At 64.1% G+C, this 56,825-nt stretch carries 52 protein-coding genes and 1 tRNA gene (1 of these 53 running past the window's edge); 35 read left to right on the top strand and 18 right to left on the bottom strand.

Going from position 1 to position 56,825, the window contains the following annotated elements; translation table 11 throughout:
• The 4 genes from VGT77_RS08940 to purQ form a co-directional block, all read left to right on the top strand.
• Positions 1-680, top strand: the 3' portion of a protein-coding gene (locus VGT77_RS08940; protein WP_327461688.1) for a transferrin-binding protein-like solute binding protein. 499 nt of this gene lie to the left of the window's left edge; the window shows 680 of its 1,179 coding nt (coding positions 500-1,179); the start codon falls outside the window, past its left edge; the stop codon is at positions 678-680.
• Complete coding sequence (locus VGT77_RS08935; RefSeq protein WP_327461686.1) at positions 680-2,014, top strand: surface lipoprotein assembly modifier; 1,335 nt, start codon at positions 680-682, stop codon at positions 2,012-2,014. Before VGT77_RS08940 ends, VGT77_RS08935 begins: the two co-directional genes overlap by 1 nt.
• Before the next feature lie 61 nt (positions 2,015-2,075).
• On the top strand, positions 2,076-2,306 hold the full coding sequence (purS, locus tag VGT77_RS08930) for a phosphoribosylformylglycinamidine synthase subunit PurS (RefSeq protein WP_327461684.1): 231 nt from the start codon (positions 2,076-2,078) through the stop codon (positions 2,304-2,306).
• The gene (purQ, locus tag VGT77_RS08925) at positions 2,303-2,971 is read left to right on the top strand and encodes a phosphoribosylformylglycinamidine synthase subunit PurQ (protein WP_327461682.1); all 669 of its coding nucleotides are present in this window, start codon (positions 2,303-2,305) and stop codon (positions 2,969-2,971) included. Before purS ends, purQ begins: the two co-directional genes overlap by 4 nt.
• Positions 2,972-3,086: 115 nt before the next feature.
• Here the strand turns inward: purQ and VGT77_RS08920 are convergent, their stop codons facing one another.
• From VGT77_RS08920 to VGT77_RS08910, 3 genes are all read right to left on the bottom strand, one after another.
• Positions 3,087-3,506, bottom strand: a complete 420-nt coding sequence (locus tag VGT77_RS08920; protein WP_327461680.1) for a hypothetical protein — start codon at positions 3,504-3,506, stop codon at positions 3,087-3,089.
• A gap of 68 nt (positions 3,507-3,574) precedes the next feature.
• Complete coding sequence (locus VGT77_RS08915; protein WP_327461678.1) at positions 3,575-3,892, bottom strand: hypothetical protein; 318 nt, start codon at positions 3,890-3,892, stop codon at positions 3,575-3,577.
• The gene (locus VGT77_RS08910) at positions 3,889-4,635 is read right to left on the bottom strand and encodes a queuosine precursor transporter (protein WP_327461676.1); all 747 of its coding nucleotides are present in this window, start codon (positions 4,633-4,635) and stop codon (positions 3,889-3,891) included. The genes VGT77_RS08915 and VGT77_RS08910 overlap by 4 nt, the downstream gene beginning before the upstream one ends.
• 59 nt (positions 4,636-4,694) lie before the next feature.
• Between VGT77_RS08910 and VGT77_RS08905 the strand changes: the two genes are divergently transcribed.
• Positions 4,695-4,771 (top strand) — tRNA-Arg (locus tag VGT77_RS08905).
• Between the two features lie 61 nt (positions 4,772-4,832).
• On the opposite strand, the gene VGT77_RS08900 is transcribed toward VGT77_RS08905, so the two are convergent.
• Entirely contained in the window at positions 4,833-5,561 is a 729-nt protein-coding gene (locus tag VGT77_RS08900) for an arylesterase (RefSeq protein WP_414713375.1), read from the bottom strand.
• On the opposite strand from VGT77_RS08900, the gene VGT77_RS08895 reads away from it, so the two are divergent.
• The 3 genes from VGT77_RS08895 (at position 5,560) to VGT77_RS08885 (ending at position 9,295) form a co-directional block, all read left to right on the top strand.
• On the top strand, positions 5,560-6,264 hold the full coding sequence (locus VGT77_RS08895) for an ABC transporter ATP-binding protein (protein ID WP_327461672.1): 705 nt from the start codon (positions 5,560-5,562) through the stop codon (positions 6,262-6,264). The two genes, VGT77_RS08900 and VGT77_RS08895, sit on opposite strands and share 2 nt — an antisense overlap.
• Positions 6,261-8,762 (top strand): ABC transporter permease, encoded by a 2,502-nt coding sequence (locus VGT77_RS08890; RefSeq protein WP_327461670.1) that lies wholly within the window; start codon positions 6,261-6,263, stop codon positions 8,760-8,762. Before VGT77_RS08895 ends, VGT77_RS08890 begins: the two co-directional genes overlap by 4 nt.
• 107 nt (positions 8,763-8,869) lie before the next feature.
• Positions 8,870-9,295, top strand: coding sequence for an Hpt domain-containing protein (locus tag VGT77_RS08885; RefSeq protein ID WP_327461668.1), 426 nt, complete (start codon positions 8,870-8,872; stop codon positions 9,293-9,295).
• Here the strand turns inward: VGT77_RS08885 and bfr are convergent.
• The 9 genes from bfr to VGT77_RS08840 all read right to left on the bottom strand — a co-directional run bounded on the left by bfr (position 9,292) and on the right by VGT77_RS08840 (position 19,867).
• Complete coding sequence (bfr, locus tag VGT77_RS08880; protein ID WP_327461666.1) at positions 9,292-9,777, bottom strand: bacterioferritin; 486 nt, start codon at positions 9,775-9,777, stop codon at positions 9,292-9,294. The two genes, VGT77_RS08885 and bfr, sit on opposite strands and share 4 nt — an antisense overlap.
• A 92-nt stretch (positions 9,778-9,869) precedes the next feature.
• Entirely contained in the window at positions 9,870-10,040 is a 171-nt protein-coding gene (locus VGT77_RS08875) for a (2Fe-2S)-binding protein (RefSeq protein ID WP_327461664.1), read from the bottom strand.
• A gap of 582 nt (positions 10,041-10,622) precedes the next feature.
• Positions 10,623-12,290, bottom strand: coding sequence for an NAD(P)/FAD-dependent oxidoreductase (locus VGT77_RS08870; protein WP_327461662.1), 1,668 nt, complete (start codon positions 12,288-12,290; stop codon positions 10,623-10,625).
• A complete protein-coding gene (locus VGT77_RS08865) occupies positions 12,287-13,474 on the bottom strand; it encodes a CaiB/BaiF CoA-transferase family protein (RefSeq protein WP_327461660.1) in 1,188 nt (395 codons plus the stop codon). The genes VGT77_RS08870 and VGT77_RS08865 overlap by 4 nt, the downstream gene beginning before the upstream one ends.
• Positions 13,475-13,540: 66 nt before the next feature.
• Positions 13,541-14,182: a TetR/AcrR family transcriptional regulator gene (locus VGT77_RS08860; RefSeq protein WP_327461658.1), complete on the bottom strand. Its 642-nt coding sequence runs from the start codon at positions 14,180-14,182 to the stop codon at positions 13,541-13,543.
• 1 nt (position 14,183) lies between these two features.
• Positions 14,184-15,830: a long-chain fatty acid--CoA ligase gene (locus VGT77_RS08855; RefSeq protein ID WP_327461657.1), complete on the bottom strand. Its 1,647-nt coding sequence runs from the start codon at positions 15,828-15,830 to the stop codon at positions 14,184-14,186.
• Positions 15,827-16,852, bottom strand: a complete 1,026-nt coding sequence (locus VGT77_RS08850; protein WP_327461655.1) for a phosphotransferase family protein — start codon at positions 16,850-16,852, stop codon at positions 15,827-15,829. Before VGT77_RS08850 ends, VGT77_RS08855 begins: the two co-directional genes overlap by 4 nt.
• Positions 16,840-17,577, bottom strand: a complete 738-nt coding sequence (locus VGT77_RS08845) for an SDR family NAD(P)-dependent oxidoreductase (RefSeq protein ID WP_327461653.1) — start codon at positions 17,575-17,577, stop codon at positions 16,840-16,842. Before VGT77_RS08845 ends, VGT77_RS08850 begins: the two co-directional genes overlap by 13 nt.
• Positions 17,578-17,587: 10 nt before the next feature.
• A complete protein-coding gene (locus VGT77_RS08840; RefSeq protein WP_327461651.1) occupies positions 17,588-19,867 on the bottom strand; it encodes a TonB-dependent receptor in 2,280 nt (759 codons plus the stop codon).
• 245 nt (positions 19,868-20,112) lie between these two features.
• Between VGT77_RS08840 and VGT77_RS08835 the strand changes: the two genes are divergently transcribed.
• From VGT77_RS08835 to VGT77_RS08760, 16 genes are all read left to right on the top strand, one after another.
• A complete protein-coding gene (locus VGT77_RS08835; protein ID WP_327461649.1) occupies positions 20,113-20,865 on the top strand; it encodes a glucose 1-dehydrogenase in 753 nt (250 codons plus the stop codon).
• 25 nt (positions 20,866-20,890) lie between these two features.
• The gene (locus VGT77_RS08830; RefSeq protein WP_327461647.1) at positions 20,891-22,204 is read left to right on the top strand and encodes an acyl-CoA dehydrogenase family protein; all 1,314 of its coding nucleotides are present in this window, start codon (positions 20,891-20,893) and stop codon (positions 22,202-22,204) included.
• Complete coding sequence (locus VGT77_RS08825; protein WP_327461645.1) at positions 22,201-22,662, top strand: nuclear transport factor 2 family protein; 462 nt, start codon at positions 22,201-22,203, stop codon at positions 22,660-22,662. Before VGT77_RS08830 ends, VGT77_RS08825 begins: the two co-directional genes overlap by 4 nt.
• Before the next feature lie 8 nt (positions 22,663-22,670).
• Complete coding sequence (locus tag VGT77_RS08820) at positions 22,671-23,474, top strand: alpha/beta hydrolase (RefSeq protein ID WP_327461643.1); 804 nt, start codon at positions 22,671-22,673, stop codon at positions 23,472-23,474.
• Positions 23,471-24,625 (top strand): 12-oxophytodienoate reductase, encoded by a 1,155-nt coding sequence (locus VGT77_RS08815; protein WP_327461641.1) that lies wholly within the window; start codon positions 23,471-23,473, stop codon positions 24,623-24,625. The genes VGT77_RS08820 and VGT77_RS08815 overlap by 4 nt, the downstream gene beginning before the upstream one ends.
• Positions 24,626-24,639: 14 nt before the next feature.
• Entirely contained in the window at positions 24,640-25,716 is a 1,077-nt protein-coding gene (locus VGT77_RS08810) for a phosphotransferase family protein (RefSeq protein ID WP_327461639.1), read from the top strand.
• A 624-nt stretch (positions 25,717-26,340) separates the two neighbouring features.
• Complete coding sequence (locus tag VGT77_RS08805; protein ID WP_327461637.1) at positions 26,341-27,444, top strand: alpha-hydroxy acid oxidase; 1,104 nt, start codon at positions 26,341-26,343, stop codon at positions 27,442-27,444.
• A gap of 143 nt (positions 27,445-27,587) precedes the next feature.
• Entirely contained in the window at positions 27,588-29,075 is a 1,488-nt protein-coding gene (locus tag VGT77_RS08800; RefSeq protein ID WP_327461635.1) for a carboxylesterase/lipase family protein, read from the top strand.
• An 18-nt stretch (positions 29,076-29,093) separates the two neighbouring features.
• A complete protein-coding gene (locus VGT77_RS08795; protein ID WP_327461633.1) occupies positions 29,094-29,855 on the top strand; it encodes an SDR family NAD(P)-dependent oxidoreductase in 762 nt (253 codons plus the stop codon).
• 122 nt (positions 29,856-29,977) lie between these two features.
• Positions 29,978-32,131: a TonB-dependent receptor gene (locus tag VGT77_RS08790; protein WP_327461631.1), complete on the top strand. Its 2,154-nt coding sequence runs from the start codon at positions 29,978-29,980 to the stop codon at positions 32,129-32,131.
• A 5-nt stretch (positions 32,132-32,136) separates the two neighbouring features.
• Entirely contained in the window at positions 32,137-33,540 is a 1,404-nt protein-coding gene (locus VGT77_RS08785) for an FAD-binding oxidoreductase (RefSeq protein ID WP_327461629.1), read from the top strand.
• Positions 33,530-34,795, top strand: a complete 1,266-nt coding sequence (locus VGT77_RS08780; RefSeq protein WP_327461627.1) for an MFS transporter — start codon at positions 33,530-33,532, stop codon at positions 34,793-34,795. Before VGT77_RS08785 ends, VGT77_RS08780 begins: the two co-directional genes overlap by 11 nt.
• A 91-nt stretch (positions 34,796-34,886) precedes the next feature.
• Positions 34,887-35,603 carry an AraC family transcriptional regulator gene (locus VGT77_RS08775; RefSeq protein WP_327461625.1) on the top strand — a complete coding sequence of 239 codons (717 nt, stop codon included), beginning with the start codon at positions 34,887-34,889 and terminating at the stop codon, positions 35,601-35,603.
• Complete coding sequence (locus VGT77_RS08770; RefSeq protein WP_327461623.1) at positions 35,600-36,292, top strand: FadR/GntR family transcriptional regulator; 693 nt, start codon at positions 35,600-35,602, stop codon at positions 36,290-36,292. The genes VGT77_RS08775 and VGT77_RS08770 overlap by 4 nt, the downstream gene beginning before the upstream one ends.
• A gap of 16 nt (positions 36,293-36,308) precedes the next feature.
• Entirely contained in the window at positions 36,309-36,959 is a 651-nt protein-coding gene (locus tag VGT77_RS08765) for a transferase (RefSeq protein WP_327461621.1), read from the top strand.
• A 149-nt stretch (positions 36,960-37,108) separates the two neighbouring features.
• On the top strand, positions 37,109-37,657 hold the full coding sequence (locus VGT77_RS08760) for a hypothetical protein (RefSeq protein WP_327461619.1): 549 nt from the start codon (positions 37,109-37,111) through the stop codon (positions 37,655-37,657).
• A 213-nt stretch (positions 37,658-37,870) separates the two neighbouring features.
• On the opposite strand, the gene VGT77_RS08755 is transcribed toward VGT77_RS08760, so the two are convergent.
• The 3 genes from VGT77_RS08755 to VGT77_RS08750 form a co-directional block, all read right to left on the bottom strand.
• Entirely contained in the window at positions 37,871-39,694 is a 1,824-nt protein-coding gene (locus VGT77_RS08755; protein ID WP_327461617.1) for a DUF885 domain-containing protein, read from the bottom strand.
• A gap of 162 nt (positions 39,695-39,856) precedes the next feature.
• Positions 39,857-40,270, bottom strand: a complete 414-nt coding sequence (locus tag VGT77_RS15620) for a hypothetical protein (protein WP_414713374.1) — start codon at positions 40,268-40,270, stop codon at positions 39,857-39,859.
• Positions 40,267-41,049, bottom strand: coding sequence for a thioesterase family protein (locus tag VGT77_RS08750; protein ID WP_327461615.1), 783 nt, complete (start codon positions 41,047-41,049; stop codon positions 40,267-40,269). Before VGT77_RS08750 ends, VGT77_RS15620 begins: the two co-directional genes overlap by 4 nt.
• A gap of 513 nt (positions 41,050-41,562) precedes the next feature.
• On the opposite strand from VGT77_RS08750, the gene VGT77_RS08745 reads away from it, so the two are divergent.
• The 6 genes from VGT77_RS08745 (at position 41,563) to VGT77_RS08720 (ending at position 48,301) form a co-directional block, all read left to right on the top strand.
• The gene (locus tag VGT77_RS08745; RefSeq protein ID WP_327461613.1) at positions 41,563-42,579 is read left to right on the top strand and encodes an adenosine deaminase; all 1,017 of its coding nucleotides are present in this window, start codon (positions 41,563-41,565) and stop codon (positions 42,577-42,579) included.
• Positions 42,579-43,097 (top strand): phosphoribosyltransferase, encoded by a 519-nt coding sequence (locus VGT77_RS08740; protein ID WP_327461611.1) that lies wholly within the window; start codon positions 42,579-42,581, stop codon positions 43,095-43,097. Before VGT77_RS08745 ends, VGT77_RS08740 begins: the two co-directional genes overlap by 1 nt.
• A gap of 60 nt (positions 43,098-43,157) precedes the next feature.
• Positions 43,158-43,340 carry a DUF6771 family protein gene (locus VGT77_RS08735; protein ID WP_327461609.1) on the top strand — a complete coding sequence of 61 codons (183 nt, stop codon included), beginning with the start codon at positions 43,158-43,160 and terminating at the stop codon, positions 43,338-43,340.
• A gap of 671 nt (positions 43,341-44,011) precedes the next feature.
• Positions 44,012-44,689, top strand: coding sequence for an alpha/beta hydrolase (locus VGT77_RS08730; RefSeq protein WP_327461607.1), 678 nt, complete (start codon positions 44,012-44,014; stop codon positions 44,687-44,689).
• Positions 44,679-44,936: a hypothetical protein gene (locus VGT77_RS08725; RefSeq protein WP_327461605.1), complete on the top strand. Its 258-nt coding sequence runs from the start codon at positions 44,679-44,681 to the stop codon at positions 44,934-44,936. Before VGT77_RS08730 ends, VGT77_RS08725 begins: the two co-directional genes overlap by 11 nt.
• A 287-nt stretch (positions 44,937-45,223) precedes the next feature.
• Positions 45,224-48,301, top strand: a complete 3,078-nt coding sequence (locus VGT77_RS08720; protein WP_327461603.1) for a PAS domain S-box protein — start codon at positions 45,224-45,226, stop codon at positions 48,299-48,301.
• A gap of 239 nt (positions 48,302-48,540) precedes the next feature.
• Here the strand turns inward: VGT77_RS08720 and VGT77_RS08715 are convergent, their stop codons facing one another.
• Entirely contained in the window at positions 48,541-48,741 is a 201-nt protein-coding gene (locus tag VGT77_RS08715) for a hypothetical protein (RefSeq protein ID WP_327461601.1), read from the bottom strand.
• 36 nt (positions 48,742-48,777) lie between these two features.
• Here VGT77_RS08715 and VGT77_RS08710 point away from each other — a divergent pair, with 36 nt between their 5' ends.
• Together VGT77_RS08710 and VGT77_RS08705 are read left to right on the top strand one after the other, a co-directional pair.
• On the top strand, positions 48,778-49,209 hold the full coding sequence (locus tag VGT77_RS08710; protein ID WP_327461599.1) for a hypothetical protein: 432 nt from the start codon (positions 48,778-48,780) through the stop codon (positions 49,207-49,209).
• Positions 49,210-49,345: 136 nt separating this feature from the next.
• Positions 49,346-50,818 carry an alpha/beta fold hydrolase gene (locus VGT77_RS08705; RefSeq protein ID WP_327461597.1) on the top strand — a complete coding sequence of 491 codons (1,473 nt, stop codon included), beginning with the start codon at positions 49,346-49,348 and terminating at the stop codon, positions 50,816-50,818.
• A gap of 383 nt (positions 50,819-51,201) precedes the next feature.
• Here VGT77_RS08705 and VGT77_RS08700 read toward each other — a convergent pair whose 3' ends face one another.
• Positions 51,202-51,783, bottom strand: coding sequence for a hemerythrin domain-containing protein (locus tag VGT77_RS08700; protein WP_327461595.1), 582 nt, complete (start codon positions 51,781-51,783; stop codon positions 51,202-51,204).
• Positions 51,784-52,028: 245 nt separating this feature from the next.
• Between VGT77_RS08700 and cphA the strand changes: the two genes are divergently transcribed.
• From cphA to VGT77_RS08685, 3 genes are read left to right on the top strand one after another with little or no spacing between them, the layout of a single operon-like run.
• The gene (gene cphA / locus VGT77_RS08695; RefSeq protein WP_327461850.1) at positions 52,029-54,815 is read left to right on the top strand and encodes a cyanophycin synthetase; all 2,787 of its coding nucleotides are present in this window, start codon (positions 52,029-52,031) and stop codon (positions 54,813-54,815) included.
• Positions 54,815-55,669 (top strand): isoaspartyl peptidase/L-asparaginase family protein, encoded by an 855-nt coding sequence (locus tag VGT77_RS08690; RefSeq protein ID WP_327461593.1) that lies wholly within the window; start codon positions 54,815-54,817, stop codon positions 55,667-55,669. The genes cphA and VGT77_RS08690 overlap by 1 nt, the downstream gene beginning before the upstream one ends.
• Positions 55,645-56,472, top strand: a complete 828-nt coding sequence (locus tag VGT77_RS08685; RefSeq protein WP_327461591.1) for a cyanophycinase — start codon at positions 55,645-55,647, stop codon at positions 56,470-56,472. The genes VGT77_RS08690 and VGT77_RS08685 overlap by 25 nt, the downstream gene beginning before the upstream one ends.
• The last annotated feature ends 353 nt before the right edge of the window (positions 56,473-56,825 follow it).

Below are 56,825 nucleotides of genomic sequence, written 5' to 3'. Positions count from 1 at the left end.
CAGTCGGCGACCCCACCGGCATCTACAACAACGTCTCCTTCTTTTATCAGAAGCCCGGCACCGAGACGAAATACGTCACCTTCGCGGGCTATGTGCGCAACAACACCGCCATCGTCGAAGAGATTCTGCCCGGTGGCGGCAGCCGCATCCTCCAGAACAATACGCTGGAGCGCGCTGCTTTCGCCTATGGCGAGCGAACCGATATCGACGCCGTGCCGCGCACCGGCAGCGCCACCTATAACGGGGCGATGGTCGCAACCATGGTCTATAATCCGCTACGCGACAGCGTGAACAACGCGCCGACCTACTTCCAGTGGATCGAAGGGCGCAGCAAGACCACGGTCGACTTCGGCGCCAGCAGCTTCACGCTTGACCTGACCGGCACCACCTTCGCGCCGCAATATGACGCCTTTACCAGCAAGCAGACGGTGCTGGGCGCCGGCGCCACCTTCACCGCGACCGGCGCGGGCCGCGTCGACCTGGTCAATGGCGGCGGCTTCCTGGGCCAGTTCACGGCGGCGTCGTTCGGCGCGGGCAACAATGTTACCATCGCCGGCTCCAGCATCGATGGCGCCTTCTTCGGACCCGCCGCGGCCGAGGTCGGCGGCGGCTTCCGCATCGTCGGCGGCACCCCGGACCAGCGCATCGACATTCTCGGCGCCTTTACCGGCATCAAATAATGTTCGCCGCATTGCTCCTGGCGGCGCAAGCCGCCACGAGCCCCGCGCCTGCCTGCGATGCGGCGGGTCTCTGCACGGCCCGGCTGACCGGCGACGAGCTGCTGGCCACGGCCGAAAAGTTGGTCCTGGCCCGCGAGTTCGATGCCGCCCGGCCGCTGATCGCGGCGCTGGAGCAGGTGCCGGGCAGGCAGATGGAGCGCCATTTCCTCACCGGCTATGTCGCGATCGAGACTGGCCAGGTGAAGCAGGCCATCGCCGAGTTCCGCGCCGCGCTGGCGATCGACCCATCGCAGACGCGGGTTCGCCTCGAACTCGCCCGCGCGCTGCTGATGGACGGCGACCAGAGCGCCGCCGATCATCATTTCCGCCTGGCTTCGCAGGACAAGCGCCTGCCGCCCGAGATCGCCGCCACGATCCGCTCCACGCGCGGCATCATCCGCGACCAGCGAGTGTGGAACTTCCGCTTCGACTTCGGCCTGGCGCCCGACACCAACATCAATAACGCCACATCGGCGGAACAGGTCGACCTGCTGGTCAGCCCCAATAACCGCGTGCCCTTTGCGCTGAACGAAGACGCCAAGCCGCGTTCGGGCCTGGGCCTGACCGGCAGCTTCTCGGGCGGGCTGCGCTTCAAGCAGAGCGACAAGCTTGCCCTGCTGGTCGATGGGGACGGCCAGTTCACCCATTACGAAGACGATGATTTCGACGATTATATGCTCCAACTCGCGGTCGGGCCGGAATGGAAGCTCAGCGCCAGGACGGCGGTGACCGTTCAGGCAGTCGGGCTGCAGCGCTGGTTCGGCGGCAAAACCGCGCAGCAGCAGATCGGCGTCAAGACGGGCCTGACCAGCTTCCTCGATCAGGGGCAGCGTATCGGCGTGCAGCTGGATGCCCGCCGCACCGAATCCGGGTTCGGCACCAGCTATGACGGCTGGCAGTATGGCGCCTATGGCACTTATGAGCGGGTCGTCGCCAAGACGATGATCGCGTCTGCCAGCGCCTTCATCCGCCGCGAATCCGTCCGTTCCGACGCGCTCTCGAACAGCGAGTTCGGCATCAATGCCGGCGTTGGCGGCGAACTCCCGCACGGCATCAATGCCGGCGTTTCGGGAGGCGTGTCCTTTGCGCGCTTCGATGCGCCGATCGAGCTCTTCTCGGACGACAAGCGCCGCGACACCCGCATCACCGCCCGCGCCTATCTCGGCAGCCGCAAGACCCGCGTGCTCGGCTTCTCGCCCTCGGTCACCTACAGCTACACCCATATCGGGTCGAACTACGCCTTCTACGATTCCGACAGGCACCGCTTCCGCTTCGCGCTCGCCCGCTTCTTCTGACGGGTTGCGGCTTTGGACCGGCGAGACCATAGAGCCGCCAGTTCCAGCCAGAGGTAGACAGATGAAAGCGCGCGTGTTCGTCACCCTGAAGAACGGCGTCCTCGATCCGCAAGGCAAGGCGATCCACCACGCGCTGGAGGGCCTGGGCTTTCAGGGCGTCAACGATGTGCGCCAGGGCAAGATGATCGAACTCGACCTGGCGGACGGCACCTCCGATGCCGATATCGAGGCGATGTGCACCAAGCTTCTCGCCAACACCGTCATCGAGAATTTCCGGGTTGAGCGGCAATGAAGAGCGCGGTCATCGTCTTCCCCGGCTCCAACTGCGACCGGGACCTGGCCGTCGCGATAGAGCAGGTGACCGGCCGCGCACCCGCCATGGTCTGGCACCGCGACACCGAGCTGCCGGACGGCACTGGGCTGGTCGCGCTGCCCGGCGGCTTTTCCTATGGCGATTACTTGCGCACCGGAGCCATCTCGGCGCGCAGCCCGATCATGGACGCGGTGGCGAAAGCGGCCGATCGCGGCGTGCCGGTGCTGGGCGTGTGCAACGGCTTCCAGGTGCTGACCGAGGCGGGGCTGCTGCCGGGCGCGCTGATGCGGAACGCGAACCTCAACTTCATCTGCCGCGACGTGCAGCTGACAGTCGAGAACGCCCAGTCCGCCTTCACCAGCCGCTACGACGCCGGGGAGACGATCACCATTCCGGTCGCGCACCATGATGGCAATTACTTCGCCGACGATGAGACGCTGGACCGGCTGGAAGGCGAAGGCCGCGTCGCCTTCCGCTATGCCGAGGCGTGCAATGGCTCCGCCCGCAACATCGCCGGCATTCTGAACGCCCAGGGCAATGTGCTCGGCATGATGCCGCACCCGGAGCGCAAGGTCGAAGCGGCCCATGGCGGCACCGACGGGCGCCGCCTGTTCGAAGGCCTGCTGGAGACTGTCGGGGCATAGACCGCAACTCGACATTGGGTTCGTCATCCCCGCGAAAGCGGGGACCCAGCTCTTCTTCCCTTCACTCCTGGGTTCCCACGCTCGCGGGAATGACGAGGGTTCGAGTTGCGCCTGATCAGACCGCCGCCTTGATGGCAATGATCGCGAGCGCCCACAGCACCAGCAGCGCCGGCAGGATCAGCACCTGGACGATCGCCTCGCCGCCCCCCAGGCGACCGGTCGCCGTTTCGACACCTTCCTCCATGAACTCGGCCCAGCTCTGCTTGCGGCCCTCCTGCTGACCGGCGACGCGCGCCCAGGCAGCGGGCGTGGCGAAGGCCGCGGCCAGGAACACGAAGCAGATCGCCATCGGCAGCGACAGCTCATGGCTCATCAGCCCGGCGGCGAGGATGGCGAGGAACAGGCCAAAGCCGGCGAACATCGCGACGTGCAAGGCGGGGTGAAGATCGAACACCCGCTCCGCGCGGTTGCGCCTCAGCGGCAACGCCGCCGACTTCGCAGCGTCGAATATTGCGGACGGTGACTGAAAAGACATGCCCCTACTCCTTGTTCAACGGGAGCATTGTCCTGCCGCCGGTCGCGGCGAGCTATCCGGGATTGTCCTTAGCCCCGCTTCAGCACGCGGGTGTGGCGGGCAAGCAGCATCAGCACGGTCGGCCACAGGATCGTGTTCAGCACGTCCTTCAGGTTCGCGAGTAGATACAGGCGCGTGCCGTAGACGATGCTGTCGCGCAGATCCCATGCCTCACCGGCAAGGGCAGCGGCGAGCACCAGCAGCCAGGGCCGCCAACCCTTGATCGGCCAGCGCAGCAGCATCGCGCTGCCGAGGAACAGGGTCAGCGCCACATAGATGTGCAGCGAATCCTTCGACAGGTGCAGATGCTCGACGAGCATCCATTTGACGTTCTGCAAGGGGCTCATATGCGGGCGGCAAAGGGGGTAAAGTCGGTGCCCTCGTCATAGACGTCGACGCCCTCGCGCCGCTTCAGAAAGCCGACCACCGCATAGGTGACCGGCGTCAGGATCACTTCCCAGGCGACCTTCAGCACCCATTGCGTGACCATCACCTGCAGCACCAGCTCCGTGGTCCAGCCGGCGCCGCCCCAGAAGGCGAGCGGGTAGAAGATCAGGCTGTCGATCCCCTGCCCGGCAACGGTCGAGCCGATCGTGCGCGACCAGAGATGCCGGCCGCCGGTCCAAATTTTCATCCGCGCGAGCACGAAGGCGTTGACGAACTCGCCCGCCCAAAATGCCGCGATCGATGCGAAGACGATCCGCGGCACTTGCCCGAAGATCGCCTCGTAAGCCGCCTGGTTGCCCCAACTGGGCGCGGGGGGCAGCGCCACCACCACCCAGGACATGAAGGCCATGAACAGCAAGGCTGCCGTGCCCGTCCAGATCACGCGCCGGGCGCGCGCATAGCCATAGACTTCGGTCAGCACGTCGCCGATCACATAGGAGACGGGGAAGAAGAGGATGCCGGCGCCGAACGGCCAAGGGCCGATGCCCGGCAGCATGATCTCGGCGACCTTGCCGGCGCCGAGCACGTTCGACAGCAGGATGATCGCCACGAACGCGGCCATTACGAAATCGAAATAGCGGAAATGCGTGCCCGCGAGCGCCCGCGCATCGACCGCGCGCACTCCCTCTGCCCCTTCACTCATGGCGGCGCACAGTATCGCCGTTTCGCACCCGCACAAGCCGCGCTATGGGAGGCCCGTGCGCGCCCGTAGCTCAGTTGGATAGAGCACGAGCCTTCTAAGCTTGGGGCCGCAGGTTCGAATCCTGCCGGGCGCGCCAATGGGCTATTTCGAACTACTCTCCCTGTGGAGAGCGGGAAAAGCGGAGCAATCGGCCGGCCCTAGCCGCCGGCGCGCAGCCGCTCCGCGACGATCGGCGCCATCCTTTCGACCACCCGGTCGATCCCCGCTGCGTTGGGATGTATTCGATCGGGCAGCATCAGCGCCGCGTCTGTCACCACGCCATCCAGGAAGAAGGGGTAGAGCCCCGCGCCATATTCTTTCGCCAGCGCAGGATAGAGCGCGTTGAAGCGGTCGGCATAGTCGCGGCCCATGTTCGGCGCGGCGAGCATGCCGGTCAGAATCAAGGGAATGTTCCGCTTCCTCAGCTCGTCCAGCATTGCGCGCAGATTGGCTTCGGTCTCCTTGACCGGCAGGCCGCGCAACATGTCGTTGCCGCCCAGGCCCAGCACCACCAGGTCCGGCTTTCGCGGCAGCCCGTCGAGCGTGAAAGCCAAGCGCTGGCGGCCGGCTGCGGTCGTGTCGCCGGAAACGCCGCCATTGTGCACCGTCGCCGCCACGCCCGCCTTGTTCAGCGCCTTTTCGAGCTCGGCCGGAAAGCTCTCTCCCTGCGCCACGCCATAGCCGGCATAAAGGCTGTCGCCGAATGCCAGGACCAGTTTGCCTTCGCGCTTCGGCGCTTGCAACGGAGCAGGCGGGGGAGCAGCGACCGCCGGCGCCGCCACGTCGTTGGTCGAAGCGTCACGTTCACCGCAGCCGGCAAGCTGGACGAAGATTAGGGCCGCCCCATATGAGCGCAGGCGAAACGACAAGGACGAGCCTCCCTTCATGACTGCCGCCGATATCGCCATCCAGGCCCGCAATGTCACGCTCAAGCTGGGCACGGCAGCGGCGCCCGTCGAAATCCTGAAGGGAATCGACCTGACCGTCCGGCGCGGCGAGAGTGTCGCCGTGCTCGGCCCCTCGGGCTCGGGCAAGTCGTCGCTGATGGCGATCCTGTCGGGCCTTGAGCGCGCCAGCACCGGTGAAGTCCATGTCGCCGGCACGCGCTTCGACAGTCTGGACGAGGATGCGCTCGCCCGCGCCCGGCGCGGTCGCATCGGCATCGTGTTGCAGAGTTTTCACCTGCTGCCGACCATGACCGCGCATGAGAATGTCGCCGTGCCGCTTGAACTGGACGGCGTGGACGACGCCTTCGATCGCGCAGCGCGTGAGCTGGAGGCGGTCGGGCTCGGTCATCGCCTGACGCACTATCCGGCGCAGCTGTCGGGCGGCGAGCAGCAGCGCGTAGCCATCGCGCGCGCGGTCGCGCCGGGGCCGGCGATCATCTTCGCCGACGAGCCGACCGGCAATCTCGACGCCGCGACCAGCGCCTCGATCGTCGACCTGCTCTTTGCGCGGAAACAGGCGGCGAACGCCACGCTCGTCATCATCACTCATGATCCCGCGCTCGCTAAGCGCTGCGAGCGCGTGCTGCAGATGCGCGATGGTTTGATCGTGTCTGACAGCCTCGCCGCGGACCGCGCCGCATGAGCGGCCTCGGTTGGGGCGCTGCCTGGGCAATTGCGCGCCGCGACCTGAACGGCAGCTTCCGTGGGCTGCGGCTGATCTTCGTCTGCCTGCTGCTGGGCGTCACCACGCTGGCAGCGATCGGCAGCCTGACGGCGTCGATCACTCAGGAACTCGCCGCCCGCGGCCAGACCCTGCTGGGCGGCGACATCGAGATCGCCATGTCCCAGCGCGAGGCGAGCGCCCGGGAGAAAGCCGCCTTTCGCGCGCTCGGCCGCCTCAGCGAGACCGTCCGCACCCGCGCCATGGCGCGTGGGGCAGGGGACAATGCGATCCTTACCGAGCTGAAAGGGGTCGATGACGCCTATCCGCTTTATGGAGACCTCGTAACGCGGCCACGGGTGTCCGCGCTCGCGCCCAATGAAGTGCTCATCGATCAGGCCCTGGCCGACCGGCTCGGCCTCCGCCCCGGCAGCACCGTCACCTATGGCGACGCGACCTTCCGAGTCCGCGCGCTGATCGAGGAAGAGCCCGACCGCGTCGGCGAAGGCTTCACCCTGGGCCCCGTCGCCATCGTCTCGCTGGAGGGACTCCGTCGCGCCAACCTGCTGCTGCCAGGCAGCCTCTACACGTCCAAATACCGCATCGCGCTCAAGCCCGGCATCGCCCCCGCCGAGGCCACTGCCCGGCTGAAGAAAGCATTCCCGTCCGCCAGCTCCACCTATCGCGACCGGGACCGTGCCGCGCCGGGCGCGAGCCGCTTCTTCGAGCGCATGGGCCAGTTCCTGTCGCTAATCGGTCTGTCCGCGCTGGTGATCGCCGGCATCGGCGTCTCGAACGGCGTCGCCTCTTATCTGATCTCCAAGCGTGACGGCATCGCCACCTTCAAGATCCTCGGCGCCACCTCGCGCGATGTCGCCCGCATCTATCTGCTGCAAGTCGCCGCCGTCGCCGGCGCGGCGATCCTGCTCGGCCTCGCAATCGGCGCAGCGCTGCCGGTGCTGGTGGTAATCGCAATCGGCGACCTGCTGCCGGTCAGCCCGGAGGCCGGCATCTTCCCCGTGCCGCTCGCCGTGAGCGCCGCTTACGGCCTGCTGATCGCGCTTGCCTTCGCGCTGCCGCCGCTTGCCCGCGCCAAGGCGCTGCCTGCCGCCGCCCAGTTCCGCACTGTCGTCGAAAGCGGCGGTCGGCTTCCGCTCGCCACTCTCGCGCAGGTCGCCGCCGCGGGCCTCCTCATCGTCGCGCTGGCGGTCGGCACGGCGCGCGAGCCGCTCTTCGCCGCGTCGGTGCTCGGCGCCGTCGCCGGCACGCTGGTGCTGCTGATGGCGCTCGGTTGGCTGGTTCGGCGTGCCGCCCGCTCCGCTCCGCGTCCCAAGCGGCCGCTGCTCCGCCTTGCGCTCGCCAATCTCCACCGCCCTGGCGCGCAGACGGTGGCGCTTGTGATCGCGCTCGGCCTCGCTTTGACTCTATTCGTCACCCTGGCCGCGATCCAGACGAGTCTGACCGCCGAGATCACCCGCACCGTGCCCGCCAAGGCGCCCAACCAGTTCGTGCTCGACATTCCCGCGACCGAGCGCGAGCGCTTCGTCGCCGCCGTCCGCACGCAAGCGCCGCGAGCCCAGCTCAATATTGTCCCCGCGCTCCGCGGCACCATCGTCGCCTATGGCGGTCAGCGCGTCGCCAACCTCAAGACCCTGCCCGAAGGCGCCTGGTTCCTGCGCGGCGAGCGCGGGGTCACCTACAGCGCCGTGCCTCCCGAAGGCTCGACCGTCACTGCGGGCAAATGGTGGCCGCGCGACTATCGGGGCCCGCCGCTCGTCTCGCTCGACCGGGAAGCGGCGCAGGTGATGGGCCTGAAGGTCGGCGACATGCTCACCGTCTCCGTGCTCGGCCGCGAGATCGAGGCGCGCATCGCCTCGCTCCGCGACATTCATTGGGAAACGATGGGCTTCAACTACATCATGGTGTTTGCGCCCTCCGCGCTCGCCGGCGCGCCGCACACGCTCACCGCCACCATCACCATGGACCCTGCCAGGGAGGGCGCCGTCGCCCGCTCCCTTGTCCGCGCCTTCCCCTCCGCCTCGGTGATCCCCGTCGGCGAAGTGATCGGCCAGGTGAAGACCGTGCTCGACCAGATGGCGACCGCGATCCTGCTCTCCGCCTCGGTCGCAATCCTGGCCGGAATCGCGGTGCTGGTCGGCGCCATCGCCGCTTCGCGCCAATCCCGCGCCTATGACAGTGTCGTGCTGCGTGTGCTGGGCGCGACGCGGGCACAAGTGCTCGGCGCCCAGGCGCTTGAATATGCGCTCCTAGCGAGCCTGCTCGCCGCCATTGCCCTCGCATTGGGCCTCGCCGCCGCCTGGGTGGTCATCGTGCAATTGTTCGAGTTTGGCTGGGCGCCCGACTGGCCGACGGTGCTGTTGACACTCGCCGGCGGCGCGATCCTGACCCTCGGCATCGGCCTGATCGGCTCACTGCCGCTGCTCTCCGCCAAGCCCGCCCAGGCGCTGCGCACCGTTTAGGCGAGCGTCCGCCAACCGGGCCAACGGTCATCGCGTTTTTCTCGAAACGTCGAATCCGCTCGCCGGCGGCAACCACCTGTTTACCTGAGCCGCCTAAGACAGGCAGCATGTCCGCACACGCCTCGCTGATCGACTGGACCGCATTCAACCAGGCCCGCGCCGAACTCGGCTCGGATTTTGTGCGGATCCTCGGCTATTTCCGCGAGGACGGGGTGAAGTCGCTCGATGCGATCGAGGGAGCGATGCGGGCGAAAAGCGCCGCGGCTCTCGTCCGTCCGGCCCATACGCTGAAGGGTGAGGCACGGCAGTTCGGGGCGGAACCGCTCGGCGACCTGGCCGAAGTGATCGAGATGACAGCGCGCCGCTGCGTCGAGCTGCAGACCACGCCGGACGAGCTGATCCCGGAAGTCGTCAAGCTCCGCCCGCTCTTTGACGCTACACTCGAACTGTTCGACCGTGAAACCAACCCGCTCGCGACGCGGCGTCCGGCCGCCGGTTTCGGCCGCCGCGCCGTCTTCGGCCGGGCAGGCTAACCTTCCTCTTCCGAAGGCTTGGCCTGGAGCTGGACGAAGTTCTGGATGCCCATCAGCTTGATCTGATCGAACAGCTTTTCGAGATAGTCGACATGCTCTTCCTCGTTTTCGAGGATGCGCTTGAACAGGTCGCGGCTGACATAGTCGCGCACGGCCTCGCAATGCTGGATCGCATCGCGCAGCAGCGGGATCGCTTCCTTTTCCAGTTCCAGGTCGGCTTTCAGCACTTCCTCGACCGTTTCGCCGATGCGTAGCCGGCCGAGCATCTGAAAGTTGGGCAGCCCCTCGAGGAACAGGATGCGCTCCGACAGCCAGTCGGCATGCTTCATCTCGTCGATCGACTCGTGCCGCTCGAATTCGGCAAGCCGCGTCACGCCCCAATGGTCGAGCAGGCGATAGTGCATCCAATATTGATTGATCGCCGTCAGCTCGTTCTTGAGCGCGTCATTCAGATATTCGATGACCTTGGGATCGCCTTGCATCGCATGCCTCCGTTTACGCCAGCATAACGCCGGGTGGGGCAGAATGACACGCGAGAAATGGCCGAAAACTGCGCCTTCAGCCCCCGCGAACGCTAGGCAATAGCGGCTTCCGCGGCGATCACCTGACGCGCAAACGGAATGCACTGGCCGCAACGAGGGCGGCGGCCGAGCGACCGGTAGGCGGACAAGGGATCGCGATGCCCCTGGCGCACGGCCTCGCGCACATCCCGCTCCCGAATCGCATTGCAATTACAGACGATCATGCGGAGCTTATGACTTAGTTGCGATTAACTCGCAATAGCGCTGACTGCTCAGCCGCAACAAATCAGGCGACGCTGTCCTTGAGCAAGGCAGCGACGCTGACATCGGAGGCAGAGTTATTGACGCAGGATGCAGATGCTGGAGCGCACACCCAGGTGCCGGCGGCTTAGTTGGCGTGAAACTGGCGGTGCTGGCAGTCTGATGCGAACACGTTTCCGCCTCTTGCCACTCTGGCGCAGCTTTGCTGATCTTGATACCCCGCGTGATTGGCCGATGACAGCGTCCGTTCTGCGCCCATAGCTGCCAAATGGTAGGTGCCACGCGAAAGTCCGCTAACAACACAATGCCGCCGATCCCCATCGCGCAGCGCGGATGTCCGCCGTCGATGCTGAGCAGGCGCGATCACCGCCCACGAAAGTACTTAGCCGCGTAGGGACAGTGCGAACTACCTGTGCGCTGCCGAGCACCCGCCTAGTAGGTAAGGCGAGGATCAGACCGACGTTGCGAGCGCCGTTTTGCTGCGGTGGCATTCGCACTTCCGCTGCGCACTGGCAGCTCAGTGTCGAGGTTCACGAACCACCACTTTAAGTTTCAAACTCTAGCTCCGGAAAGCCTCCTTTGGCAGACTGTTCCAGTCGGTCGTAATAGACATTGGCACCGCCGAAATAGATGAGCTCGCGCGGCGGCTTGTCCTCGCGATTGGCGCCCATCATCCAGGAATGGACCTTGTCGCCTTCAGCCATCAGCGTCTGCCGGTGGATGTCGGCGGTGTGGGCGGTCCATTCGCGCTCGGCCTCGATCCGGGGCTTGAAGACAGCATAGCCCTTGCACTCCATCTTCTCGATGCAGGCTCGGATCCACTTAACATTCTGCTCGATGGAGGTCGGCAGGTTCGCGAACGGCGCCTGCGGTCCGGTCACGAGGAAAAGGTTCGGATAGCCTGCGACGCAGACGCCCATGATGCTGGCAGAGACCTTCTTCCACTTTTCGGCGAGGCTTTCGCCGGTTTCGCCGCGAATAGGAAAGGCTTCGAGCGCTCCGGTATAAGCTTTGAATCCCGTGGCCAGCACAATGATGTCGAACTCGTAATGCGCCTTTTCGGTGCGAATGCCGGTCTCAGTGATCTCCACCAGCGGCTCGCGCTTGCCAATGTCGACGAGGTGAACGTTGTCGCGGTTGAACGCCTCGAAGTAGCCGTGATCGAGCGGCGGGCGCTTAGCGAACAGCGGATAGTCGTCGAAGCTGGGCGACAGCATCTCGGCGATTTCGGGATCGCGGACGCGCTCTTTCATTTTCCGGACGATGAAATCTCCCGCGAGGCGGTTCGCTTCCGGATTGACCAGCAGATCGTCGAAGGTCTCGAAGACCCAGCGGAAGCTGCCGGTCCAATTCTCCTCGAATATGCGCTCACGCTCTTCAGGCGTACAATCCATCGCGTTGCGGCCGACTGGGCTGTCGAACGCCATGCCAAACACGTGATTCCGGCACTTGGCGATCACGGCGTCATAGTTGGCCTTGATCTCCTTTTCCCACTCCGGGGTCATGGGCTTCTGCATCGCCGGCAGGATATAGTTCGGCGTGCGCTGGAAGACGGTGACGCTGCCGGCGGCCTCAGCGACCACGGGGAGCATCTGCACCGTCGTTGCGCCGGAGCCGATGATGGCGATCCGCTTGCCGGCATAGTCGAGCCCTTCCTGCGGCCAGCGGGCCGAGTGGAAGAGCGGTCCATTGAAACGGTCCATTCCGGCAATGCTCGGGATCATGGGCTCAGAGATCATGCCCATGGCGCTGACGAGATATTTAGACGTGTAGGTCTCGCCGGCTTTGGAGGTGACCTGCCAGCCGCCGCGATCGTTCAGGTACTTCGCCTCGACAATCTCGGTATTCAGCTGAATGTCCGGCCACAGATCGCACTTGTCTGCGACGAAGCGGAGATAGCTCTGGGTTTCCTCCCAGCCGGCGTAACGGCTCGACCAGGACCATTCGTCGAGAATCTCCTTGGAAAAGGCGAGGCAGTAATAATAGCTCTCGCTGTCCGTGGCGGCACCGGGATAGCGGTTCCACGTCCAGGTGCCGCCGACATCGGACGCCTTGTCGAACACGCGGACCGACACGCCGGCTTCGCGGAGGTTGTGGATCAGGGCCAGGCCGGCAAAACCGGCGCCGATCCCGATCACATCGAAGTCGAACCCGTGCGTCGCCGCCGGTCGCGCCTGGGCCGCCGGGTTTTCGACAACATCGGTAGTGCTCATCGTTCCTGCTCCTCAATCATCTCGGTTTCTCGTTGATGCGCTAGCTGGCCGGGGGCGCCGTCGTCGGGCATCCCGATCTCGGCCAGAAGCTCGGCGCGTGCGGAGTCGCTGCGCCAGAGGACCGGCGCGACTGGCTCGGTGTTCGAAAACCGCGGGGCGGGCCTCGGCTGGGCCACGCCGCCGGTCTCGAAATAGCTGCCGCGCTCCACATTATGCGGGTGATCGGGCGCCTCGTCGAAGGTCAGCACTTCGCTGAAGCAACAGTCGCGCTGGCCGAGCAGGCGCGTCCATTCGGCGCGCGGCTTCGATGCGAAGACCTCAGCCATGCGCGCCTTCATCGCCGGCCACCGGGACCGGTCGTGCTGGGCGGCGAAGAGCGGGTCTCTGGCGAGGCCCAAGCCTGTCAGCAGTTCCGTGTAGAATTTGTCCTCAATGGCGCCGACCGCCACGAATTCGCCGTCGGCACAGGCATAGCAGCCATAGAAAGGCGCGCCTCCGTCCAGCAGATTCTCGCCGCGTCCGTTGTCCCACATGCTGTTCTGGCGGAGCGACCACATGGCCGCGGACAGCGCCGCCGCGCCGTCTACCATCGCGCAGTCGATGATGCGGCCGACGCCGGTCTGGCGCGCGGCCAGCAGGGCGGTCACGAAACCGAAGGCAAGCATCAGGCCGCCGCCGCCATAATCGCCGATCAGGTTGAGCGGCGGCACCGGCGGCCGGTCGGCCGGACCGATCGCGGCAAGCGCGCCGGTGAGCGCGATATAGTTGAGGTCGTGCCCCGCCTTATGCGAGAGCGGCCCCTCCTGACCCCAGCCGGTCATGCGGCCATAGACGAGCGCGGGATTGACCTCCATCAGCACGTCGGGGCCCAGGCCCAGCCGCTCGGCGACGCTGGGCCGGAAGCCCTCGATGATGCCGTCCGCAGTGGCCGCGAGGCGCTTCACGATCTCAATCGATCGGGGCTGCTTCAAGTCGAGCGTGATCGAGCGGCGCGACCGCAGCAGCACGTCGCGGCTCTGATCCAGCGCCAAAGGATCGCTGCCGCCCGGTTTGTCGATGCGGATGACCTCGGCGCCGTGATCGGCAAGCATCATCCCGCAGAAGGGTGCAGGGCCGATGCCGGCGAGTTCAATCACTCGCACGCCATAGAGTGGGGGCGAAAGCTGGGACGCAGCGTCAATCATACGGCTCCTCTTCCCAACGCTTGTTCGTGTCCAGCAAGTATCTGGAGGGAGGTGGAAGTTGACACTTCAGCCAACCGCCAGCTGTTCGACGACATTGCGCTGGTAGCGCTGGAAAACGGCGGGAACATCGATGCTGTCGGCATCGATCAGCCATTGGTAGATCAGTCCGAAGATGACGGAGGAAAACTCAACCGCGAACGTTTTCGCGTCGACCGTGTTGCGGATCGTGCCCTCCTGAATCCCCTCGCGAACCCAGCGTTCGGCGTCGCGGCGGTAAGCCTTGTGATTGAGCGCCAGCCGCTGGCGCACCTCGTCATGGCTCGACATTGACTCAAACCAGAGGATGTAGAGCGCCCGCATCTCGGCAGGGCGGTTGATCAGATAGAACTCTACCGTCCTGAGTGCGGCGGCGAGCGCGGGAAGACCGGTGCTGTCGCCGACCGTCCGACGCAGTTCCTCTGCCCAGCGGCGGTTGAAGTCGAGCACGAGTTGGCTGAAAAGACCCTCCTTCGAACCGAAACGGTTGCTCGCTAGCCCCCGGCTGTAGCCGGCACGCTCGCCCACTTCGCGCAACGTAGTATTGTGCGTTCCACGTTCGGCGATGAGCTCCTGCGCCGCCTTCAGCATCCGTGCATCTGACAGGGCCGTTCGTTCGGCCTGGGTCATCCGGGGCGGGTTCGAGCGACGAATGGCGGAAATCTCATTCATGTCAGCATTCTTCCGCGGCAAACGACAGGTCCTGGACGATTTCGATATCGCCCGCAGCCACTTGCTCGCGCAAGCGCCGCTTGTCGATCTTGCCGACACTCGTCTTGGGCAAGGCGGATAGGCGGCTCCAATATTCGGGGATCATGAACTTTGCCATCCGCCCGCGCAGCTGGCTCCGAAGCGCTGCAAAATCCGGTGCATCGTCACCTGTCCAGGCGATGATCGCGAGCGGCCGTTCCTCCCAGCGCGGATGCGGCACGGCAACGACCGCCGCTTCGCCAATGCCGGGAAGCGCCGCCAGCGCATTTTCGAGATCGACGGAAGAGATCCACTCGCCGCCCGACTTGATCAGGTCCTTCGCGCGGTCGGTGATCTGGACATAGCCGAGCCCATCGATGCTGCCGACATCGCCGGTATCGAACCAGCCATCGTCGGTCCTCGCATCAGGAAGCCCGAGATAAGAGGCGGTGATCCACGGGCCGCGCACCTGCAGCCGGCCAGCAGCCTTGCCATCCTCCGCAACCGGGGCGCCGGCATCGTCGACGATCCGCACCTCGACCCCGGCGACTGGGCGGCCGCTTTTCGACCGCCAACCGGCTTCTTCGTCCTGTCCGGTTCCGCGCGGCGGGTGGGACAGGACGCACATGGGGCTCGTCTCGGTCATGCCCCAGCCCTGGACAAGGCCCACATCCCAGGCCGCCCTGACACGTTCGATCAGATGGGCCGACACCGCAGACCCGCCGGCGATGATCACTCGGAAGCTGCTCATGTCGATCGGCTGCCGATCGTTGCGCGCAAGCAGGTCGTTGAGGATCGTCGGAACGGTCATCGTGAGCGTCGGCCGCCCCGTCTTGACCATCGCGGCGACGGGCTCAGGCCCCAGATGCCGCGAAGGCATGATCATGTCCGCGCCGGCCAGCCAGCAGGAATAGGGAAGCCCCCAGGCATTGGCGTGGAACATCGGCGGCATCATCAGCACCCGATCAGAATTGCAGACGCCGAATGCATCCGAGCCGAGCGACGCGAGGCTGTGCAGGAAGACCGATCGGTGACTGTAGACCACGCCCTTCGGATCCCCGGTCGTGCCGGAGGTGTAGCAGATGGCGGCGGCGGCGCGTTCGTCCAGCTCCGGCCAGTCCGTCATTGGCGAATGTGCCCGAACCAGCTCGTCGAGCGAGTGAACCGTGACGAGCCTGCCTGAAATCGGCGCGGTGTCGCCGGGGCCGGTCACGATCACATGTTTCAACCGGGGCAGGTTCGCAGCCACATCCGCCAGCAAGGGCAGCAGATCCGGATCGACGATAATGGCGCGATCGTCAGCATGGGCGGCGATCCAGCCGATCTGGTCGGCATGGAGTCTGAGGTTGAGCGTGTGCAGGACACGGCCCGAGGCGGGCACCGCCAGATAGGCCTCGAGATGAGCATGGCTGTTCCAGCACAAAGTGCCGACCCGGTCGCCGCGCTCCAGCCCCAGCGAATCCAGCGCAGTCGCCAGGCGGGCCGCGCGATCCGCGACCTGGGCGAAGCTCATCCTCTGCAGGTCTTGCCCGTCGAATGTCGAGACCTGGCTGTCGGCGAAATGGCGACGGCCGCGGCGTAGGATCATCTGCGTAGTCAGCGGCATATCCATCATGGTGGCGTCGATCATCGCTGCGCTCCCTCGATCAGTGCCTGCGCTTCACGGAGGAGGTTGGGAACGTCGTGTTCCAGGCGGCGGCCATAGTCGCTGACCGCCTTGCCTTGTACATGGAGCAGCCATGCGCCCTCCACGATGGCAGCAAGACGCCAAGCGGCCAAAACCATGTGCCAGACAAGCGCGTCGTGATCGCGACCGGTCGCCGTCGACCATTGGTCTGCCAAGGCCTGCCGCTCCGGTGCGTAGGGGCGATTGGAGACGGCTTGGATGACGGGGAAGCCGAGCGCATCCTCTGGGTCGCGCTTCCAGAAGAACAGGCAGAGGCCGAGATCGACAAGCGGGTCGCCGATGGTCGCCATCTCCCAGTCGATGACCGCGCGCACCTCGGGGCGGTCAGGGGCTGACAGGCAATTGTCGAGGTGAAAGTCGCAATGGATTATCGCCGGTGCACCCTCGACCGGCGCGGTCGCGAGGAGCCAGTCGCCGATCTCTTGCAGAAGCGGCAGATCGCGGACCGCGTGATCGGCCCGAACGCCAAGCCAACGCTCGACCTGCCTCCGCGCGAACCCGGCCGGCCGGCCAAAGCCCTGGGCCATCAGCGGGGACGGATCTACCCGCTGGACCGCCGCAAGCGCCTCGATCAGCGAGCGGCCGATCGCACCAACGGCATCCGCTCCGTAGCCTTTGGGAAAGACCTCGGTAATCGCGACGCCTTCGACGAACTCTAGGATTGCGAAAGGCTGGCCGATCACGTCGGCATCATCGCAATAGACGAGCGGCTGCGGCACCGGCGCTTGGCCGGCAAGCGCAGACACGGCGGTGAACTCGCGCGCGATTCCGGCGGCCGCTTTGTCAGACACCGCGTGGGTCGGCGGATGACGAAGGACGAAACGGCCTTCGCGTGCGGTGATCATCCGGGTGACATTTGCGTTGCCGCCCGTGAGCGGGTTGCCGATGACGACATCGTGCAGCCCCGCATGATCGGCGACCCAGGTCGCCAGCCGAGAGTCAGCAGCGGCGCTTACAGGCCGCACATCAGGCCCCCATCCGAAAAGATTGTGGACCCGGTCATGTAGGTCGATCCGGCGACCCAGAAGCAGACGTCGGCGATCTCTTCGGCTTCGCCCATCCGCCCGAGCGGGACCTTGGCGACGATGGCGTCGCGGGCGCGCTTGCTGACCCCGTGGGTCATCTCCGTCATCACGAAACCGGGCACCACGAGGTTCACGCGGATGCCGCGCTTTGCAAGTTCGGCCGCCAGCACCTGCGTGAGGCCGGACAGGCCGGCCTTAGACGCACCATAGCTGCTGTCGCCGGGGAAGCCGCGAAAGCCGACCACGGCGCCGACGTTCACGATCGCCCCGCCTTCACTCATGAACGGAAGGGCGGCACGGACCGCGTGCAGCGGCCCCGACAGGTTGGTGGCGAGCGTCTGGTCCCAATCGTCGATTGACAGGCTGTCCACCTTGCCGCCGCGATGAAGACCGGCACTGTTCACCAGCACGTCTATCCCACCCCAGAGCTCTGTCAGTCGTTCGCAACTGGCCTTGAGCGCTAACGGATCGGTAACATCGCAGATCATGCCGAGCGCGCTATCGCCGAGCGCCGCCGCCTCTGCCGGCGCCGAGCTGCTTCGGGAGAGGAAGCAGACCCGGTCGCCGGCGGCCAGCGCGCGATCGACAATCGCTCGCCCGATCCCGCGCGAGCCGCCGGTGACCAGCCACCGTCGGCTAGCCGTCTGGTTGACGGGTTGGTTCATGAGGCCGGCCTTAGAAGGTCTGCGTCACCGCGATGCCGTAAGTCCGGCGGGGTCTTGGGGCGGCGTAGCTCCAGACATTCTGCACATCGTAGCCGATCGTCCATCCTTTCTCGTTCGCCAGATTCTTGCCGAACAGACTAACGGTGGTCTTGTTGAAGCGCGCATTGATGGAGAGATCGACCAGATATTGTCCGCCATTTCGCAGGTTCGGATTGTTGAGGAAGGTGATCTCGTGCTCGCCGATGTAGTGCACGTCGCCAGTAACCCAGGCAGAGGCATTGCTGCCGACGTCGATCTCATAGGTGCTGCCAACGCTCCAAGTCCATTTGGGCGCCCGACGAATTTTCAGGAATGTCGCGTCGATTGGATTACCGGTATTGTAGATGTCGCCAACGAAATTCTTATATTTGGCGTCAAGGTAGCCGATATTGCCGTTCACGCGGAGGTTCGGCGTGATCTGCGCCGTCAGGTCGAGTTCGGCGCCCTTCAGTTCGGCTGAGGATGCGTTGATCGTCCGGTTTTCGCGGCCGGTCGAGGTGCCGGGTGCGGGCACGTCGAGGTCCTGCTGCTGGTCCTTGTACTTCATCAGGAAGGCAGCGCCGTTCAGCCGCACCTGGCCGCCTGCGAACTCGGTCTTGAAGCCGATCTCGTAGTTGTCGAGCGTTTCCGGATCATAAGGAATGGTCGCTGCATTGAGTGTCGACGGACGGCCATTGAAGCCGCCGCCCCGATAGCCTCGTGACCACAGGACATAGGCCATTGCCTCATCCGTAAACTGATATTTGAGCGAGACCCGCGGCGTGAACTTCGACCAGTCTTCCTTGACGGGGGCCGTCATCACGATCTGCCCTGTCGCTAGGCTCGGCGGGATGGAAGCGATCGGGTTAGCCTCGACGGTCGACCCGTAGATGAAGATCGTGCCGTCGTTTACAAGACTCGTCTTCTTGTCGTGCGTGTAGCGCGCTCCAAGCGTCAGCGTCAGCCGGTCGAAGAACTTGTAGTCGGCCTCGCCGAACAGGGCCCAAGACTTGTTGGTCTGGGTGACGTTCTGGGCGCTCGTCAACAGCGGCGGGCCGGCAAAGCCGATATAGTTTTTGAGGTTGATTGAGTAACGCGAGTCCCAAAGGTAGGCGCCGAGCACGAAGGTCAGCGGACCACTTCCCCCTTTCGTCAGGCGCAGTTCATTGGTGGTCTGCCGCCAGCGCGCCGGACGGTCGGTGTGGTAGAGCGTCAGCGGCGCCGCATCGAAGTCCTGTGTGATCTTCTCGTTTGTCTTAAGCCAGCCGAAGATGTAGTCGAGAGACAGGTCAGAGCCTAGGTCGTACCCAACCTTGGCGATCGCCATGTCTAGCTTAAAGGTCGCGTTCTTGCCGAGCGGGCCATTCGACACGCTCACATAGCGGTCACCCGAGGTGGGCACGCCAGGCGCGGGCGAGCACTGGGCGTAAACCGCGCAGAACAGGTCGGTCGGTCGATTAACTGCAAGCAGCTGCGGCGGATCCTGCTTCGTCTTTTGGTGATCGTAGCTGAGCTGGATGTTGAGCCAGTCGGTCGGCTCAAACAGGAGTGCCGCGCCCAAGGCGTAAAACTCAGACCGTTGCCCCGGCTGGTCGTAGAAGCGATTGTAAATATACCCGTCGGAGCGCTCATAGGCGCCGCTGACCTTGGCCGCGATCGTGTCGCTGAGGCCCGTGCTCGCCACGCCCTCGACCTTGAAGGTGTCGAAACGCCCGTAAGTGAGGCGCGCCTTGCCGGTGGTCTCGTGTGTCGGGCGCGAGCGGGCGAGGTTGATAACGCCACCGGTCGCGTTTCGGCCAAACAGCGTGCCTTGCGGCCCGCGCAGCACCTCCACGCGATCGATGTCGATCGCCTTCAAAAGGCTGCCCGAACTTTGGCCGATATAGATGTCATCGAACATGACGCCGACCGCGGGGTCGACCGACTTCTCGACATCAGCCACGCCGACACCACGGATATAAACGGCAGCCACGCCGCCTGGGCCCTGCTGCGTATCGTCGATGATGATGTTGGGTGAAGAGTCCGCAAAGTCGCGCACGTCGGAATCAAAGCGCCGTGAAAGCTCGAGACCTGACAGGGCGCTGACCGAGGCAGGCACGTCCTGCAGGCTCTCCTCTCTTCGGCGAGCCGTGACAACGATTTCTTCAAGCGGAGTGCTCTCCGCCTGCTGTGCCATTTCCTGGGCGTAAGCCACGGTGCTCCATTGGCCGAGAGCCAACGTCGTACTGGCGAACAGGGCGATGCGGACGCAGATCAGTCTCGTATGTGCCATGGCTTCCCTCCCAAGTGACGTGCCGGTTCGAGTCGCGGCTTCGATCATTCTCTCCTCATGACCATCCCCTTGTTGTGCGGAACGGGAAGGCCTCCTGGAGCAACTACCTCACATACTTGCTCGTGGCAAGCAAAGATAACTTTCGCCTTCTAGCGAAGGTGTCTTGGAGCAAAGACCGAAAAAGATTGACGGCTTGCTTTCGGCAAGCAAGTATTAGCGCTCAGAACAGAGCTGAGGGAGAGTTTATGCCGGGCCGTTTGGCTGGAAAGGTCGCCCTGATATCCGGAGGCGCGAGCGGAATCGGTGCCGCGCAGGCAACGCTTTTTGCGCGCGAGGGCTCGCAGGTGTTGATCGGCGATCTTCAGGAGGCGCTGGGCGCTGAGACTGTCCGGAAGATCCAGGACGAGGGCGGTACCGCGCGCTTTGTACGGCTGGACGTCACCGATTTAGCGAGCTGGAGCGCGGCGGTCACCGAGGCAGTCTCGGCCTTCGGTGTGCTCACTACGCTGGTGAACACAGCTGGCATTTTTCACCCCGGCGGCATTGAAGCCGAAAGCGAGCAAGGCTGGCACCGAATGGTCGCGGTCAATCAGACCGGCGTGTTTCTCGGCATGAAGGCTGCCGTGCCCGAGCTCCTCAAGTCAGGTAACGCATCGATCGTCAACGTCTCTTCCTTGTACGGATTGATCGGCAGCCCCAACGCGATCAGCTACCATGCGTCCAAGGCAGCCGTTCGGGTAATGAGTAAGGGTGCCGCCCTGGAGTTCGCCAAGCGCGGCATTCGCGTTAACACGATTTTCCCAGGCCAGATCCGAACGCCGATCCTGGGCGACATCACGCCGGAGCAGGATGCGGCCATTAAGGCATCGATCCCGATGGGTGAGGTCGGTGACCCAATGGATATCGCTTATGGCTCGCTCTATCTCGCCTCCGACGAGGCGAAGTACGTGTCCGGAGCTGAGCTTTGGATTGACGGCGCATGGTACGCGGCATGCTGAGCGTGACGACGCGCGGAAATCGCCCATGAGCTGGGATTTCTCCACGGAGCCCGAGTTTCAGGAACAGCTGGACTGGATGCTCGACTTTGTCCGCACCGAAGTCGAACCGCTCGACCTTGTGTTTCGCGGGCCGGCCGATCCGTTCGATCCGAACGGCCGCGCGCGTGCCATCATCCGGCCATTGCAGCAGGTAGTTAAGGAGCGCGGGCTCTGGGCCTGCCATCTCGGTCCCGAACTGGGCGGCCGCGGCTTCGGTCAGGTCAAGCTGGGGCTGATGAACGAGATTCTTGGCCGCAGCCGTTTCGCGCCCGTTGTTTTCGGGACCCAGGCGCCTGACACCGGCAATGCCGAGATCCTTGCCCGCTTTGGCACCGACGAGCAGCGCCAGCGCTATCTGCAGCCGCTACTCGATGGCGAGATCGTCTCCTGCTATTCGATGACCGAGCCGCAGGCCGGTGCGGATCCTGGCGAGTTTACTTGTCGCGCACGCCGGGACGGCGAGGATTGGGTGATCGACGGCGAGAAGTGGTTCGCCAGCCATGCGTGCATTGCCGAGTTCATCATCTTGATGACCATCACCGATCCCAACGTGCCCGTGCACGAGGGCTCGAGCATGATCATCGTGCCCAACCCCACGCCAGGCATGGAGATCATCCGAAATACCGCCGTCGGACCCAAGGACGAGCTGGGATCGGGCGTGCACGGCTATTTGCGCTTCACGGGCTGCCGGGTGCCCGTTGCTAACACACTGGGCCCGATCGGGGGCGGCTTCAAGGTTGCTCAATCCCGCTTGGGCGGGGGCCGCATTCACCATGCGATGCGCACGGTCGGCATGCTCAACAAGGCGCTCGAGATGATGTGCGAGCGCGTCGTGAGCCGCCGGACCAAGGGCGAGCGGCTGGCCGACAAGCAGATGGTCCAGGAGAAGCTCGCGGAGAGCTACACCCAGATCCTGCAGTTCCGGCTGCACGTCCTCTATGCGGCCTGGCTGCTCGACCGCGACAAGGCCTATTCGCGGGCCGTGCGCCGCGAGATCTCGGCGGTGAAGGCGGCGATGCCGAGCGTGCTGAAGGACGTCGTCTACCGCGCGCTGCACCTCCACGGATCGCTCGGCATGTCGAACGAAACCCCTCTGATGGACATGTGGCAATATGTTCCGGAGATGGGGATCGTGGACGGGCCGACGGAGGTCCACCTGGTCTCCGTCGCCAAGGACCTGCTCCGCAATGCCGCCCCCTCCCCAGGCCCTTTTCCAAGCTACCATGTCCCGACAACACGCGCCGCCGCCGAGGCGAAGTTCGCCGCCGTGCTCCGGCAATCGCCGGAGACGCCGGAATGACCGACACGATAGAGCATCGCATTGACCGGCTGGAGAGCCGGTTCGCGCTTCTCGACCTTGTCTCCGACTATTGCCATGGCTTCGACAAGCATGATTGGGACCGCTTCCTCGCCATCTGGTGGGAAGACTGCACCTGGGAGATCGGACCGCCGTTCGGCGACTTCCACGGCCATGAGGGCATTGCCCGTGCCGTGAAAGAGATTCTGTGGCCGGCGTGGAAGGCATCCAGCCATTTCACCACCAATCTGGTCGTGCAGTTCACCGACCGCGACCATGCAAACGGGATCTGCGACGTCGACTGCATCGGCACGACCGCCGACGAGGTCGCGCAGACCGTGTCGGCCACCTACACGGACGAATACGAGCGGCGTGGCGACGTCTGGAAGATCAAGCGTCGAAAGGTCACCATGCACCACTTCAGCGCGCTGACCGGCGTCACCCTCGCCCCGCCACAATAGGAGCAATCATGGCCCATTTCGCAACCAAGGACGGCGGCCGGGTCTATTACGAGCACCATGCCGCCAGCGGACCGACCGTCGTGCTCATCCATGGCTGGGGCATGTCGGGCGACTATTGGGCGCCCACCGTCGCGACGCTGGTCGCGAACGGCTATGGCACCATCACCATCGATCACCGCGGCTGCGGACGGTCCGACCGCGACTTCGCCGATCTTTCCATCGAAGCGGTGGCGCGCGACGTCTTCGACATCGTCGAGCATGTCGGCGTGACTCGGGTCGTGCTGAACGGCTGGTCGCTGGGGGCCGCAGTGGCGGTCTTTGCGGCACACGCTTTAGGCAGCAAGGTCGCCGGCCTGGTTTCGACCTGTGGCGCAACGCCACGCTACACCCAGGCAGACGGTTTCCCCCATGGCGGCACGGCGGAAGATGTGCTGGGGATCGGCGCTGCCGTGCGCGCGGACCGGGCCGAGTTCTTCCGGGCGCTTGGTAAAGGCGCGGTCGGCGAGGGCGCGAGCGAAGCGCTCAGCGACTGGTTGGAGCGAGGCTTTCTCGATTCAGGCGCCCGGGCCACTGAGACGCTCAATGGGCTCGCCACGCTCGACCAGCGCGACATCCTCGCCTCGTTCGACTTCCCTTTCCTGTCGATCGGGGGCGCGAAGGACACCGTCGCCGATCCGGCGATCGCCGGCTTTGCCGCCCAGTGCGCGAAACATGGAACGTTGGTGACGATGCCGACCGGCCACTCGCCGCATCTGGAGGACCCGGCCGGCTATCACGAGGCGCTACTCGGCTTTCTGCGGAGGGCCGCATGAGCGATCGCCTCCGCGCCGACAACCTGGGCGAGCTGCTTGCGCCGCTGGCCGCGCCCTTCACCTGCAAGTCGCTGAAGGCGCCGAACCGTTTTTGCATGGCACCGATGTCCCGCTATTTCGCGCCGGGCGGCAAGCTTTCGGCCGAGGGCGTCGAATATTACCGGCGCCGCGCCGGCGCCGGGGTCGGCACCATCATCACCGAAGGGACGGGCGTCGCCATCGACCATTCGGTGGCGGCCGACACCATACCCATGTTCGATGGGCAGGACCCGCTCGCCTCCTGGAAGGACGCAGTGGACGCGGTCCATTCGGAGGGCGGCGCCTTCGTGCCTCAGCTCTGGCATGTCGGCGGCTGCATGGATTTCAACTTTCCGGACTCACCGCACGCGCCGCTGGTGAGCCCGTCGGGCTTTGCCGGACCGGACATCCCCGGCGGCCGGGCGATGACGGACTCGGACATCGCGGACACGATCGCCGCCTTCGCCCGCTCCGCGCGGGCCGCCAAGGACATCGGCTGCGACGCGATCGAGCTGCACGGCGCCCATGGCTATATCTTCGACCAGTTCTTTTGGGACCGGACCAACCTGCGCAGCGACCGCTATGGCGGGCCGGACATAGCCGACCGCACGGCCTTTGCCGCCGAAGTGGTCGCCGCGTGCCGTGAGGCGGTGGGCGAGGATTTCGCGATCATCTTCCGCGTCTCGCAGTGGAAGACCTATGATTATGACGTGAAGCTCGGGCGCGATCCGGACGAGCTGTTCCGCTGGCTCGATCCCCTGGCGCGCGCCGGCGTCGACATCTTCCACGCCTCGCAGCGCCGGTTCTGGGAGCCGGAGTTCGAAGGCGATTCGAAGAATCTCGCGGGCTGGGTCAAGCAGGTGACGGGGCGGCCGGTGATCACCGTCGGATCGGTGGGCATGGACCGCGACCTGATGCAGGATTTCGTTGAGGGCATCTCCTCGCCGATGCTGAACCGGCTGCAGGATCTGGTGGCGATGTTCGGACGGGGCGAGTTTGACCTGGTCGCACTGGGCCGGGTGCTGCTCGCCGATCCCGACTGGCTGCTCAAGATCCGCGCCGGGCGGATCGGCGACCTCACGCCCTATGATCGCGCGGTCGCCCTGGAGCACTATGAGCACCATCCGGTCTAAGCCGGGGCGGCGGCATGGCGACTGACGCAGATGCGAACCAGGGCGCGGGCGAGGTCCGCACCGCGCTGGACGTGGCCAGGCTTGACGATTGGCTGGTGGCGAATGTCTCCTCCTATAGAGGGCCGCTGACGATCGAGCAGTTCAAGGGCGGCCAGTCCAACCCGACCTATCGGCTGACGACGCCCGCGCGCCGCTATGTGCTGCGCCGCCAGCCGCCAGGCGCGCTGATCAAGGGCGCGCACGACGTGCTGCGCGAGGCGCGGATCATGGCGGCGCTGGCTGGCATGCCGGTGCCGGTGCCGGAGGTGGTCGCGACATGTGACGATCCGGCGGTGATTGGCTCGCAGTTCTTCGTGATGGGGCTGGTCGAGGGGCGCATCTTCTGGGACGCCGCCTTCACCGACGTGCCGGCGGCGGAGCGTCCACGCTATTTCGACGCTATGAACGCGACCATCGCGGCGCTGCACGGCGTCGATTCGGCGGCCGTGGGTCTCGCCGACTTCGGGCGTCCCGGCAATTACTTCGCGCGCCAGATCGGTCGCTGGACCCGCCAATATCAGGAGGACGAAGCGGCTGGTCGCAATTCGGACATGGATGCACTGATTGCTTGGCTGCCGCGCGCGATCCCCGATGGTGACGAGACCACCATCGTCCATGGCGACTTCCGCTGCGACAACCTGATCTTCCATCCTAATCGGCCGGAGATCGTGGCGGTGCTCGACTGGGAACTGTCGACGCTCGGCCATCCGCTCGCCGACTTCGCATATCACGCGATGATGTACCGCATGCCGCCCGACATCGTCGCCGGGCTGGGCGGCAGCGAGCCAGCGGCGCTAGGCCTGCCCTCGGAAGCAGAGTATATCCAAGCCTATTGCCGGCACACCGGGCGCACGGCGATCCCGAACTGGGATTTCTATATCGCCTTCAACTTCTTCCGGCTCGCAGCGATCTTCCACGGCATCAAGGGCCGGGTGCTGCGCGGCACCGCGGCCTCCGCACACGCCCGCGAACGGGCCGCTGCCTTTCCAAGGCTCGCGAAACTCGCCCGGCAGGCAATGGATGGGTGTCAAATAGAGCTGATGATCCGTTGAAGGTTGCTATGACCACTCGGATCAATATGCATTTGCGTGAACTGGCGGCGTAGTTGCTTCAGCAATGACCGAGACGGAGTCTTCGAGCGACCAATGCTCCGATGCGGTGGACTGGGGTTAGCTCGCGTACGGCGAAGAACTGGCTAGCTGAGACCTGCGACCCTTGCGTACATCCACCTAATCGATCTCTACCGCGTATCCGAGTTTATTGCTCGAAGCTTTCTTGGTGATGGCCGGTCGTGAGCAAGCTTGCTTGGCGGGCGACATTACGGTCGACCGAAGCCAAGCGACCTTAGGCTTTGAGCTTTGAAGGCTTCATTGGCGCGCGAAGCGGACTGTCGGCTGCACGTATGTCGATGGCCGCTATGGGCGCTTAGCGGACACGCGCCTTATAGCGTCCAGTATGCGCCCTATTCAGTCATAACGAGAGGCCGTCTGAATGTCCGCTGACGTTTGGCTCCGGTCATCACCTAGTGCCAACTTTAGTATGGAATGGCACATACGAGCCAGCAGCCTTGTCAAAAGGCATCGATTGAACTGACAATCTGCAGGAGTCGGACGTCTGCGGAACTGGGAGCTTGAATGCGGCTGCGACGCGCCATCAACGTGGCGGACCTACGTTCGATGGCCAGACAACGCCTACCGCGGCCGATCTTCGATTATATAGATGGCGGCGCGGACGACGAGGTGTCGTTGCGTCGAAACGCTCGCGCATTCGCCGACTACGAGCTCGTCCCCGATGTGCTGAACGACGTGTCGGAGATCCGAACGGAGACCAGGCTCTTCGGGCAGCCGTCGCGTTGGCCGCTTCTGCTATCGCCGACAGGGCTCACCCGCATGTTCCACGATCATGCCGAGCTCGCCGTCGGCCGCGCCGCCGCGCGTCATGGGCTGATCTACAGCCTATCGACGATGGGTACCACGCCGCTCGAGGACTTCGCCCGAGCATTTGGCGGGCCGAAAGTCTTTCAAATCTACATCTTCAAGGATCGCGGTCTGACCGCCGAGTTCATCACGCGGTGCAAGGAGGCCGGCTTTCACGGCCTGATGCTGACAGTCGATACGCCAGTGGCCGGCAATCGCGAGCGCGACAGGGCGAGCGGGCTTGCCTTGCCCCCAAAGCTTACCCTCAAGTCGCTGCTGAGCTTTGCGCTACATCCGACCTGGTCACTTCCTGCGCTGACCGGATCGAAGTTCGATCTGGCGAACGTCAGCCACAAGGTCGACGCCCTGGCCGCAGGACCGATGAGTCTTTTCGATTATATCGGGGCACAGTTCGATCCCTCCATCGGCTGGCGGGACGTGGAATGGCTCGCGAACGAATGGGGAGGGCCTTTTGCCATCAAGGGAGTGATGACGCCGGAGGACGCACGCCGGTCCATCGCATCCGGCGCGACCGGCGTGATGATCTCCAATCATGGCGGCCGGCAGCTCGACGGTGCGCCTGCGCCGGTCGATCAGATCGCGGCGGTGCGCGAAGCGGTAGGCGACGCTCCGGATGTGATCTGCGATGGCGGGGTTCGCCGCGGCTCGGACGTGGTCAAGGCGCTCGCCCTCGGGGCCACGGCCTGCTCGATCGGACGGCCATATCTCTACGGTCTCGCAGCCGGGGGCGAGGCCGGAGTCGACCGCGCGCTGACATTGCTCAACGCTGAGTTCGAACGAACTTTGAGACTAGCGGGCATAAACGACATCGCCTCCGTGTCGCGCCGGCACGTTCGCCGTTGAGTGAGTAGGGGCGACTAACCTCTCGAACTCAAACCGGCTGCACGCGCGGCAAGTGCAATCTCGTGCCTAAGGGTCAGAAGAAAGAGCCGGACTGCAAATCGGAGCGGCAGGGCTTGGTCGGTTGACCATGCTATCTTGAAGTCATGAGCACCTCCGAACGACAACCGATCGTCAACGCAAGCGCCGGCATGCTTCGCGGTACTCGCGCAGCTGGGGTGAGGCGCTTCTTCGGCGTCCCCTATGCTGCATCCCCGACCGGCGAACTGCGTTTCGAGCCCCCACAAAGAGCGTTATGGTCCGGCGAACTGGACGCGACCGAGCGAGGAGCGACGGCGCCGCAGCGCATCCGTTCCATGCCCGGACTCGATGTCCACCCACTGATCGGCAATGGTTGGGTCGAGGGGGATGAGTATCTGACCCTTAACATCTGGGCGCCGGATGAGCCCGCCGACGACCTCCCGGTGATGGTCTTCATCCATGGCGGCGGCTTTGTGCTCGGCAGTAAGGACGCGCCGGTGCAAGACGGCAGCGCCTTTGCGCGTGACGGCGTAATCTGCGTCGCACTCAATTATCGCCTGGGGGTCGAAGGATTCCTGCCGATTCCGGGCGTGCCGACCAATCTGGGTCTGCGCGATATGCTGTGCGGGCTGCAATGGGTGCAGGCGAATATCGGCGCGTTCGGCGGCGATCCGGACAATGTGACCGTGTTCGGCGAATCGGCCGGTGCGATGGCGATTGCGGATCTGGTCACGTCGCCCTTGGCGAAAGGCTTGTTCCGGCGGGCCATCATCCAGAGCGGGCATGGCGCGATGACGCGCGACATTCCCGTCGCGCAGCGGCTGGTGCGCAAGCTCGCCAAGCTGTTGAAGGTGTCGCCGGACGGCGCCGGTTTCGCCTCGGTGCCGTCGGGGCAAGCGCTCGATGCGCTGGAGAAGGTAAGCCAGCCCACCATGCGCTTGAACCTGCGCGATGCGGAGGGGCGGGAGCCGGTGTTCGGCATAAGCCGCTTCATTCCCGTGCATGGCGATGACGTCCTGCCCGACAAGCCGTTGGAAGCCCTCAAGAAGGGCGCCGGTGCCGAGGTCGAGGTGCTGATCGGCAGCAATGCCGAGGAAATGAACCTGTACCTCGTGCCCACCGGCGTGCGGGAGAAAGTGGGCAAGCTGCTCGCCTGGTTCATGCTCAGCCGCTCCCAGCCGCGCGCCTGGTCGGCGCTCAAGGCCTATGGCCTTGGCAAGAAGAAGGCCGGGCATGTGCTGACCGAGGCGCTGCACGATTTCGTCTTTCGCTGGCCAGCCCGCCGACTTGCCGAGGAGCATCGCGGCCGCACTCATGTCTATGAGTTCGACTGGCGCTCGCCCCGCTATGACGGTCAGCTCGGCGCAGCGCATGGCATGGAGCTGCCATTCGTGTTCGACACGCTGGCGACGGTGACCGGACCGGAAGGCCTGTGCGGCATGGCACCGCCTCAGGAACTGGCAACCCGCATGCACGCCATCTGGGTCGGCTTCGCGCGCGACGGCAGCCTGCCCTGGGCGCCGTTCGATCGGGAAACGCGGCTGGTCTACCGAATGGCGGCGGGCAAGGCCGAATATGAGCCGCGCATGCCGGCTGCCGATTTCCTGCCCTGATCAGAAAGAGCGATTGACATGTATCTTGAGAAAATGCGCCTCGACGGGCGCACCGCCTTCGTGACGGGCGGCGCGCGCGGGATCGGCCTGTGCTGCGTCGAAGCTCTGGCCGAAGCGGGCGCGCGCGTGACGCTGGCCGACCGCGACGAAGCGGCGGTTAGCGAAGCGATCGAGCAGATGACGCAGCGCGGCTATGAGGTCGAGGGCGTGGTACTGGACGTGACCGATAGTGCGCGCGTCACCCAAATCGCCGAAGCCGCGGCTCCCTTCGATATCCTCGTCAACAATGCCGGCATCGCGCGCAGCGAAACGCCTGCAGAAGAGGTCACCGACGAGCATTGGCTGAACGTCATCGACGTGAATCTGAACGGCAGCTTCTGGTGCGCCCGCGCCTTCGGGCGACGCATGTTGCAGGCAGGGCGCGGCAGCATCGTCAATGTCGGCTCGATGAGCGGCTTCATCGTCAACAGGCCGCAGCCGCAAAGCTATTACAACGCGTCGAAGGCGGCCGTGCACCAGCTGACGCGCAGCCTGGCGGCGGAATGGGCGCCGCGTGGCGTTCGGGTCAACGCGGTAGCGCCGACCTATATCGCCACTCCGCTCAACGCGTTCGCCGACAAGGAAGGCGAGATGCATCGCCGATGGATCGACGGCACTCCACAGGCGCGGCTGGGAGAGCCGGAGGAAGTCGCATCCGTCGTGCTGTTCCTGGCTTCCGACGCGGCGAGCTTGATGACCGGCAGCATCGTGCTCGCGGACGGCGGCTACACCTGCTGGTAGCCGATCGGCCAACTTTGCGATCCGATCGGCAAAGCCACAGACCTTTCGGATAGGTTCATCTTCCTGCATCAGACCTGTCTGACAGGTGGGGAAGCACCCACCGCTGGAGAGGAAGAGTCCTGATGCGCCGTACGACCTGGTTTGCCGCCGTGAGCCTGCCCGCCTTGCTGGCTTCCGGAGTGTCCGCGCAAACGCCTAGCACCGTCGGAGCGACCGCGGCTGCAGAGGATTCCGGCGAGATCGTGGTGACAGCCCGCAAGCGCGAAGAGACTCTCGCCGACGTGCCGATTGCGGCAACGGCGCTGACCGGTGAGATCCTTACCGCGCGCGGCATCAACTCGGTGCGCGAGGCGGCCGCCCTAACGCCGGGCCTCAACATCAACTCGGACGGCACCGGCCGTGCCTTTGTGTCGATCCGCGGCGTGGGCGTGACGCTCGTCGCGACTGTTCAACCCGGCGTCGGCCTGTTCATCGACGGCATCTATCAGCCCAACACCTCCTATCTGAACAACCCCTTGGTGGACGTGGAGCGGATCGAGGTGCTGCGCGGCCCTCAGGGCACGCTCTACGGCAAGAACACCATGGGTGGCGCCATAAACGTCATCACGCGTGTGCCCGGCAACGATTTCCATGTTCGCGGCAGCGCCAGCTATGCCGGCCCGGACAATGCCTGGACGGTTTCGGCCGCGGCCGAGGGAGCGATCGTGCCCGACAAGATTCAGGTCCGCGTCGCCGCCGCGCACCGCGAGCAGGACGGCTTCATCCGGAACGTCATCGTCGGCGGCGACGCCAACCCCCTCAACACGGACTCGATCAACGGCACGATCCGCTTCCTCCCCAGTGAGGACGTCACCTTCACGCTGAAGGGCTATTATGACTGGGTGGACGGCGCGAACACGCCTTATGCCCGCGTGACCGGGCCGACCGATTACTCGCGGAACAACCAGTTCAACGTCGTGCCGCGGGTCTCCTTCCGCTATCGCGGCTTGAACGGACGCCTCGATTTCCCGGCGGGCGAGGCAACGACCGTGTCGCTGATCGGCTCCTACGACATGCGCGACGGCCGTACTCGCCAGGCCGATGTCGATTTCGGCCCGGCGGACCTCGCGCGTGCCACCGGGCGCGACAAGCTTCGCACCACGACCCTGGAGGCGCGGTTCGACAGCGAATGGAACGATCAGTTCTCTTCCTTGTTCGGCCTCTTCTACAGCCGGGAGACACTGCGAGGCCTGGACGTAACCACGCTGACCCTTCCCGTGCTGCCGGCACCGCTGGTGCGTACCACCAATGATCGCCGCCGCGGCGACACCTATGCGGCTTTCGGCACCATCTTCTGGAAGCCGACCACCGATTGGGAAGTCTCGCTCGGCCTGCGCTATGACCATGAGAGCCGCCGCCAGAGCGGTCAGATCGCTCAGGCGCTGGGCGGCACCGCATTGCCGACGACGGTGATTCAGCCGGCCAAGATCAAGACCGATCAGTTGCAGCCCAAGCTCAGCGTCACCCGTCACTTCGACGAGGGGCTTATGGCCTATGCCTCGGTCGCACGCGGCTATCGCGGCGGTGGCTTCAATGCGCCGACTGCTCCTTTCCGCACCTATATGGGCGACAATGTCTGGACCTACGAAGTTGGCGGCAAATACGTGTCGGACGATCGTCGCTTCAGCTTGTCCGGCGCGGTCTTTTACAATGATTACAAGGACTATATCGGCCTGAACTCGATCGCCATGGCGACGGGCGGCGGTCTCGTCACCGTGGACCTGAATGCCGGCGACGTCGAAAGCTACGGCTTGGAGCTCGAAACCCGGATCAAACCCACCGAGCAGTGGACCATCTCGGGCGGCCTGACCCTGATGCACGCGCGCCTGCAGAACTTCGATGCGTACACTGATGTCACCGGGCGCATCCTTGCGTCCAATCGACTGACCTTCCAGCCCGATGTGACAGGTAACCTTTACTCGGACTATGAAATCCCGCTCGGCAACGACTCTCTGACGCTGACCGGCGGCGTGACGTACAAGGGCAAGCGCCTTGCAGCCACGCTCAACGAGACCACGCCGACTTTCCTGAAGGGCTATGCGCTGGTCAACGCCGCCGCCACCTACCGCCACGGCCCATTCGAGCTTGGCGTGTTCGCGAACAACCTGTTCAACAAGGACTATTTCGAGAGCTATATCGAGAAGACGACGCTCCAGCTCGCCGGCCTTCCCGCTTCCGATCTGGGCATCATCGGCGACCGCCGCCGCTACGGCGTGCGCGCCAGCTTCCGGTTCTAAGCACCATGTCCGGGCATGTCGCCCCGGCGCGCGCGCCGCTTCCTCCAGTCTTTGTCGAAGCCCTCGGGTCGCACTTCGGGGACAGGCTGCAGACGGGGGAAGCGGTGCGGTTGCAGCACGGCTCCAGCGAAGCGCATTTCGAGCCGATGCTGCCAGACCTGGTGGTGTTCGCCCGCTCGACCGAAGAGGTGCAGACGGTGGTCCGCCTGTGCACCGAAGCCGGCGTTCCGATCGTGCCGTTCGGTGCCGGAACCTCGATCGAGGGCAATGCGCTGCCGGTGCGCGGCGGCGTCAGCCTTGATCTGTCGCAGATGGACCAGGTGCTGGAGGTGCGCGCGGATGATTTCGACTGCACCGTTCAAGCCGGCGTCCGCCGTGAGCAGCTGAACGCCGACCTGCGTGCGACAGGCCTGTTCTTCCCGATCGATCCGGGCGCGAATGCGACCATCGGCGGCATGGCCTCGACCAGGGCCAGCGGCACCAACGCCGTGCGCTATGGCACGATGAAGGATGCGGTGCTGTCGCTGACGATCGTCACCCCGGACGGCAAAGTCGTGCGCACCGCCCGCCGCGCACGCAAGTCCGCTGCCGGGTACGACCTGACGCGCCTTTATGTCGGCTCCGAGGGCACGCTCGGCATCATCACCGAAGTGACGTTGCGCCTGCACCCAGTCCCGGAAGTGATCTCGTCGGCGGTGTGCGGGTTCGAGACGCTTGAAGGGGCGGTTCAGACGGTCGTCCAGGCGATCCAGCTGGGTGTGCCACTCGCCCGCGTCGAGATCCTGGACGATATGCAGATGCGGGCGGTGAACCGCTGGTCGAAGCTCGACTATCCCGAAGTCACGACTCTGTTTTTCGAATTTCACGGCTCCGAAGGATCGGTTGCGGAGCAGGTCGAGACCGTGAAGATGCTGAGCGCCCACAATGGGGGCGGCGACTTCAGCTGGTCGAATCTTCCCGAGGAACGTGCCAAGCTCTGGAAGGCGCGCCACGAAGCCTATTATGCGGCGGTGAACTTGCGGACTGGCGCGATCGGCTGGGCGACAGACGTGTGCGTGCCGATCAGCAAGCTGCCGGAGTGCATCGCGGAAACGAAGCGCGACTTGGCGGGCAGCTCAATCCCCGCCACGATCCTGGGCCATGTCGGCGACGGCAATTTTCACGTCGTCTTCTCCATCGACCCGAACGCGCCTGAAGAAATGCAAGAAGTCGAGGCGCTCAACGCCCGGCTGGTCGAGCGTGCGCTGGCGCTGGACGGCACCTGCACCGGGGAGCACGGCATCGGCCTTGGCAAGCAGCATTGGCTGTTGGCCGAACTAGGCGAAGACGCGGTCGACCTGATGCGGACGATCAAGCGGGCGCTCGACCCCAAGGACCTGTTCAACCCGGGCAAGATCTTTGCGCTCTGACACCCAGGCCGAAGTGCGCCTGCTGCCGCTTCTGGCGCTGGCGCTAGCGATGACCATCGGCTTCGCGAACATGGGATCGTTCGGCACGGTGCAGGAAGCCGCGAAGGCCGAGCTGGGCCTGAGCGACTATGGCCTGAGCATCGTGCAGGGCGTCGGTGCCGCCGTGCCCCTAGCGCTGCTGTCCATCCCCGTCGGCGCGCTCGTCGACCGGGTGAACCGCGTGCGGCTGCTGATCCTGCTGTCGCTGGTCTGGATTGCAGGCACGTTGATCACCGCCTTCGCCCCCAGCCTACCGGTGCTGTTCGTCGGCCGCATGCTGACCGGGATCGGCACGACGGGGGGCCTGACCGCCGCCTTGTCGCTCGGTGCCGATTGGTGCGCGCCTTCGCGCCGGGGTCGAGCACTGCTGATCGTTTCGGTTGGCAAGACCTTGGGCATCGCGTGCGGCTTCGCGCTGACCGGCGCATTGCTCACGCTCGTCGCTCGTACCGAGCTGCTCGCCATTGCGGACTGGCGGCAAGCGCATGTCGCGCTCGCCTGTATCAGCGTCGCCTTCGCCATCCCGTTGCTCCTGCTGCGCGAGCCGGAACGGAAGGAAGTGGAGGCGGGCAGCGGCGCGGGCTTTCGCGTCATCGCCGCGGAGCTGTGGAGCCGCCGCCGCTTCCTCGCCCCGCTGTTCATCGGCCAGGTTGCGGTCGTGATGGCGGACAATGCCGCGATCGTCTGGTCGCCGGCGGTGCTCGGCCGCACCTACGGCCTTGAGCCTCAGCAATTCGCCGGCTGGCTTGGGGCTCTGATCCTCGGGACCGGCTTTGTCGGCTCGCTGCTGGGTGGCGTCGCAGCCGACTGGGGCCAGAAGCGTTTTGGGCGCGGCGGCATACTTGCCGGCGCAGTCGCCGCGGCAGCGCTAGGAATCCCGGCCGCCCTTTTCCCGATCGCCGGTTCCGTACCCATATTCGCGGCAACCCTCGGCCTCCTTGCGCTCTGCGGCACGATCACAGGCCTGATCACGTCGGCCGCACTCACCCTGCTGATCCCGAACGAACTACGCGGACTGTGCATCGGCGCCTTCATCGCGGTGGCGGGCGTGATCGGATACGGTGTCGCTCCTGCCCTGGTGATCTTCGTCAGCCGTCTGATCGGCGGCGAGGCGGCGCTCGGATCGGCGCTGGCGGTGGTCGGAGTGGTCGTCAGCATTGCTTCCGTCTTTGCCTTCCGCCTGGCGATGAAGCGCGCTCCAAGCGGACCTGTCTGAAAGGTTCTTGCCAGACCTATCTGATAGCTGTACCGCTACGGCAAGAGGCGAGGATGGGCAGATGAGAGCGCGAATCGAGGTGTCACCGGAAATGCTGTCTTTCGTCGGGACCGGGGCTCTGGTGGACCTGCAGGGACCTGAAGAGCCGGTCGGCATCGGATTCCGACTCGACGAAGGTGTGATCAGCTTCCACCCGCGGCCGCTCGACTCCGTCGAACTGGAAGACGCGCAGATCGCGCTGGTCGTAGCGCAGGCGGCCTGCCGGCGCATCTTCAACGCAGTGCCGGATCGGCCCATGCAGTGGCACATGCCCGAACCGGTGCGCCTGATCGCCTTCGCGCTGCTCGAGTCGAACATGGCCGAGCCGGCGCGCACGACTTTGCGCCTCGGCAAGTCGATCGAGTTGCTCTGCGCCTTCTTCGTCGCACTTTTCGATGGCGCGCTGATCGAGACCGGCGGCGCGGCATCGCTGAGCGAACTCGATGCGCGGCGGATCGTCGCCGCGCGGCGCATGATCGAGGAACAGTCGGAATCGAAGCTGACGCTCGACTCCATTGCACGCGCATGCGGACTGAACCGCGCCAAGCTGACGCGCGGTTTTCGGGCCATGTTCGGCTGCTCGGTCGCCGAGGCGATTGCGGACCGCCGTCTGACCGCTGCGCATCAAATGCTGCTCGCATCCGAACTTCCGGTCGGCACGATCGGATATCGCTGCGGCTATTCCAATAATGCGAGCTTCACCCGCGCCTTTGCCCGCCGCTATGGCGCGCCGCCGTCGCAGATGCGCAATCAGAGGGCAGTGGCATGAGCCTGGCGGCCGAGACCCTGGTCGACCGCGCCGTCCGCCATGTTCAGGCGCATATCCGAGAGCATGACCTAAAGGTCGGCGACACGCTTCCGGGCGAGGGCACGTTCGCGAGCCAACTGGGCGTCAGCCGAGCCGTCATGCGCGAAGCATTCGGTGCGCTCGCGGCGCTCCGCCTGCTCGACGTGGGGAACGGCCGCCGAGCCAGGGTCGGCGCGATTGATGGCTCGGTAATGGGCACCTCTATCTCTCACGCGGTTGCCACGGCTCAGGTCAGCACCGCGCAGGTGTGGGATGTCCGGCGCACGCTGGAACTGCGCACCGTCGAGCTGGCGGCCTTGAACCGCACCGAGGAAGAAGCTCGCGAGATCGAACGGTTGGCCGATGAGATGGCCGTCTCGTTCGATGATCCGGACCGGCTGGTCCGGACCGACATCGCGCTTCACCAGGCTATCGCAGTGGCGAGCCGCAACCCACTATATCAGCAGATCATACGTTCCTTTGAGCCGCTGATGAAGGAGGCCGTCCCTGCGGCGTGGGCCACGCGGAGGACAGAAGAGCAGCGAGTATCGATCCTGGACGTGCATATCGGATTGGCGCGTGCCATAACCGAGGGCGACGGGGCGAAGGCCAGAAACCTTGTCGACGCTCATTTCGATGCGTCGATAGCGGATCTGTTCTCTGAAACCTGAGGCCGCTCAAGGGGCCATGATGCAAACTGATTTGGGCATCCCGGCGTTCGTCACGAGATGGACAGCGTCTCCGTTCGCAGGGTTGGACCTCAGCCCTTGGCACATCACGCAGGCCGCCGAAGCTATCATAGAGGCGACGCTCGCAACCTTGAACGAGGACTATCGGCGGGAAGGCGGAACCGCGGCCCATGCGTCGGCCACGATCGAACGCGGCGCGGTTCTAAAAGGGCCGATTATCATCGGACCGGGCTGTTTCGTAGCCGCTGGCGCATATCTCCGAGGCGGCGTTTACCTGGAAGCGCGTTGCATCATTGGCCCCGGATCGGAGTTGAAGAGCGTCTTCATGTTCGAAGGCTCAAAGCTGGCGCACTTCAACTTCGTGGGGGACTCGATCTTGGGCGCCGACGTCAATGTGGAGGCTGGCGCGATCCTGGCGAACTATCGCAACGAGGCTCCGGACAAGTCGATCCGCTTCTGCCGAGGTAATCGGATCGTCGAAACTGGCGTTGATAAGTTTGGAGCATTGGTCGGCGATGGCTCCAGGATCGGCGCCAATGCGGTGATCGCGCCGGGTGCTGTTCTCGAGGTCAAAACCATAGTTCCGCGTCTTGCCTTGATTGATCAACAACCAATGTCGGGGTCGCACAACAGCAGCACTAGCCCCTAACCAGCCGTTCTGCGGCTACGGCAGAGTTGGCGCTTACTCCGGTCTTAGTGCGCGACTACTGAGATGTCAGATGGTACATCTGTCTTCTCCAGAGCTGCGGAATGCAGCTCTGGAGACGCGCGGCAGAGTGGCTCGAGTTGGGGGTGGTTGTGAGCATCACGCGGTTCGTCAAAGGGAGCGCGGCTGCACTGACCCTGCTGGTGACTGGATGCACGCCCAATCGCCCACCCCCGCAGCCTCTCGAGTTCGCCGGCGTCCCGGTAAGCGGCAGCTTAGCGCTTGCGGTTCGATCAGGCTTCACCTCCTGCTTCAACACCGATGCGATCCGCTTTCGATGTCGCAAGCATCGCGTTCAGATCCTGGGTCAAGGTCCCTTTCAAGCCGCAGTCGACCTGCGAGGCAGTAAAGGTCAGTCTGGCTTTGATCACGTCGTCCTTTGGCATGACGATGATCAGAGGGCACTATACGACGTCCTCGTGCCACTGCACCGGCTGGGCTGGCGCGCCTGCATTACGGGCACGGAACGCGCCGGGGACCAGGCGATCTTCACCCTGCCGAGGGCCCCGGTATGGATCTCCGTGGACATCAGCTACTACGGCAAGCGGCGGCTGCGGATATTCCCCAGCACCGTCGCGCGGAAGCTTTCGAGCAAGTGCATCCCTCAGCGCGGTTTGGAGATCTTCAACCTAAACGTCTAGGCGGGTGGCGCGCGCCGATTTCAAGCTCGGCTGCTCCCGATGCATGATCCATGCTCGCGCAAACAGCCGTCACCTAAGCGAGGTAGAAGCCATTGGGGGTGTTCTTTGGCGCGAAGCTTGCCGTCGCGCGTGGCCGCAGGTTGCATTCCTCGTCGCCCATGGCCAGCCGGGAAACTCCCGATATAAAAGGACAGGGGCCCCACCGGTCGGCTCTTATGACCGTCTCGCAATCCACTCATTCACCCGCCGCTCAAGGATGGACATCGGTTGGGATCCGGACGCGATTAGCAGATCATGGAAGCCCTTGATGTCGAACTTAGAGCCCAAAGCCGCTTCTGCCTTTCGGCGCAGCTCGACGATCTTTAGCATACCGATCTTGTAGCCAGTAGCCTGGCTCGGCACCGTGATGTAGCGTCGCACCTCGGACCGTGCCTTTTCCAGCGGCTGCCGACCCGTTTCACTGAGATATTTCACGGCCTCGTCTTCCGTCAAGCCAAGTGCGTGGATGCCAGTATCGGTAACCAGCCGTGCGGCGCGGAAGAGCTCCGCATCGAGGCGCATGAAGTCGGCCGCGATGTCAGGAAAAGCGTTCATCTCCTTGCACATGGCCTCGGCGTACAGGCCCCAGCCTTCACCAAACGCGACATAGCCGGTGACGGACCGGAACTTCGGTCCACCCTTCTGACGGACCTGGATGTCACCCTGCATGTTGTGGCCGGGAATCGCCTCATGGCACATCAGCGTATACATGGCCGCGGGATTGCCCTGCTCGCCCACCATATGGACGTACGTGCGCGCTGGCCTTGAGCCGTCCGGGGCCGGCGCCGAAGCATGGGCGGCGCCGCCTGGCACTTCGCTGAAGGACGGCTCGCGCACCACCTCGATCCGGTAGGCGGGTAAGGTGCCGAAATAGGCAGGCAGCAGTGTGCGTGTGCGAGCGACAAACGCATTGGCCTTCTCGAGATAATCAGCTCGAGAGGCATCATCCCACGGCCGCGGCGGAAATAGCCGGGCACGCTCGGCATAATAGGCTCGGCGGTCCTTGAGCCCAGCCTTGCGGGCAAGCGCATCCTGCTCCGCTTCGATGCGCGCAACTTCGGATCGTCCGATCGCGTGGATCTGCTCGGCCGTGTAGTCCGTCGTTGTGGTGAGCTTCAGCTCGGTCGCATAAAAGGCGGCTCCGCCGGGCAGCGAGACGGCGCCGACGCGGCCGCTCGGCGCCGTCGGCAGGGCTCCCTTCGCCCATGCGATCACTCGGCCATAGGCCGGCTGCAAGGCCAAGATTGCGGTGCGGGCCTCGGCAAGCAGCGCGTCGGCTTCGGCGCGCGTGAGGGTGCCGCCTGCGACCAGCTTCTCTGTCTTCGCTTTCACGTCCGCCCAGAGTGCGACGTCTCGCCCCGGACCAAACGGTGCGCCGGTGGTCAGCTTCTCGCTACCGGCAATGATAGATTCGACCTGGAACCGAGGGACGCGGATTCCCGCCGCCTCGCTTGCCTTGGTACGCGTGACAGCCATGTCGAGCACCGCGGGCATTCCCCGGAGGCGGGCGATGTAGTTCCGTAGGTCCGCTGCATCAGCGACGCTGTGGGTGTTGATCAGGAAATCGGGAAGCTGGCTGTGCGTCGAATATAGCCGAGAGTAGAGCGGAGGCCGGAACTTGCGGTTTGCGTTCGACAAGGCTGCCCGCTCAGCTTCAAGCGCCCAGATATCGTAATTGACCTGTCCCTCTGGCGACAGTTTGCCGCGGTCGAACGCAGCCTTCATGCGCCCCGCGCTGGCCTGCCGCCAAGCCACCATCGCATCGGCCGCCTGATCGCTGATGTCGTTCCATCGGTCGCCGCATTCTTTTACGCCCAGACGAGTTGCGGTTTGAGGCTGCAGCTTCAGAAGTTCGGCAAACTCGGCGTCGAGGAATGCTGTTAAGCGAGTGTCTTCAGCATTGGCGGATACGGCGACTGGAGCCTGCGCGGCTGCAAGCGACGCAGACCCGAGGGGAGCGATGAAGGCGAGGGCGATGACAAGCAGGTTAGGCTTCACGGTAGCTCCCTGGGTTGGTGCGGCAGATTGCCGGACTTCTAGTCTGTCTGCGCCAAAGACCAATGATTTATGCAGCTAAGTTCGGCGCGCCTGGGGCTCTGCTTACTGGCCGGGAGGCAACTGCGGACCCGCTGCATAGGTCCGTCCTGCTCTCGCGGACAATTAGAAGCAGCGATGGCCCCGCCAATAGCGATCCCATCTTTCAACTGTGCCCGTGCGCAGCATGGCACATGATAGGTCACCCACCCGCGGCGCTGTGCACCAGGCGGCAGTTCGGCTCCCGCCCGACCGGCTGTTGGACCGGCATTGCAGCGCCGGCCCTCGCACCAGTACATGACCCTCAGGGCTCTTGCCGCGAGCACCTCCGAGTAACGCAACAAGTCGGTCGCGAGAGACGGCGCCTCCGACCTTAAGGCAGGGGTGGCCAGGCTTGCAGCTCCCGTCGACCTCACGTGCAGCGATGCCGGCAAGGCGCACACGCGGCCCCTCCGCGCACCAGATCGGACCATCGCCATCCCACGCGCGCGTTGGCGTGCATGTGAAGGCGAGGCCCGCTGCAACAACGGTAGCGATCATCTACGCTCCAGGAGCAAGGACTGGATCGCATGACCAAAATAGCCTCGCCTGTCTGCGAGCCTTGCAGTTGCGCTGCCGGTACCATCAGGTGAGGCCCATGTCTGGGCATCAGAGAAAATCCACTCGCCCTCAGGTTCGCGCGCGAGACTGACCGTGAGATCGCCGTTGATGAACGTCCATTCCGTAAACGGCAGGAGAGCGGAGATACCGTTGGAGAAGTCGGCCACCGCAGTCGCTCTCATGGCCGGGGACAAGACTTCACCACGGATCAGTTGCCGGTGCTGGCGGAACCAAACTTTACCCGGGCCGGGGTCAGAAAAGCCACCTGAGATGCGGCGAATGTCGAACTTTGCGCCGAAGTTGATCGCGCCGGCGGGCAGTCCCATTCCAGCGCCTTTCACATCCTCAGGCATCGCCTCCTCAAGACCAGGCAGGCTGATCGTGTCAGGCAGCGGCTGGTCGGCGGTCCGAACCTTCAGCACAACTGCGCGGGTCACCTCGGCGTCGCCGGCAGTCAGGCGCACCTGAACAAGTTGGATCTTGCGCCCCTCGCGCAGCACGGTCGTTTCAATGGAGAGGTCTGCGACCGGCACTGGGCGGAACAGGTCTACCGTGACGCGCGCCACGCGCATCGGCACTGGGGCGGGTATCCGTTCGGCCGCCCAAACGGCGAGCGACGATGGTGCTCCACCATGTTGCAGCCGCGGATCCCACGGACCCGCGGCAAGTGAGGTCGCAGATGCAGAACTTCCATCAACGGCATAGGTGAAGTCTTTCATGACGACTGCCTAGCAGCGCGGAGGACGAGGGTGCCAGTGGTCGGGCTCCTCGGATCATGTTCGATCGTCGAGCGAGCGCAACGGACGTTCTGACGCACCGCCGGGATGTTTTGCTCGTCGACGTCAGATTGCACTCGATCGTCAAGGAACGACCCGGTCGTCCAATCCAGCACCTCCGTCGATCCTCACGAGGGCGATCAGGTCCGATCTGACAAACAGATAGCATTCAGGTGAAAGCAGCGAGTTCGACAGTGCTTCAGGTCTCCAACGCGATTGAGCCAGCCGCCTCGGCTCTTACTTGCCTCACTGAGGTGGAGCTTGCGATGATTGATGGAAGCATGGCACGCGCCTTCATGGTCCACGATGCACCCAGCTTCGACGACCTGCTCTCCGCAATCGATCTTGCCACGGCTCCATTCGAGAGCTTGGCAGCGGCGGCGTAGCTTTCACTCTCCCATCGCCGTGCCGGCCAGGCAGGCTTGCTGATGCAAGCAGCAGCAGCAATATCAGGCCATGTCCGATCTAAGCACCTTCGTCCGCCAACTTCCCAAGGCCGAGCTCCACCTGCACATCGAGGGTACCCTCGAGCCAGAGCTGATGTTCGCGATGGCCCAGCGGAACGGAGTGTCGATCCCGTTCAGTTCGGTGGAGGAGGTCCGGGCAGCCTACCGCTTCTCTAACCTGCAGGACTTTCTCGACATCTACTACGCCGGCGCAGCCGTGCTCAGGACCGAGCAGGACTTCCACGACCTCGCCGCAGCTTATTTTAGCCGAGCAGCAGACGACGGTGTGGTGCACGCCGAGATTATGTTCGACCCGCAGACGCATACGGAGCGCGGTGTTCCATTCGAAACGGTGATCAAAGGTCTGCTTTCGGCAATGAGGGAGGCTCAACAGATGCATGGGATGAGCACTCGCCTCATCCTCTGCTTCCTTCGTCATCTAAGTGAAGAGGAGGCGTTCAAAGCCCTGGACCAGGCCAAGCCCTGGCTGGAGCACATCGCCGCCGTGGGCCTGGATTCATCCGAGCTCGGCCATCCACCTTCCAAATTTTCGCGGGTGTTTGCCGAGGCGCGGCGTCTCGGATTGAAGCTGGTAGCTCATGCAGGCGAGGAAGGCCCGCCTGAGTATGTGCACGAAGCGCTGGACCTGCTTGACGTCGACCGCCTCGATCACGGCAACCGCAGCCTCGAAGATCCTCTGCTTATCACTCGACTGGCTCGCAGTGGCATGACGCTGACGGTTTGCCCGTTATCGAACCACAAGCTCTGCGTAGTTGATGATCTGGCGAACCACCCGATCGATCGCATGCTCGCACATGGCCTTAGAGCCACCATCAACTCTGACGATCCGGCGTATTTCGGGGGCTATGTGGCCGACAATTATCTCGCCGTAGCGGAGGGCAGGGGACTTGGCCGAGAGCAGCTGGCACTGCTTGCTCGCAACAGCTTCCTCGGCTCGTTCCTTCCTGACACCGAAGTCTCCGCGCACATTGCGAAGCTGGACACTTATGTGAAGAGCGCGACCTGATGCCCGAGTTTGCACCAGTGTCGCACGAGCAGTTCGTCGCAGACGTTCTTTCCCTTACGGAAGCCATGAAGAGCGACCGGGACTGGCGGCCAAGCTTCCTAATCGGAGTTGGGCGAGGAGGGCTCGTTCCCGCAGTCTACCTCAGTCATGCAACAGGTATCCCGACCCTCTCGTGCGATCTGTCCAGCCAAGTGAAAGACTTTGCGGACGACGTGCTCGTTCGGCTTGCAGCGCGTGCGGGCTTTGGTGAGACGCTCCTGTTTGTCGATGACATCAACGACTCCGGCCGGACGATCGGCATCCTGCGATCTCGGTTAAGCGCCGCGGGTGCGCCTGCCGGAAGTGTCCGCTTTGCCACGCTGATCGACAACAGCCTCTCAGCCGAGATCGTCGAGTATCGCGGGCGCTCAATCGATCGAACCTCAGACAAGAGATGGTTCGTGTTCCCGTGGGAGGCTCTCGCACCGCCAGAGACGATCGTCGAAGACGCGGCTGAGATGCCCGAACGGCTCGGCTAAGCCGAATCCGAACGCCAAGCACGCTTGCAGAATCGTTCCCGCTATGTTCGATGTCTGCACATGGAAGTAGAACGACTCTCCACCATCCTCGTAAGCGCGCCGGCTTGGGCTCGCCTCGGGCTGACAGTCTCTGATGCACGGCTGCGCGAGCGCGCCGCAGACGCACTCGCCGCCATCATCGCGCACCGGCTGGAGGAGCCCGATATCCGCCCAGACAGGAGCCAACTGGCCCTGCCTTTGTGACGTGGCTGCAAACATTCGGTTTGATGATCTGCATGATCTGATCAGGCGGAAGGCCAATCTTCGTGTGGAGTGCGGCACGTGCGAGAAGGTCACGATCATCGATGCACGGCGTTTTGCACGCTTCTGTCTGCTGCGCGGGTGGAGCACGCATTTGAGCCTGGTCGGCCTCAGGCTGCTGTGCAGTCGGTGTGGCGCCAGGCCATCTCGGGTTAGGGCGACGCCTGAGCAGGCTGGCCCGGATCCGTTCCCTTCCACCGAGCAGGATTGGAAGCAGCTTTTCCGCCGCCTCCGCGACTAAGACTGGCTCTGAGGAGGTTCTCCGATCTGGAATGCTGGGCCACGCCCGCTGTTTCGCTTTGTTCTGTCCTATTGAGAACCAGATGGGTTATCTTGAGTCGCAGAAAGGATGACAAAGATGGAAGTGATCGACGCAACTTTCGTGAGCGCCCTGGCGAGCCTGATGATGAGTCTTGCCGCACTTGTATGGGCGTTTCGCCGAAGGGCTTAGCACTGCGACGAGGTGGGCGGCCCAAGATCGCCGGAGGAAGTCACGCTCGCCGAGCTCGAGGCTACCCGGAAGACGATACAAGCAGCTGTCCAGCGCTTCCCGAACCTCCAGCGCAACATTGGTCTGCCGGGTTGCGTTCTGTTTCCAACTTCAGAGGTGCACTTTGCGTAAGATCGTCAACGGCTGCAGCCTCCAGCCAAAATCCGGAACAACCCGCAAGATCGTTCTGCTGCTGCATGGCTATGGATCTAGCGGATCGGACCTGATCTCTCTGGCGCCGCACTGGCAGCAGGCCATGCCGGATGCCCTGTTTCTGGCTCCGAACGCACCTCAGCGCTGCGGTATGACTGGCGGGTACCAGTGGTGGCAGCTCGCCGCGTTCGGTCCGCAGGCGCTGGCGGCGGGAGCGACATCTGCCGCGCCAGCAATCGACGCCTTCATCCATCGCAAGTTGGCTCAATACGATCTTGCTGAAGGCGATCTCGCAATCGTTGGCTTCAGCCAGGGAACGATGATGGCGCTGCATGTGGGACTGAGACGCAGCACTCAGGTCGCCATCGTGGGCTATTCGGGAATGCTCACAGGAGCGGCGGAGCTTGCACATCACCACATCACCAAACCACCGGTGATGCTCATCCATGGGTCTGATGACCCCATCGTTCCAGTTGCGGCGCTGCATGCTGCCAAGGCTCAGCTGTCCAAGCTCGGCATTCAGGTCTCGCACCATGTGTCCGCGGGGCTCGGGCACAGCGTCGATCCTGTCGGTTTGCGGCTCGGAGGTGAGTTCGTTGCAGCCGCACTCCGCGAGACCCGTTCGAGCGAGGTGACAAATGCCCGATGATTTTGAGCGAGGCCGACGCGATGGCCTGCGACTCGCACTTTCTGTGCTGGCTGCCGAAGAGGCCAAATGGGCGGCGCTGCTTGGTGAGAGTTCCTCCTGGCGGACCAACTCCATTCGGGAGGTGCGTCACAAAACGCTTCAGGTGGCGCAAAGCCGTGTTCAGACCGTGCTGAACCGTCTTTCTTCGAAGAAAGACGGGAAGATCGATCAAGAAATTGCCGCAGCACTCGACCGGGCAGGGCTTTGATGCGGGCTCAACCGTGCCCTCATCGACCAAGCGCGTTGAGCGGCTTCGAGGAGGATGAGGCTACAGTTTGGTCGGATAGGGAAGCCACGTCTGCATTGCGCCCATTTAGGCCTTTGCGTGGGCGGCGGCTCGATGGCTGCTTAGGGCCCCAAAGCTGACGGTATAGAGGTTCGGATTTTGGGCGCAAAGCGGCTACTCGCCATTAGCCCCAGAGGCGTCTCCCCTTAGACCTAAGTCCGCAGGATCAAGTGCTTGGTCTGGGGTGGAATGAACTCTAAACGGACTCGATGCCGACCTCTCACCTTCACCTGGACGCCAGTCTGCCGGTTCCGAAGCCCGCGCCTACTGATGGCGCCTACGTACTCGACCGAAGCTGGCGGATCGTCGACATCAACGATCACGCCCTTGACCATCTCGGTGTCAGTCGCTCCGAGGCGATTGGCGCAACGTTGTGGAAGCTCGCGCCCGCTCTCGTCGGTACCAATTGCGAGACACACTATCGGGAGGCGATGGAGAACCGCAACGTCGAGGAGTTTGTTGGCCCCTCGGCTGCTCATCAGGGCCGTTGGCTTGAGGTTCGTGTCTTCCCCGTGTCTGAGGGGCTCGCGGTGCACCTGCGTGACATCACGAAACGCGTTCAGCTGGAGGCCAAGCTTCGCGACCGCGAGCGATTGCTGTCGGCCATCTTCAGCCAAGCCGGCGCCGGCTTCGCACAAGTGGATTTGGAGGGCCGGTTCGAGCTGGTAAACGACGCTTATTGCGCGATTACCGGCTACAGCCGCCAACAGCTGCTCGGACGCCGGATGCAGGACATCACGCATCCCGACGATTTGGCCCGCAATCTCGAGCTGCTGAACGAGGCGCTGACCAGTACGAACAGCTTCACGATCGAGAAAAGATACGTTCGACCAGACGGCTCAGCCGTATGGGTCAACAACAGCGTGACTATACTGCGGAACGACGCAGGAGCACCGATCGGCATCCTGGCGGTGACGACAGACCGAACCGAGGCAAGGCGTTCCGAGCAGCAGCTGCGCGAAAGCGAGCAGCGCTTCAGGCAAATGGCCGACGCCGTGCCCCAGATCGTGTGGATCACGGACGCGGACGGGAAGAACGAGTTCTTCAACCGGCAATGGTTCGACTATACCGGTGTCGCATACCAGCCGACCACGGCGGCGAAGGTGGCGGCGGATCAGGTTCACCCTGAGGACGGCCCAGCGACGATCGCCGCCTTCGATGAAGCTCGGCGCACAGGCACCACCTTTCACGTCGAGCATCGGATCCGGTCCAGGACCGGCGAATATCGCTGGTTCCTGGTGCGTGGCGAACCTTATCGCGATCCGGACACTGGCGAGATCGTCCGCTGGTTCGGCGCATCCGTCGACATCCACGACCGCAAGGTGGCCGAGGCGGCGCTGCGGGAGAATGAAGCGCGCCTGCGCGCCCTGACTGATAACCTGCCGGCGGGGATGGTGTATCAGGTTAGTACCGGCAGGGACGGCAGCGCACGCCAGTTCCGTTACGTTTCTGGCAGCCACAAACGACTGACCGGTGTGCCCGCGGAGGCGGTGCTGGCGGATCCAAGCATACCCTACCAGCTCATTCACCCGGATGACCGTTCGATGCTGGCCGAGGCTGAGGAAGAGGCTATCCGCGCGCGCAGCTCGTTTGACTTGCAGGTGAGGTTTCGCCGTGCGGATGGTGAACTTCGATGGGCCCGGATCATCTCGGCGCCTCGGGAGCAGCCAGACGGCTCGCTCATCTGGGACGGCATCCAGATCGACACCACTGATCAGAAGCTTGCTGAAGCCGCGCTGCGGGCCAGCGAAGAGCGGCTGCGCGAGCTGAACGGGAATCTCGAAGCACAGGTGGCCGAGCGGACGGCAGACCGGGACCGGATGTGGCGGCTTTCGACCGACATCATGCTCGTCGCGCGCTTCGACGGTACGATCAACTCGGTGAATCCGGCCTGGACCAGCATACTCGGTTGGACGGATACGGCGCTCGTCGGCAGCAACTTCATGAACCTCGTTCATGCAGACGACCAGGAGGCGACGCTTGCGGAGATGGGGAAGCTCGGCGCCGGCGAGACTACTTGTCGATTTGAAAATCGGTATCGAACCGCCGACGGCGACTATCGGTGGATCTCCTGGACGGCGGTGCCCGGCGATGAACTGATCCATGCGGTGGGTCGCGACGTTACGGCCGAGAAGGCGCGTCAGGCGGAACTTGAGAGCGCGCAGGAAGCACTCCGCCAAAGCCAGAAGATGGAAGCGATGGGCAGCCTCACTGGGGGTGTCGCTCACGACTTTAACAACCTGCTTACCCCGATCATCGGATCGCTCGACATGCTGGTGCGCAAGGGCGTCGGCAGCGAGCGCGAACGGCGCCTGATCGACGGGGCTCTGCAATCAGCCGAGCGGGCGAAGACCCTGGTCCAGCGCCTGCTCGCCTTCGCTCGGCGGCAGCCGCTGCAAGCAACCGCTGTTGACACCGCTCGTGTTGTCGAAGGCATGGCGGGCCTGATCGACTCCACCGTCGGCCCGACTATCGACGTGCGCGTCGAAGTTGGTGCCGACCTGCCGCCGGCCAAGGCCGACCTCAACCAGCTCGAGATGGCACTGCTCAACCTCGCCGTGAATGCGCGCGATGCGATGCCCAACGGTGGTGAGCTCGTCATGGCCGTGAATAGCGCCAGCGTTCTAGCTAATGATCCGTCGGGTCTGAAGCCCGGAACCTATGTGCGATTGAGCGTCAGCGACACCGGCATCGGGATGGACGAGGCTACCCAAAGGCGTGCCGTCGAGCCCTTCTTTTCGACAAAGGGCATAGGCAAGGGGACCGGCCTAGGTCTGTCCATGGTCCACGGGCTCGCGGCGCAGTTGGGCGGGGGCCTGACGATCGAGAGCGTGCCCGGCGAGGGGACGACGATCTCGCTCTTTCTCCCGATCAGCGCGGGCCCTCTCGGCGCTGACGAAGACGCTCCAGCTGCCGTTGATGGGCCGATTGGCCGAGGAACGGCGCTCCTCGTCGACGACGAGGACCTGGTCCGTATGAGCACCGCCGACATGCTGAGCGACCTCGGCTTCGAAGTCGTGGAAGCAGGCTCCGCTGAAGATGCGCTGCGGTTCCTGCAAACCAGCCGCAAACCGGACCTGCTCGTCACCGATCACCTCATGCCTGGCATGAGCGGCGCCGAACTTCCGCAGAATGCGCGAGCGCTTCACCCCGCACTCCCGATCCTTGTCGTCTCGGGCTATGCGGAAGTAGAAGGCATCTCGCCGGACCTGCCGAGACTGACGAAGCCGTTTCGGAACGCTGACCTGGTTGCCAGCCTCTCGGCGCTGCTTCCGCAAGAAACCTGACAGCTTCTGGCCGCGATTATGACGTTGGCTTACTCGCGCTTTGCGGTAGGACGCTCTGTACGCTCTCGGCCAGAAGCAAACGTAGGCAGCGGAGGACTGCTTGGCGCCCTTTCAGGACGCTTGCACTGCGCCGAACAAACGGCCGCTTTGACCCACTTGTGTACGTTTCAGCGCCCGCAGTTCGCTTCTCAGAAGCGGTCACTCGTTCAGCTGCTTGGCGCGACGTTACGCATCGTCCTTCAGCCCGGTAAAAGTGTTCGGAAGCCCTTGTTGAGCGGCAGCAGGTTCGCCGTCGCACTCGCCGCCAACGCAGCCACCATCGCCCAGCCCATGCCCTCTCCTCCGTTAACGCGGGTCGGAGGCAAGTCCGCAGGCGCCGGTCTGGCCAGCGCTCCGGCATCCCCGACCGCGTCCTTGCGCATCGGGACCGATCCGGTCACGTTAGGCGCGAACGAGGTGTGATGGGAAGGATCACGATGGCCATAGCGCTTGTAGTTTCAGCAGTGCTCGGAACGGCCGCGCCCGACCCGAAGTCGATCGACTGCGGCCGCGACGGGCCGGCCTTCATGGCGGCCTACGCTCGTGACCTCGCGGCGGGCGACCGTGCCGCCATAGCGGGCCGCTACAGCCGCTCGGGTGCCTATTCGCTCGGCTTTGGGGCCAAGAGCCTCGACAGCCCGGAGGCGATCACGAAGCGCTATGCCGGGCCAGCCTGGCAGAAGCCAGACGCGTTCGAGTGGCAGGACCTCAGCTACGAGCAGCTCGGCCCTACAACGTGCCTGGTCGCCGGGGGCTTTCGCTGGACGGAGCAGGGCCGCACGGCGACCCTGGCCTATACCTCCGTGCTGCGTGCGGAGGAGGGAGGTCTGCGCATCATGCTTGAGCACGAGAACCTGCTGAAGCCGTGACACATCGACCGTGGCCGCTCCTCCTTCTGACCACTTACGTGACTCGAGAGGCCGCCTCACGAGCGCGGTCCGGGACCGCACCCGCCCCTCGCGTCGGAGTGCATGCGATTTGCACCCAAGATCTGGAGACCGCGCGATGAGACTGCGCTTGCGGATGTGCTTGGGAGCGGCAGTCATGCTGGTCTGCGAGGCTGGGTCGACAGCGGCTGAAAGAGCCGGCGATCTGCCGCGCCAGGTAATCACGATGGTGAGCTGCGCCAAACTGCCTGGCCTCGCCGACCGATCGGCGGCCGAGCAGGCTCGCCTGCGCTGCGGCACGCTCGCCGTCCCGCTCGACGATCGGAAAACGGATGGGCCGACGCTCGACATGGCGTTTGTGGTCCGCGCGGCGGCGACGCCTAGCAACCGGCCTCCCATCCTCGTGCTTGCCGGATCGAGCTCCGGGTCGGTGCGCTGGTCGGCAAGCACGTTCGCGCCGCCGTTCACGGGAGATCGCGACGTTGTGCTGGTCGACACGCGCGGCAAGGACGACAGCGGCCTGGGACTGTGCGACACGACGCGCCGCGCCCAGGTCGCCGCGCTCGCGCGCGATCTCGAGGGCAAGGCGCTCCGCTATGCTTTCTTCGCCCCGCTGCGCGATTGCCGCGAGAGGTTGCGCGCCGCCGGTGCGCCGCTCGACGTCTATGGCGCCTCCCGGATCGTGCGGGATCTGGAGCGGCTGCGCGTAGCGCTGGGCTACGAACGCGTCCTGCTGTTCGGCGTGTCGCACGGCACTGTCGTCGCGAACAGCTACGCGGCCGCGTACCCGAAGCGCGTGGAGGCCATGCTCCTCGACGGGGCTTATCCTCCTGATCCAACACCAGGAACGCTGACCGAGACCTTTCGTGAAGGTCTGGCCGGCGCGGCAGCCGCCTGCAGGGGAAACGCCATCTGCGGCCCGGCTGGCGACGACCTCGTCGCCGCTTATGAGCGTGCCTTCGCCTTGTTGCGCCGCGAGCCGATGATAATCGAGACGAAGGCGCTCGGGCGCTTGGTGCTCAACGCCGACGATCTGACGCTCTTGGTGCAGAACATGCTGTATCCTGGGGTCTCGAGGGCAGTCGCCCCCGAGGTGACCCCCTACGCCGTCGCTCCCGCATTGATCGCGGCAGTCGAGGCGCGGGATGCGGCACAGGTCGCGCGCATTGCAGACGGCCCGCTTGGTCGCCTCGCCGCAGGCCCGCACAGTGCCGTGTTCGTCTCGGGGGAGTGCGCCGATCGCACGCGCTATTACAATCGCAAGCCGGAGCCGTTCACCGGGGTCGAGCTCATCGACCTGACTGCCGTCTGCCCTTGGTGGGCGCCGCGTCCCGCCGAGCCCGCCCGCATGCCCGCCGGCAGAGCGCCGCCCGCAATGGTCATCACCGGCAGCACCGACCCGATCACGCCAATCAGCTTCAGCCGCGATACGGCACGACGCCTCGGCCCATCAGTGCGCGTTCTGGCGGTGCCGGGTGCGGGTCATGGGACTGTGCGTACCACGCCCTGCGGCCGGGCGGTCGGGCTTGCGTTCTTCGCCGATCCGCGCACAACCGTAATGCCGGATGGATGCGCGCCGATCGCACCGTAGCATCAAGACGACCCAAACTCAGCCGTTCAGAGCGATATCGCCTCACTCCAGAACCAGACGTTGGTTCAGCAGAGGCCGACAGCGTCGATGCGCCCCTGTCGAACAATCAGACCAGTCTACTGCAACGACCGGTTCACGCCCGACGTCAGTCGTTCAGCAAGTTCCTTGCGACTCTGGGCAGCTCATAACTTTCCAGGAAAATGACAGCTGGCAAAGTCGACCTCGCGTGGTGTTTTCTGCCACTGCGGGGCCGTGTTCCGGCACGAACAGCGATAATCGGTCGGCACTTTGGCGTGAGAGCGACCCCGTTCAGCTGGGCCCACATGATGTTAGGAGTTGGGCGACATGTGCCCGTTTGCGGTTCCCCCAACGCTGCGGAGAGTCTATCCAGTAAGCGCGTCGCTCCAAGCGCCGCCCCAAGACATTACCGATCGTTCATCCTCGCCCCGCTCGTTTTCAGCCGCTGGGGCCGCGAAGCGCCTCATCTCTTCCTTGTACCGCGCTCGGACGCGAACCCGATCGTCAGATAGAAGGCCGCGTTCTAACGTCACCAACCAAGAATTCTCCTCCTGGTACATGTGGTGTGTCACAGCTCCGCGGATGTGCTCCAGCTTATCGAGATAATCCTGGGTCAGGGGCTCCAGCTTGCTCAGCAAGGCGAGCTGAACCTTTGTTGCCGCTTGCTCCTCATAGCCCATGAAAGCCGCGCCATGCTGGCTGTTGTCGACGAGCTCCGGATAGATCACCGTTTCCTCGGCCGCCGCGTGTCCGTTGAGCAAGTTGGCGAGTTCAAGCTCTGCCCCCCGCTGGCTCTCCGCAGTCGAAGCGGAGCGTACCGCCTCGAAGGCGCGTTCAATGCGGTTGTGATCGTCGATAATCAGCTGAACTACCCTATTCGGCAATGCTTGGGTGCGGGCGTTCTCGCGAGCGCGGAGCCGAGTTTCATCCGACACCAAAGGGGTCATTTTCGCGACTAACCGATCAAGGGACCGACATGGCTCACCTCCAGCAACAATCGTGGAAAGTCCGGTCTCAGCCGAAGGTTCCACGAGGTGCCCCGCTTAAAGGATGATCATCACGCATCCTGCATGCCGGCAGCATCTCTAACTCAGATTAGGCATTGTTTCAGGAACTTAACGAGTTGCGGTCGGTTCGAGAATGCGTGAGCCATTCCGGTTCCGTGACAGTCTACTGGATCACCGCTGCTTCTATGGACACCATGTTTTTCGGCTCAAAGTCAGAGGCGTCGACCAGGTTGTTAACGCAGCCGATGAGGGTGATCGAAACAGGAGTCTATCGTGGGCCCCATCTCTATAGCCACACGCCCATGATCCGCATCATGGTTGATCTCGGGCGGCTCGAGGACTGGCCTACTAACAGGATTTCCGGCTTTTCCGATCGATTGTTGGCCATGTTGCCTGGGCTGAAGCGGCATGGCTGCTCGTATCGCCGCCGGGGCGGCCTGGTGAAGAGGTTGGAGGAGGGCACGTGGCTCGGTCACGTCGCCGAGCACATTGTTTTGGAACTGCAGACTCTCGCAGGGACCCGGGTCACGCGCGGAAAGACGCGAAGCGTCAAGGGTCAGACTGGCGTCTACAACGTCATGTTCGCCTACAAGCATGAGGAGGTGGGCATGCTTGCCGGGCGAGTTGCACTTGAATTGGTTAATGCGTTGCTGCCGGAAGAACTGAGTGGGGTGCAGGGACTTGATCTAATCGCCGAAGCGTCCGGTGACTTCGACCTCGAAGCCCGCCTGAACGACCTAAAGCGGCTGGTCCGCCGCTCCGGCTACGGCCCGACAACTCAGGCGCTGGTCGACGAAGCGGAGCGGCGCGGCATTCCTGTTATGCGGCTGAATAATGGCAGCCTGATCCAACTCGGCCATGGCCGCTTTCAGCAACGTATCCGAGCCAGCATCAGCGGCCGTACGTCTTTGATCGCGGTCGAGGCCGCGGGCGACAAGGATTTCACTAAGCAGTTGCTCGCCGATAGCGGAATCCCGGTCCCGCGGGGCGTCGTCGTGCGCGATGTCGAGGAGGCGATCCGTGCCGCGCGCCGCTTGCGCTATCCGCTCGTTACCAAGCCGCTCGACGGTAATCACGGCCGCGGTGTTACCATCGGCATTCGCGATGAGGCGATGCTCCGGTTCGGCTTCGCCCAGGCCCTCGCCGAGGCGAAGGGTCGACGCGACGTAATCGTCGAGCAGTTCTTCGACGGGCGTGACCACCGCATCTTGATCGTCAATGGCGAGCTGATCGCAGTCGCCGAGCGCGTCCCGGCACATGTGGTGGGTGACGGGGTGAGCACTATCTCAGAACTCGTCGACCGCGTGAACACAGACCCCCGGCGCGGGGATGGGCACGAAAAGGTGATGACGCGCATCAAGGTGGACGCGCTCGTGTTCGAATATCTCGGCCGCTTTGGGCTGACGCCGAACAGCGTGCCTGCTTCGGGACAGCTGGTGCAGTTGCGCGCGACGGCCAATCTCTCGACCGGCGGCACCGCAATCGATCGCACAAACGAAATTCACCCGGATAACGCCGAGATCGCGCGGAGAGCGGCGCTCGTAATCGGGCTAGATATCGCTGGCATCGACTTCATGGCACCGGACATCTCGCGATCGGTGAGGGAGACCGGAGGGGGCGTGATCGAAGTCAACGCCGCACCCGGTTTCCGCATGCATATCGAGCCTAGCGAAGGAAGTCCTCGCGACGTCGCCAAACCGGTCATCGAGATGCTATTTCCACCGGGGCGACGGGGACGTGTGCCGATCCTGGCGGTCACGGGCACGAACGGCAAATCGACTACCGCGCGGATGCTGAAGCACATCTTGCGCTACACGGGCTGCACGGTTGGCCTAACCTCGACCAGCGGGGTCTACGTTGACGACCAGCTGGTGAATCCTGGCGACGCAACGGGTCCCCGTAGCGCCCGCATGGTATTGCGCGACCCGACAGTGGAGGTGGCCGTGCTGGAAACAGCTCGCGGGGGCATGCTGCGCGAGGGCCTCGCCTTCGACCACGCCGACGTGGCGGCCTTTCTGAACGTCGCTGAAGATCATCTCGGCCTCAAAGGAATTAACACTGTCGATGACCTGGCCGATCTGAAGGCCTTGGTTGTCGAGACCGTGCGACGCGGCGGCACGTCTGTGATGAATGCTGACGATCCGCTGGTACGGTCCAAGGCGAAGCGCGCCGGCGGCAGCATCGCTTGGTTCTCACTTCACGGCGGTGCAGAAATGCCCGCTTGGCTTCGCGATCATGTCGAGGATGGTGGCATGGCCGTCGTCCGCGAGCCTGGTGATGAAGGCGGCTGTATCGTCCTCTATAAGGATGGGCGCCGCGAGTTGGTCGTTCGTGCCGGCGCCATCCCTGCGACGCTTCACGGATACGCCGAATTCAATATTGCCAATAGCTGTGCGGTGATCGCGATGGCGGCGGCGCACGGCGTGCCTCTGATCACGATCCGCTCGGCAATGAGCAGCTTCCAATCAACTTACGAGCAGAATCCCGGCCGCCTCAACGTACACGATGCCCATGGCTTTCGCGTGATCGTAGACTATGCCCACAATGTCGCCGGCTTGGCAGCGCTCGGCAACGTCATTCGCGGCCTCCGGCGGCGTTATCCGCGGACCATCGGCGTCATCTCAATTCCCGGCGACCGACGCGACGAGGACATCAGGGATATGGGCCGCCTCTCGGCGGAGCTGTTCGACGAGCTGGTGTTTCGGGAGGATCCGGCAACTCGCGGCCGACCCCGGGGCGAAGTCATGCGGCTCCTGCGGGAGGGGGCACTGGAAGTTGGCCAGTCGTCAACCAACATCCATCTGATTGCGGGCGAGGCCGAAGCGACGGAGACTGGGCTTGTGCTGGCCTCCCCTGGCGACCTCCTGGTGGTCACACCCACCGAAGTGGAAGAAACGTGGCGGCAGGTGATTAACTACTGTCCGTATAAGGCTGCTGCTCCGCCAAGCGAGCGCCTCGTGACGGTGACCTGATGAGCGAGTGGAAGCTTGTCATTCACGGCGGAGCGAAGGAGATCGCCCCCCAGGACGAAGCTGCTAATCGGGACGGCCTTGCCACCTCGATCAAGGCAGGCGCAGCGGTGTTGCGCGCGGGCGGCAGTGCTGTCGATGCCGTTGAGGCTGCGGTGCGTGCCCTCGAGGACTGTCCAGCATTCAACGCAGGGCGCGGCTCCGTGAAGACGGAAGCGGACACGATCGAGCTGGCGGCTGCTATCATGGACGGCGATACACTCGATGTCGGGGCCGTTGCCGCTCTTGAACAGGTACGGAACCCAATCAGTGTAGCGAAGGCTCTGCTGCGCGAATACGAGACCTTGCTCATTGCGGGTGGGGCCGAACGGTTCGCCGACGCGATCGGCGCGGTCCGCTGCACGCCCGACTATCTCCTGGCTCCCGAACACGTCACATCGTCCAAGCACGACACCGTCGGCGCGGTGGCGCTCGACTCCGTCGGTAACTTTGCCTCTGCGCTTTCCACCGGCGGACTACCTGGTCAGAAGCGAGGACGTGTCGGCGACAGCCCGCTTCCGGGCTGCGGTTTCTACGCCGAGAATGGGATCGGGGCTGTTGCTCTCTCCGGACATGGAGAGGGGATATCGCGGCTCGCACTTGCCAGCCGCATCCTGCACCTTTTGCCGAACCGGCAGGTTGATAGCGCAGTCCGCGACCCCCTGGCGGCGATGGCGCGGGTTGGAGGAGATGCCGGAGGTATCGCAATCAATGCCGAAGGCCAGATTGGCTGGGATCACAACAGCGAGCATTTCGCCGTCGCTTCGATGAAAGAAGGGGGAGAGCCGCAAATATGGCTGAAGAAGCCCGGCCGGTGAGTAAGACCGGCACGCTGATCGCGATTGGTGGACATGAAGAGCGTGAGCCGGGCGGCGAGCGCGAAATCCTGCGTGAAGTGGCCAAGCATGTTCGAGGCGGGAAACTGGTGCTGGCGACCGTCGCAAGCCACCAGCCCGAAGGGTATTTCGATGAATATCAAAAGGCTTTTCGAGACCTAGGTGTTGGCGACTTGGTCGAACTTTACTTGGAAGACCGTTGCGAGGCTGAAGCTTCGGACAAGTTGGCTGTTCTGGACGACGCGGCAGGCATCTTCTTCTCGGGCGGCGACCAGTTGCGCATCACGAGCCAGGTAGGTGACACTCCTATCGAGCAAAAGGTGCGAGCGATCTTCGAGCACGGCGGCCTGATCGCTGGCACTTCGGCCGGAGCGAGTGCGCTCAGCGAAACCATGCTGGTAAAGGGCACGAGCGCGGAGACTCACCGCATCGGCGACCTTCATATGGCGCCTGGGCTAGGGCTGCTCCGCAACGTCATCATAGACCAACATTTCGCCGAGCGCGGGCGGTTTGGCCGCCTGCTGGGAGCGGTAGCGCATAATCCTCGAGTGCTTGGGATTGGCGTCGACGAGAACACCGCTGCCGTCATCAGCGGAGAGGAGTTTACGGTGATCGGTTCTGGCGCGGTATATGTCGTAGACTGTCAGCATGTCAGCCATAGCAATATCGCAGAGGCGAGTCCCGAGAACGTTCTGTCCTTACACGACGTGCGCATCCACGTACTCGGAACCGGCGATCGGTTCGACCTTGCCGAGCGAAGGCCACGCGCTGCCGATAAGCACTGACACTCGCGGAGCTCGGTCTGGCGTACAAACTGTCGCGTGGAGCCGTCAATGCGGCCCCGATAAGGCGTTTGGAGCCCGGCTGTTTACAGTCCGCTCAGCACCCACCGCAAAAAACACACTCGGGCCTCGCATGAACAGCTAAGTGCCTGCCGCGGGCACCGAAGTAAGGGCAGCTCAGAAGAGCTAGTTTCACCACGCTCGAGAGTCCCGCCTGAACTCTTCTGGCAGCAGAGCAAAGGCGACGTCAGACCAGTCGAGCTTGGCGCGAAGCCGATCGACGGCGGTCTTGATGATCAGGGCGTGATCAAAGGGGAGGGTAAGCGGCTCCCCTTCGTGGTGCAGCACGACGACCT

Origin of the sequence: Sphingomonas sp., assembly GCF_035944535.1 — a bacterium.
Lineage (GTDB): Bacteria > Pseudomonadota > Alphaproteobacteria > Sphingomonadales > Sphingomonadaceae > Sphingomonas_B.
This window is presented reverse-complemented; position numbering and strand designations above follow the sequence as displayed.

Bases quoted from the DNA above. Each gene is read 5' to 3' on its own strand.
- VGT77_RS08860 (WP_327461658.1), bottom strand. From the start codon at position 14,182: ATGAATGAGATTTCCGCCATTCGTCGCTCGAACCCGCCCCGGATGACC.
- VGT77_RS08855 (WP_327461657.1), bottom strand. From the start codon at position 15,830: ATGATCGACGCCACCATGATGGATATGCCGCTGACTACGCAGATGATC.
- bfr (WP_327461666.1), bottom strand. From the start codon at position 9,777: ATGCAAGGCGATCCCAAGGTCATCGAATATCTGAATGACGCGCTCAAG.
- VGT77_RS08800 (WP_327461635.1), top strand. From the start codon at position 27,588: ATGAGCACCTCCGAACGACAACCGATCGTCAACGCAAGCGCCGGCATG.
- VGT77_RS08845 (WP_327461653.1), bottom strand. From the start codon at position 17,577: ATGAACCAACCCGTCAACCAGACGGCTAGCCGACGGTGGCTGGTCACC.
- VGT77_RS08885 (WP_327461668.1), top strand. From the start codon at position 8,870: ATGTCCGCACACGCCTCGCTGATCGACTGGACCGCATTCAACCAGGCC.
- VGT77_RS08775 (WP_327461625.1), top strand. From the start codon at position 34,887: ATGCTGTCTTTCGTCGGGACCGGGGCTCTGGTGGACCTGCAGGGACCT.
- VGT77_RS08690 (WP_327461593.1), top strand. From the start codon at position 54,815: ATGAGCGAGTGGAAGCTTGTCATTCACGGCGGAGCGAAGGAGATCGCC.
- VGT77_RS15620 (WP_414713374.1), bottom strand. From the start codon at position 40,270: ATGATCGCTACCGTTGTTGCAGCGGGCCTCGCCTTCACATGCACGCCA.
- VGT77_RS08890 (WP_327461670.1), top strand. From the start codon at position 6,261: ATGAGCGGCCTCGGTTGGGGCGCTGCCTGGGCAATTGCGCGCCGCGAC.
- VGT77_RS08840 (WP_327461651.1), bottom strand. From the start codon at position 19,867: ATGGCACATACGAGACTGATCTGCGTCCGCATCGCCCTGTTCGCCAGT.
- VGT77_RS08745 (WP_327461613.1), top strand. From the start codon at position 41,563: ATGTCCGATCTAAGCACCTTCGTCCGCCAACTTCCCAAGGCCGAGCTC.
- VGT77_RS08935 (WP_327461686.1), top strand. From the start codon at position 680: ATGTTCGCCGCATTGCTCCTGGCGGCGCAAGCCGCCACGAGCCCCGCG.
- VGT77_RS08835 (WP_327461649.1), top strand. From the start codon at position 20,113: ATGCCGGGCCGTTTGGCTGGAAAGGTCGCCCTGATATCCGGAGGCGCG.
- VGT77_RS08830 (WP_327461647.1), top strand. From the start codon at position 20,891: ATGAGCTGGGATTTCTCCACGGAGCCCGAGTTTCAGGAACAGCTGGAC.
- VGT77_RS08825 (WP_327461645.1), top strand. From the start codon at position 22,201: ATGACCGACACGATAGAGCATCGCATTGACCGGCTGGAGAGCCGGTTC.
- VGT77_RS08910 (WP_327461676.1), bottom strand. From the start codon at position 4,635: ATGAGTGAAGGGGCAGAGGGAGTGCGCGCGGTCGATGCGCGGGCGCTC.
- VGT77_RS08705 (WP_327461597.1), top strand. From the start codon at position 49,346: ATGAGACTGCGCTTGCGGATGTGCTTGGGAGCGGCAGTCATGCTGGTC.
- VGT77_RS08920 (WP_327461680.1), bottom strand. From the start codon at position 3,506: ATGTCTTTTCAGTCACCGTCCGCAATATTCGACGCTGCGAAGTCGGCG.
- cphA (WP_327461850.1), top strand. From the start codon at position 52,029: ATGGACACCATGTTTTTCGGCTCAAAGTCAGAGGCGTCGACCAGGTTG.
- VGT77_RS08785 (WP_327461629.1), top strand. From the start codon at position 32,137: ATGTCCGGGCATGTCGCCCCGGCGCGCGCGCCGCTTCCTCCAGTCTTT.
- VGT77_RS08740 (WP_327461611.1), top strand. From the start codon at position 42,579: ATGCCCGAGTTTGCACCAGTGTCGCACGAGCAGTTCGTCGCAGACGTT.
- VGT77_RS08710 (WP_327461599.1), top strand. From the start codon at position 48,778: ATGGCCATAGCGCTTGTAGTTTCAGCAGTGCTCGGAACGGCCGCGCCC.
- VGT77_RS08915 (WP_327461678.1), bottom strand. From the start codon at position 3,892: ATGAGCCCCTTGCAGAACGTCAAATGGATGCTCGTCGAGCATCTGCAC.
- VGT77_RS08875 (WP_327461664.1), bottom strand. From the start codon at position 10,040: ATGATCGTCTGTAATTGCAATGCGATTCGGGAGCGGGATGTGCGCGAG.
- VGT77_RS08865 (WP_327461660.1), bottom strand. From the start codon at position 13,474: ATGATTGACGCTGCGTCCCAGCTTTCGCCCCCACTCTATGGCGTGCGA.
- VGT77_RS08750 (WP_327461615.1), bottom strand. From the start codon at position 41,049: ATGAAAGACTTCACCTATGCCGTTGATGGAAGTTCTGCATCTGCGACC.
- VGT77_RS08720 (WP_327461603.1), top strand. From the start codon at position 45,224: ATGCCGACCTCTCACCTTCACCTGGACGCCAGTCTGCCGGTTCCGAAG.
- VGT77_RS08725 (WP_327461605.1), top strand. From the start codon at position 44,679: ATGCCCGATGATTTTGAGCGAGGCCGACGCGATGGCCTGCGACTCGCA.
- VGT77_RS08900 (WP_414713375.1), bottom strand. From the start codon at position 5,561: ATGAAGGGAGGCTCGTCCTTGTCGTTTCGCCTGCGCTCATATGGGGCG.
- VGT77_RS08815 (WP_327461641.1), top strand. From the start codon at position 23,471: ATGAGCGATCGCCTCCGCGCCGACAACCTGGGCGAGCTGCTTGCGCCG.
- purQ (WP_327461682.1), top strand. From the start codon at position 2,303: ATGAAGAGCGCGGTCATCGTCTTCCCCGGCTCCAACTGCGACCGGGAC.
- VGT77_RS08770 (WP_327461623.1), top strand. From the start codon at position 35,600: ATGAGCCTGGCGGCCGAGACCCTGGTCGACCGCGCCGTCCGCCATGTT.
- VGT77_RS08735 (WP_327461609.1), top strand. From the start codon at position 43,158: ATGGAAGTAGAACGACTCTCCACCATCCTCGTAAGCGCGCCGGCTTGG.
- VGT77_RS08870 (WP_327461662.1), bottom strand. From the start codon at position 12,290: ATGAGCACTACCGATGTTGTCGAAAACCCGGCGGCCCAGGCGCGACCG.
- VGT77_RS08765 (WP_327461621.1), top strand. From the start codon at position 36,309: ATGATGCAAACTGATTTGGGCATCCCGGCGTTCGTCACGAGATGGACA.
- purS (WP_327461684.1), top strand. From the start codon at position 2,076: ATGAAAGCGCGCGTGTTCGTCACCCTGAAGAACGGCGTCCTCGATCCG.
- VGT77_RS08895 (WP_327461672.1), top strand. From the start codon at position 5,560: ATGACTGCCGCCGATATCGCCATCCAGGCCCGCAATGTCACGCTCAAG.
- VGT77_RS08810 (WP_327461639.1), top strand. From the start codon at position 24,640: ATGGCGACTGACGCAGATGCGAACCAGGGCGCGGGCGAGGTCCGCACC.
- VGT77_RS08795 (WP_327461633.1), top strand. From the start codon at position 29,094: ATGTATCTTGAGAAAATGCGCCTCGACGGGCGCACCGCCTTCGTGACG.
- VGT77_RS08820 (WP_327461643.1), top strand. From the start codon at position 22,671: ATGGCCCATTTCGCAACCAAGGACGGCGGCCGGGTCTATTACGAGCAC.
- VGT77_RS08700 (WP_327461595.1), bottom strand. From the start codon at position 51,783: ATGACCCCTTTGGTGTCGGATGAAACTCGGCTCCGCGCTCGCGAGAAC.
- VGT77_RS08805 (WP_327461637.1), top strand. From the start codon at position 26,341: ATGGCCAGACAACGCCTACCGCGGCCGATCTTCGATTATATAGATGGC.
- VGT77_RS08790 (WP_327461631.1), top strand. From the start codon at position 29,978: ATGCGCCGTACGACCTGGTTTGCCGCCGTGAGCCTGCCCGCCTTGCTG.
- VGT77_RS08685 (WP_327461591.1), top strand. From the start codon at position 55,645: ATGGCTGAAGAAGCCCGGCCGGTGAGTAAGACCGGCACGCTGATCGCG.